Origin of the sequence: Nonomuraea zeae (assembly GCF_005889725.1) — a bacterium.
Lineage (GTDB): Bacteria > Actinomycetota > Actinomycetes > Streptosporangiales > Streptosporangiaceae > Nonomuraea > Nonomuraea zeae.
In genome coordinates this window covers 1-47,866 of sequence record NZ_VCKX01000065.1, presented here as the reverse complement: position 1 = coordinate 47,866, position 47,866 = coordinate 1, and the positions used below count along the sequence as shown (strand labels likewise).

41 protein-coding genes are annotated in these 47,866 nt (G+C 70.7%); 28 read left to right on the top strand and 13 right to left on the bottom strand.

The window, feature by feature from the left end:
* Positions 1-191: 191 nt before the first annotated feature.
* The 5 genes from ETD85_RS21960 to gatB all read left to right on the top strand — a co-directional run bounded on the left by ETD85_RS21960 (position 192) and on the right by gatB (position 7,025).
* Positions 192-2,264, top strand: coding sequence for a putative bifunctional diguanylate cyclase/phosphodiesterase (locus ETD85_RS21960; RefSeq protein WP_138691635.1), 2,073 nt, complete (start codon positions 192-194; stop codon positions 2,262-2,264).
* A 63-nt stretch (positions 2,265-2,327) separates the two neighbouring features.
* On the top strand, positions 2,328-2,918 hold the full coding sequence (locus ETD85_RS67300) for an AAA family ATPase (RefSeq protein ID WP_338087164.1): 591 nt from the start codon (positions 2,328-2,330) through the stop codon (positions 2,916-2,918).
* An 830-nt stretch (positions 2,919-3,748) separates the two neighbouring features.
* Positions 3,749-4,048 (top strand): Asp-tRNA(Asn)/Glu-tRNA(Gln) amidotransferase subunit GatC, encoded by a 300-nt coding sequence (gene gatC, locus ETD85_RS21950; RefSeq protein ID WP_138691634.1) that lies wholly within the window; start codon positions 3,749-3,751, stop codon positions 4,046-4,048.
* Positions 4,045-5,535 (top strand): Asp-tRNA(Asn)/Glu-tRNA(Gln) amidotransferase subunit GatA, encoded by a 1,491-nt coding sequence (gene gatA, locus ETD85_RS21945; protein ID WP_138691633.1) that lies wholly within the window; start codon positions 4,045-4,047, stop codon positions 5,533-5,535. The genes gatC and gatA overlap by 4 nt, the downstream gene beginning before the upstream one ends.
* 2 nt (positions 5,536-5,537) lie before the next feature.
* Positions 5,538-7,025: an Asp-tRNA(Asn)/Glu-tRNA(Gln) amidotransferase subunit GatB gene (gene gatB / locus ETD85_RS21940; RefSeq protein ID WP_138691639.1), complete on the top strand. Its 1,488-nt coding sequence runs from the start codon at positions 5,538-5,540 to the stop codon at positions 7,023-7,025.
* Positions 7,026-7,118: 93 nt separating this feature from the next.
* On the opposite strand, the gene ETD85_RS21935 is transcribed toward gatB, so the two are convergent.
* From ETD85_RS21935 to ETD85_RS21925, 3 genes are read right to left on the bottom strand one after another with little or no spacing between them, the layout of a single operon-like run.
* Positions 7,119-8,642 (bottom strand): tripartite tricarboxylate transporter permease, encoded by a 1,524-nt coding sequence (locus ETD85_RS21935; RefSeq protein WP_138691632.1) that lies wholly within the window; start codon positions 8,640-8,642, stop codon positions 7,119-7,121.
* Positions 8,643-9,128: a tripartite tricarboxylate transporter TctB family protein gene (locus tag ETD85_RS21930; RefSeq protein WP_138691631.1), complete on the bottom strand. Its 486-nt coding sequence runs from the start codon at positions 9,126-9,128 to the stop codon at positions 8,643-8,645.
* Entirely contained in the window at positions 9,128-10,096 is a 969-nt protein-coding gene (locus ETD85_RS21925; RefSeq protein WP_138691630.1) for a tripartite tricarboxylate transporter substrate binding protein, read from the bottom strand. Before ETD85_RS21925 ends, ETD85_RS21930 begins: the two co-directional genes overlap by 1 nt.
* Before the next feature lie 135 nt (positions 10,097-10,231).
* On the opposite strand from ETD85_RS21925, the gene ETD85_RS21920 reads away from it, so the two are divergent.
* The 3 genes from ETD85_RS21920 (at position 10,232) to ETD85_RS21910 (ending at position 14,707) form a co-directional block, all read left to right on the top strand.
* On the top strand, positions 10,232-11,806 hold the full coding sequence (locus ETD85_RS21920; RefSeq protein WP_138691629.1) for an ATP-binding protein: 1,575 nt from the start codon (positions 10,232-10,234) through the stop codon (positions 11,804-11,806).
* A gap of 151 nt (positions 11,807-11,957) precedes the next feature.
* Positions 11,958-12,614 carry a response regulator gene (locus ETD85_RS21915; RefSeq protein ID WP_138691628.1) on the top strand — a complete coding sequence of 219 codons (657 nt, stop codon included), beginning with the start codon at positions 11,958-11,960 and terminating at the stop codon, positions 12,612-12,614.
* 92 nt (positions 12,615-12,706) lie between these two features.
* On the top strand, positions 12,707-14,707 hold the full coding sequence (locus ETD85_RS21910) for a VanW family protein (protein ID WP_138691627.1): 2,001 nt from the start codon (positions 12,707-12,709) through the stop codon (positions 14,705-14,707).
* Between the two features lie 83 nt (positions 14,708-14,790).
* Here ETD85_RS21910 and ETD85_RS21905 read toward each other — a convergent pair whose 3' ends face one another.
* On the bottom strand, positions 14,791-15,852 hold the full coding sequence (locus ETD85_RS21905; protein ID WP_138691626.1) for a PQQ-dependent sugar dehydrogenase: 1,062 nt from the start codon (positions 15,850-15,852) through the stop codon (positions 14,791-14,793).
* Positions 15,853-15,980: 128 nt separating this feature from the next.
* On the opposite strand from ETD85_RS21905, the gene ETD85_RS21900 reads away from it, so the two are divergent.
* From ETD85_RS21900 to map, 9 genes are all read left to right on the top strand, one after another.
* A complete protein-coding gene (locus ETD85_RS21900) occupies positions 15,981-16,799 on the top strand; it encodes a 2-hydroxyacid dehydrogenase (protein ID WP_240779294.1) in 819 nt (272 codons plus the stop codon).
* A 237-nt stretch (positions 16,800-17,036) separates the two neighbouring features.
* A complete protein-coding gene (locus ETD85_RS21895) occupies positions 17,037-19,649 on the top strand; it encodes a putative bifunctional diguanylate cyclase/phosphodiesterase (RefSeq protein WP_240779293.1) in 2,613 nt (870 codons plus the stop codon).
* Positions 19,650-19,853: 204 nt separating this feature from the next.
* On the top strand, positions 19,854-21,593 hold the full coding sequence (locus ETD85_RS21890) for an acetolactate synthase large subunit (protein WP_138691623.1): 1,740 nt from the start codon (positions 19,854-19,856) through the stop codon (positions 21,591-21,593).
* Positions 21,586-22,110, top strand: a complete 525-nt coding sequence (gene ilvN / locus ETD85_RS21885) for an acetolactate synthase small subunit (protein WP_138691622.1) — start codon at positions 21,586-21,588, stop codon at positions 22,108-22,110. The genes ETD85_RS21890 and ilvN overlap by 8 nt, the downstream gene beginning before the upstream one ends.
* A gap of 23 nt (positions 22,111-22,133) precedes the next feature.
* Positions 22,134-23,117, top strand: coding sequence for a ketol-acid reductoisomerase (ilvC, locus tag ETD85_RS21880; RefSeq protein ID WP_138691638.1), 984 nt, complete (start codon positions 22,134-22,136; stop codon positions 23,115-23,117).
* A 195-nt stretch (positions 23,118-23,312) separates the two neighbouring features.
* Positions 23,313-23,537: a hypothetical protein gene (locus ETD85_RS21875; protein WP_138691621.1), complete on the top strand. Its 225-nt coding sequence runs from the start codon at positions 23,313-23,315 to the stop codon at positions 23,535-23,537.
* Positions 23,538-23,603: 66 nt separating this feature from the next.
* Positions 23,604-24,155 carry a PadR family transcriptional regulator gene (locus ETD85_RS21870; RefSeq protein ID WP_138691620.1) on the top strand — a complete coding sequence of 184 codons (552 nt, stop codon included), beginning with the start codon at positions 23,604-23,606 and terminating at the stop codon, positions 24,153-24,155.
* On the top strand, positions 24,152-24,898 hold the full coding sequence (locus ETD85_RS21865; RefSeq protein WP_138691619.1) for a siderophore-interacting protein: 747 nt from the start codon (positions 24,152-24,154) through the stop codon (positions 24,896-24,898). Before ETD85_RS21870 ends, ETD85_RS21865 begins: the two co-directional genes overlap by 4 nt.
* 78 nt (positions 24,899-24,976) lie before the next feature.
* Positions 24,977-25,744: a type I methionyl aminopeptidase gene (gene map, locus ETD85_RS21860; protein ID WP_138691618.1), complete on the top strand. Its 768-nt coding sequence runs from the start codon at positions 24,977-24,979 to the stop codon at positions 25,742-25,744.
* Here the strand turns inward: map and ETD85_RS21855 are convergent.
* Positions 25,731-26,939, bottom strand: a complete 1,209-nt coding sequence (locus ETD85_RS21855; protein WP_138691617.1) for an acyltransferase family protein — start codon at positions 26,937-26,939, stop codon at positions 25,731-25,733. The two genes, map and ETD85_RS21855, sit on opposite strands and share 14 nt — an antisense overlap.
* 264 nt (positions 26,940-27,203) lie before the next feature.
* On the opposite strand from ETD85_RS21855, the gene ETD85_RS21850 reads away from it, so the two are divergent.
* A complete protein-coding gene (locus tag ETD85_RS21850; protein WP_138691616.1) occupies positions 27,204-27,494 on the top strand; it encodes a hypothetical protein in 291 nt (96 codons plus the stop codon).
* An 87-nt stretch (positions 27,495-27,581) separates the two neighbouring features.
* Here the strand turns inward: ETD85_RS21850 and ETD85_RS21845 are convergent, their stop codons facing one another.
* Entirely contained in the window at positions 27,582-28,508 is a 927-nt protein-coding gene (locus ETD85_RS21845; protein ID WP_138691615.1) for an adenosine deaminase, read from the bottom strand.
* An 88-nt stretch (positions 28,509-28,596) separates the two neighbouring features.
* Here ETD85_RS21845 and ETD85_RS21840 point away from each other — a divergent pair, with 88 nt between their 5' ends.
* On the top strand, positions 28,597-29,742 hold the full coding sequence (locus ETD85_RS21840; RefSeq protein ID WP_138691614.1) for a PucR family transcriptional regulator: 1,146 nt from the start codon (positions 28,597-28,599) through the stop codon (positions 29,740-29,742).
* Positions 29,743-29,751: 9 nt separating this feature from the next.
* On the opposite strand, the gene ETD85_RS21835 is transcribed toward ETD85_RS21840, so the two are convergent.
* Positions 29,752-30,933 carry a metal-dependent hydrolase family protein gene (locus ETD85_RS21835; protein ID WP_138691613.1) on the bottom strand — a complete coding sequence of 394 codons (1,182 nt, stop codon included), beginning with the start codon at positions 30,931-30,933 and terminating at the stop codon, positions 29,752-29,754.
* Between the two features lie 217 nt (positions 30,934-31,150).
* Between ETD85_RS21835 and ETD85_RS21830 the strand changes: the two genes are divergently transcribed.
* From ETD85_RS21830 to ETD85_RS21810, 5 genes are read left to right on the top strand one after another with little or no spacing between them, the layout of a single operon-like run.
* Positions 31,151-32,209 carry an ABC transporter substrate-binding protein gene (locus ETD85_RS21830; RefSeq protein WP_138691612.1) on the top strand — a complete coding sequence of 353 codons (1,059 nt, stop codon included), beginning with the start codon at positions 31,151-31,153 and terminating at the stop codon, positions 32,207-32,209.
* Positions 32,206-32,958, top strand: coding sequence for an ABC transporter ATP-binding protein (locus ETD85_RS21825; RefSeq protein ID WP_138691611.1), 753 nt, complete (start codon positions 32,206-32,208; stop codon positions 32,956-32,958). The genes ETD85_RS21830 and ETD85_RS21825 overlap by 4 nt, the downstream gene beginning before the upstream one ends.
* The gene (locus tag ETD85_RS21820) at positions 32,955-33,704 is read left to right on the top strand and encodes an ABC transporter permease (RefSeq protein WP_138691610.1); all 750 of its coding nucleotides are present in this window, start codon (positions 32,955-32,957) and stop codon (positions 33,702-33,704) included. Before ETD85_RS21825 ends, ETD85_RS21820 begins: the two co-directional genes overlap by 4 nt.
* Positions 33,705-33,715: 11 nt before the next feature.
* Positions 33,716-34,477, top strand: a complete 762-nt coding sequence (locus tag ETD85_RS21815; protein ID WP_206058449.1) for an ABC transporter permease — start codon at positions 33,716-33,718, stop codon at positions 34,475-34,477.
* A 48-nt stretch (positions 34,478-34,525) separates the two neighbouring features.
* Positions 34,526-35,422: a cysteine peptidase family C39 domain-containing protein gene (locus tag ETD85_RS21810; RefSeq protein WP_138691609.1), complete on the top strand. Its 897-nt coding sequence runs from the start codon at positions 34,526-34,528 to the stop codon at positions 35,420-35,422.
* A 240-nt stretch (positions 35,423-35,662) separates the two neighbouring features.
* Here the strand turns inward: ETD85_RS21810 and ETD85_RS21805 are convergent, their stop codons facing one another.
* The 3 genes from ETD85_RS21805 to ETD85_RS21795 form a co-directional block, all read right to left on the bottom strand.
* The gene (locus tag ETD85_RS21805) at positions 35,663-36,463 is read right to left on the bottom strand and encodes a CAP domain-containing protein (protein WP_206058448.1); all 801 of its coding nucleotides are present in this window, start codon (positions 36,461-36,463) and stop codon (positions 35,663-35,665) included.
* 188 nt (positions 36,464-36,651) lie between these two features.
* Positions 36,652-38,196, bottom strand: a complete 1,545-nt coding sequence (gene dacB, locus ETD85_RS21800; RefSeq protein WP_138691608.1) for a D-alanyl-D-alanine carboxypeptidase/D-alanyl-D-alanine endopeptidase — start codon at positions 38,194-38,196, stop codon at positions 36,652-36,654.
* Positions 38,197-38,301: 105 nt separating this feature from the next.
* Entirely contained in the window at positions 38,302-38,853 is a 552-nt protein-coding gene (locus tag ETD85_RS21795) for a DUF1707 and FHA domain-containing protein (RefSeq protein ID WP_138691607.1), read from the bottom strand.
* A gap of 88 nt (positions 38,854-38,941) precedes the next feature.
* Between ETD85_RS21795 and ETD85_RS21790 the strand changes: the two genes are divergently transcribed.
* From ETD85_RS21790 to ETD85_RS21780, 3 genes are read left to right on the top strand one after another with little or no spacing between them, the layout of a single operon-like run.
* Positions 38,942-39,466, top strand: coding sequence for a PadR family transcriptional regulator (locus ETD85_RS21790; RefSeq protein WP_138691606.1), 525 nt, complete (start codon positions 38,942-38,944; stop codon positions 39,464-39,466).
* Complete coding sequence (locus tag ETD85_RS21785; RefSeq protein ID WP_138691605.1) at positions 39,463-40,143, top strand: ABC transporter ATP-binding protein; 681 nt, start codon at positions 39,463-39,465, stop codon at positions 40,141-40,143. Before ETD85_RS21790 ends, ETD85_RS21785 begins: the two co-directional genes overlap by 4 nt.
* A complete protein-coding gene (locus ETD85_RS21780; RefSeq protein WP_138691604.1) occupies positions 40,140-42,731 on the top strand; it encodes an FtsX-like permease family protein in 2,592 nt (863 codons plus the stop codon). The genes ETD85_RS21785 and ETD85_RS21780 overlap by 4 nt, the downstream gene beginning before the upstream one ends.
* Here the strand turns inward: ETD85_RS21780 and ETD85_RS21775 are convergent.
* A complete protein-coding gene (locus ETD85_RS21775; protein ID WP_138691603.1) occupies positions 42,691-44,052 on the bottom strand; it encodes an MFS transporter in 1,362 nt (453 codons plus the stop codon). The two genes, ETD85_RS21780 and ETD85_RS21775, sit on opposite strands and share 41 nt — an antisense overlap.
* A gap of 71 nt (positions 44,053-44,123) precedes the next feature.
* Complete coding sequence (locus ETD85_RS21770) at positions 44,124-44,978, bottom strand: hypothetical protein (protein WP_138691602.1); 855 nt, start codon at positions 44,976-44,978, stop codon at positions 44,124-44,126.
* A 241-nt stretch (positions 44,979-45,219) separates the two neighbouring features.
* Here ETD85_RS21770 and serA point away from each other — a divergent pair, with 241 nt between their 5' ends.
* Positions 45,220-46,809, top strand: coding sequence for a phosphoglycerate dehydrogenase (serA, locus tag ETD85_RS21765; protein WP_138691601.1), 1,590 nt, complete (start codon positions 45,220-45,222; stop codon positions 46,807-46,809).
* A 503-nt stretch (positions 46,810-47,312) separates the two neighbouring features.
* Here the strand turns inward: serA and ETD85_RS21760 are convergent.
* Positions 47,313-47,866 (bottom strand): C40 family peptidase (locus tag ETD85_RS21760; RefSeq protein ID WP_138691600.1); only part of this gene is annotated, 554 nt, incomplete at its 5' end.

Sequence of the window (47,866 nt, the reverse complement as noted above, 5' to 3'; positions counted from 1 at the left end):
AGCTGGTATGTGGAAGAGTCAGATGTGAATAAGAGACAGGGGTAAGTGTGTCTGTGTGAACGGTTTGCTACCCAGGGTGGTTTTTGGGTATATGTCGGAAAGGAGAAGTGACGGAACGTACGCGCTTGGTTTCGCGAAGTGGGGTGAAGGTCGTACCCTCCCATAGTGACCTAATGGGGGTTCTGTTACCGATGACTGACCCAACCGACACCCGCGACACTGGACCACGCGTCGGCACGCCGCTGTGGGCGTTCCTCGCGGGCATTACCGTGATCGGCTTCACCGCGCTGGTGGTGGCCATGCTCAGGCTGGACGCGGCCGGGCTGGTGGAGCTGGCCCGCACGCCGCTGTTCTGGGTGCTGGCGGTGCTGGTGATCCTGGGCGAGCTCAGGCCCGTGATGGTGTCCTCCGCGACCGCCGTGGGCGGCACCTATCCGTCCACCATGTTCACCTTCGCCGTCCTGCTGCACTTCGGGCTGCCCGTGGCGGTGCTGATGCAGGCCGTCGCCGTGGCCATGAACGGCGTGGTCACGCGTAAGTCGTGGCATCGGGTCATGTTCAACATCGCCCAGTCGACCCTCGCGCTCACCGCGGCGGCCGTCGTGCTGGGGGTGTTCAAGATCGTGCCGAGCCCCGCCCTGCCGTGGGTGCCGGGCGGAGGCGACCTGCTGGCGATCGCGCTGGCCGGGGTCGCGTACTTCGCCACCAGGGCCACCCTCGTCTGCGGCGCGGTCGCGCTGCACGAGCGGCGCTCCATCACGCGCGTGCTGAAGGCCACGGTGGGCCCCCAGAGCCTCGTGTACGCCGGGCTGCTCGGCCTGGCGCCCCTGGTCGTCGTGGTCATGAACCACTCCCCGGGCCTCGTGCCCCTCTTCGTCGCCCCCCTGGCGGCCGTCTACTTCACCGCCACGCTCTCCATGCGCCGTGACCACCAGGCCATGCACGACGAGCTGACCGGCCTGCCCAACCGCAAGATGCTCATCGTCAGCACCGAGGAGGCGCTGGCCGAGGCCCGCCAGGACGAGCGGGTCGGCCTGTTCCTGCTCGACCTCGACCGGTTCAAGGAAGTCAACGACACGATGGGACACCCGGTGGGCGACCGGCTGCTGCAGATGGTCGGGCACCGCCTCACCCATTCCGTCCGCCCGGGAGACGTCGTGGCGCGGCTGGGCGGCGACGAGTTCGCCGTGCTGCTGCCCTCGATCAGGGACACCCACGCGGCCAGGGAGGTCGCGGCCCGGTTGCGGGCGGCGCTGACGGAACCGGTGCGGCTGGAGGGCATGACCTTCGACGTGGACGGCTCCGTCGGGATCGCGCTCTACCCGGACCACGCCCCCGACTTCGAGCTGCTGCTCCAGCGCGCCGACGTGGCCATGTACCTCGCCAAGGAGGGGCGTACCGGAGTAGAGCTCTACCAGCCCGACAAAGACCGTAACTCGCCTGAACGCCTCAACCTCCTCGGCGACCTGCGCCGCGCCATCGACAACCGCGAGCTGCGGCTGCACTACCAGCCCAAGGTCAGCCTCGGCACCGGCGCCGTCCAGGGGGTCGAGGCCCTGCTGCGCTGGCGGCATCCGGTGCACGGGCCGATCGCGCCCTCGGAGTTCGTGCCGCTGGCCGAGCAGACGTACCTGATGCGGCAGCTCACCGCGTACGTGATCGAATCGGCGCTGGAGCAGGCCGCCCGCTGGTGGCACACGGGGCAGCGGGTGCAGATCTCCGTGAACATCTCCGCCCGCGACCTGCTCGACTCGGCCCTGCCCGAGCAGCTCGAAGTAGGGCTGGCCCAGTACGGCCTGCCGCCGGCGGCCATCCAGCTGGAGGTCACCGAGCGCATCCTGACCGGCGACCAGGCCTACACCCAGGAGACGATCAAGGCGCTGGCCACGCTCGGCGTCCCGCTGGCCCTGGACGACTTCGGCACCGGCTACTCCTCGCTGATCAGGCTCCAGCGGCTGGCGGTGTCCGAGGTGAAGATCGACGCCTCGTTCGTACGCAGGATCGCGGAGTCGGAGGACGACGCCCGGATCGTGCGCTCGATCGTGGACCTGGTGCGCTCGCTCGGCCTGCGTTCGGTCGCGGAGGGCGTGGAGTCGGACGAGGTGGCCATGCGGCTGGCGGAGATGGGCTGCGACGTGGGGCAGGGCTGGCTGTTCGGCGAGCCCATGCCGGCCGCCGACGCCACGATCTGGCTGCAGGACCACTCCGAGGCGTCGCCCGAGGTCGAGTTCGGCTACCGCCCCGAGGTCAGCCGCACCGCCTGATGGCAATGCCAACATCGAAACGTACTTCGTCGAAGTACGTTTCGGTAATCAGGAGGGGCGACCCTGCTTGCGAAGCCCGATCACATCTTCGCCAGGGATCTCGAGTGGCAGGCTCTGGCCAGGTTTGCCGCTCGCATCGGCCGCACTCCGCAGCTGGGCGTCGTCAGAGGGCGACGCCGCCAGGGAAAGACCTTTCTGACCGAGGCGCTCGCCCATGAGACCGGAGGGTTCTACTTCGGAGCGACGGAAGCGACAGCGGCCGAATCTCTGAGCATGTTCTCGGCAGCGCTCGCCGAGCACGTGGGAGAGCCCAATCCCGTCCGGTTCGCCACCTGGGACGAAGCGATCCGGCGCCTGTTCGCGATCAGCGCTGAGCGGCGTGACCTCATAGTGATCGACGAGTTCCCTTACCTGAGCAACGTCGCGCCCGCGTTGCCCTCCATCCTGCAGCGCGAGATCGATCGGGCGGTCTCCAGGGAAGCTCCCGTGTCCCTGCTGCTGTGCGGGTCCGCGAGATCCGTCATGGGGCGGCTGCTCGCGGGAAACGCTCCGCTGCGTGGCCGGGCGTCTATGGAGCTGGTCGCGCGTCCGTTCGACTACCGCGCGGCCGCCGAATACTGGCGCACGGAAGATCGCCGGCTCGCTGTTCAGTGAGGCCCGCTATCTCCTCGAAGAGGAAGCGGATGTGCGCGATTCCGCGCTGTATCACTCGGTCCTCGCGGCGGTGGCGATGGGAAACGGCACGAGGGGCCCGATCGCCGCCTACGTCGGGCGCAAATCGGCCGACATAGGTCACCGCCTCAACGTGCTGGAAGACAGCAGCCTTTTGCGGAGGGAGCCCGACGTCTTCCGGTCTTCGCGTTCGGTCTACCACGTCTGCGAGCCGTTGATCACCTTCTACCACGTGGTCATGCGGCCGCGCTGGGGGCTGCTGGAGGTCGGCAGGGCGGCCAACGTCTGGGAGGACGCCCGCACCAGGTTCCGCGATCAGGTGCTCGGGCCGCACTTCGAGGAGATGTGCCGCCAGTTCGCGCTGATCGAGGATCACTTCTTCGGAGAGCTGCCCGGCGAGATAGGCGCTGGGACCGTGACAGACCCGGTACGGCGGGAGCAGATCCAGATCGATGTCGTGGTCTTCGCGCCCGCCATGCCCGGCGAGCGACAGCGCATTCTGTCGCTGGGCGAGGTGAAGTGGGGCAAGACCATGGGCCCTGGTCACGTGGCCCGGCTCAGAAGGGCCAGAGACCTGCTCGACGCGAAGGGATACGACGTCAGGGACACCCTGCTGGCCTGTTACAGCGGCATGGGGTCGACGCCGCGCTGGCAGGGGAGCGCGACGTACGGACGGTGGGCCTGGGGGAGCTGTACGGATGAGGGATCATGGCTGATCGTTTCGAGCTGGTTAATGGTTCGGGCGTGCTACGTCAAGGCCCCTAGGATGGCAGTGTCCAAAGACTCCATCCACGAAACGGGTTCAACGACTCATGTCCGCCATAACCCGCGACGAGGTCGCACACCTGGCCCGATTGTCCAGGCTGGCGCTCACCGACGACGAGCTCGACCACTACGCCACCCAGCTCGATGCCATCATCGAGGCGGTCGCGAAGGTCTCCGAGGTCGCCGCCGAGGACGTGCCGCCTTCGTCGCACGCGCTTCCGCTGACCAATGTCTTCCGTGCCGACGAGGTGCGACAGTCCCTCACCCCTGAGCAGGCACTCTCCGGCGCTCCCGCCGTCGAGGACGACCGCTTCCGGGTGCCGCGCATCCTCGGGGAGGAGGCATGAGTCTGATCCGCAAGACCGCTGCCGAGCTGGGCTCGATGATCGCCGGTGGCGAGGTGTCGGCCGTCGAGGTGGCCGAGGCGCACCTCGATCGCATGACGGAGGTGGAGCCCAAGGTCAAGGCGTTCCTCCACGTCGATCGCGAGACCACGCTGGAGCAGGCGCGGGCCGTCGACGCCAGGCTCAGGGCGGGCGAGCAGCTCGGCCCGCTGGCCGGGGTGCCGATCGCCCACAAGGACATCTTCGCCACGCGCGACATGCCGACGACCGCCGCCTCCAAGATCCTTGAGGGCTGGCGGCCGCCTTACGACGCGACCGTCACCGCGCGGCTGCGCGCGGCCGGGCTGGTCATCCTGGGCAAGACGAACCTCGACGAGTTCGCCATGGGCTCCTCCACGGAAAACTCCGCCTTCGGCCCGACGCACAACCCGTGGGACCTGACGAAGGTGCCCGGCGGGTCCTCGGGTGGTTCGAGTGCCGCGGTGGCCGCCTACGAGGCGCCGCTGTCCACGGGCACCGACACGGGCGGCTCGATCCGGCAGCCGGCCTCGGTGACCGGCATCGTGGGGATGAAGCCGACCTACGGTGGCTCCTCCCGTTACGGGCTGATCGCGTTCGCGAGCTCGCTCGACACGCCCGGGCCGTTCGCGCGCAACGTGCTCGACGCGGCGCTGCTGCACGAGGTGTTCTCCGGGCACGACCCGATGGACTCCACGTCGATCGACGCGCCCGTGCCCTCCGTGGTCGAGGCCGCGAAGAACGCCGACGTGGCCGGCCTGCGGATCGGCGTCGTCAAGGAGTTCGCCGGCGAGGGCTACCAGCCGGGCGTGCTGGCCCGCTACCACGAGGCCGTCCAGCTCCTGGAGTCGCTCGGGGCCAAGGTCGTCGAGGTGTCCTGCCCGTCGTTCACGACGGCGCTGCCCGCGTATTACCTGATCGCGCCCTCGGAGGCCTCGTCGAACCTGGCCAGGTTCGACGCCATGCGCTACGGCCTGCGCGTCGGCGACGACGGCACCCGCAGCGCCGAGGAGGTCATGGCGCTGACCCGGGCGGCCGGTTTCGGTCCCGAGGTCAAGCGGCGCATCATGCTCGGCACGTACGCGCTGTCGAGCGGCTACTACGACGCCTACTACGGCCAGGCGCAGAAGGTGCGCACGGTCATCTCGCGCGAGTTCGAGGCCGCCTACCAGCAGGTCGACGTGCTGGTGTCGCCGACGACGCCCACGACGGCGTTCGCGATCGGCGAGCGGGCCGACGACCCGATGGCGATGTACCTCGCCGACCTGTGCACCATCCCGTCCAACCTGGCGGGCAACGCGGCCATGTCCGTCCCGGTCGGCCTCGCCGACGAGGACGGCCTCCCGGTCGGTCTGCAGATCATGGCGCCGGTCCTGGCCGACGACCGCTGCTACCGCGTCGGCGCCGCCGTCGAGAAGGCCCTGGAGAGCCGCTGGGGCGGCCCGTTGCTGAAGGAGGCCCCGTCGCTATGACCATGGTCTATGACGAAGCGCTCGACCGGTTCGAGCCGGTGCTCGGGCTCGAGACGCATGTCGAGCTGGGCACCAGGTCGAAGATGTTCTGCGGCTGCAAGACCACGTTCGGCGCGCCGCCCAACACGCAGGTCTGCCCGACCTGCCTGGCCTTCCCCGGCGCCCTGCCGGTGGCCAACGCCGCGGCCATCGAGTCGACCATCCGCATCGGCCTGGCGCTCAACTGCTCGATCGCCGAGTGGTGCCGCATGGCCCGGAAAAACTACTTCTATCCGGACATGCCGAAGAACTACCAGATCTCCCAGTACGACGAGCCGCTCTGCTTCGACGGCTACGTCGACGTCGAGGTCGGCGGCGAGGTCGTGCGGATCGAGATCGAGCGGGTGCACCTGGAGGAGGACACCGGCAAGTCCACCCACGTGGGCGGCGCGACCGGGCGCATCCACGGTGCCGACTACTCCATCGTCGACTACAACCGGGCCGGCATCCCGCTGGTCGAGATCGTCACCAAGCCCATCCCGGGCACCGACCGGCTCGCGCCCGAGGTGGCCAAGGCCTACGTGACCGAGCTGCGCGAGATCATGCGCTCGCTGGGCGTCTCCGACGTGCGCATGGAGGAGGGCTCGCTGCGCTGCGACGTCAACGTCTCGCTCATGCCGCGCGGATCGTCCGAGTGGGGCACCCGTACGGAGACCAAGAACGTCAACTCGCTGCGCAGCGTCGAGCGCTCCGTCCGGAGCGAGATCGAGCGGCAGGCGGCCGTCCTGGCCGAGGGCGGGAAGATCGTTCAGGAGACCCGGCACTTCCACGAGGACACCGGCACCACCACGTCCGGCAGGTCCAAGGAGGAGGCGCAGGACTACCGCTACTTCCCCGAGCCCGACCTGGTGCCGATCGCGCCCGACCCGGCGTGGGTGGCCGAGCTGAAGGCGGCGCTGCCCGAGCTGCCGTCCGTCAAGCGCAAGCGGCTGCAGGCCGAGTGGGCGCTGTCCGACCTCGACATGCAGGCCATGCACAACGCCGACGCGATCGACCTGGTCGAGGCCACGGTCGCGGCGGGCGCCCCGGCGGCCGACGCGCGCAAGTGGTGGATGGGCGAGCTGGCCCGGCGGGCCAACGAGACGGCCACCCCGCTGGCCGACCTGCCCATCACGCCCGCGCAGATCGCCCGGGTGACCGAGCTGGTGGCCTCGGGCGCGCTCAACGACAAGCTGGCGCGCGAGGTGCTCGAAGGCGTGCTGGCCGGTGAGGGCACCCCCGACGAGGTGGTCGAGCGGCGCGGGCTGCAGATCGTCAACGACGAGGGCGAGCTGTCGGCGATCATCGACCAGGTGCTGGCCGACAACGCCGACGCGGTCGAGAAGGTGCGATCCGGCAAGATCGCGGCGGCTGGTGCGCTGGTCGGCGGCGTGATGAGGGCGAGTAAGGGGAAGGCCGACGCGGCCCGCGCCCGTCAGCTCATCCTTGACAAGCTCGGCGTCAGCGAATAGCAGAGGGTCACGGGGTGACCCCGCCGATCCGGACACATCGGCGGGGTCACGCCCCAAGAACCACCCCGTCGGGATTCCCCGCGGGCACCCTCGCTAGTCGGCGCGTGACGAAGGCGTGACCCCATCGACGTCACGCCGTGCCGCGAGCCGCCTGAACACCGGCGTGAGCAGGGCGAGGCCGGCCAGCACGAGGAGCACGGCCGCGATCGGGCTGCGCACCAGCACAGTCACGTCGCCGGCGCCGATGGCCAGCGCCCGGCGGAGCTGGATCTCCGCCATCGGGCCGAGGATCATGCCGATCACCGCCGGGGCGACCGGCAGGCCGAAGCGGCGCATGGCGTAGCCGAGCAGGCCGAGGACGTACAGGACGAAGAGGTCCACGACGGTGCCGTTCAGCGCGTAGACGCCGAGGGCGGCGAACAGCACGATCCCCGCATACAGGTACGGCCGGGGGATGCGCAGCACGCGGGCCCACAGGGGCGCCAGCGGCAGGTTCAGCACCAGCAGCATCGTGTTGCCGATGAACAGCGACGCGATCATGCCCCACACCAGCGCCGGGTTGTGGTCGAAGAGCTGCGGCCCCGGCTGGAGGCCGTACTGCTGGAAGGCGGCCAGCAGGATCGCGGCCGTCGCCGACGTGGGCAGGCCGAGCGTGAGCAGCGGGACCAGGGTGCCCGCCGCCGAGGCGTTGTTGGCCGCCTCAGGGCCCGCCACGCCCTCGATGGCGCCCTTGCCGTACTCCTCGCGGGCCACGCCGCGGGCCAGCCGCTTCTCGGCCGCGTACGACAGGAACGTGGGGATCTCCGCCCCGCCCCCCGGCAGCGCGCCGAACGGGAAGCCCAGCGCGGTGCCGCGCAGCCAGGGCCCCCACGAGCGTCCCCAGTCCGCCCGGCCCATCCACGCCCGGCCGACGGGCACCACTTCGGGCGGCACGTGACGCAGCCGCGAGGCCACGTACAGGGCCTCGCCGAGGGCGAACAGGCCGACCGCGACGATCACCACGTCGATGCCGTCGAGCAGCTGCGGGATGCCCAGCGTGAGCCGCGCCTGCCCGGTCTGCTGGTCGATGCCGACGAGCCCGATCACCAGGCCGAGCCCCAGCGAGGCCAGGCCGCGCACGATCGAGCGGGACAGCACCGACGACACGGCCGTGAACGCCAGGATCGCCAGCGCGAAGTAGTCCTCGGGCCCGAAGGCGATCGCGAAGCTCACCACGGCCGGCGCCGCCACGACCAGCAGCGCGGTCGCCAGCGTGCCCGCCACGAAGGAGCCGATGGCCGCCGTGGCCAGCGCCTGGGCGGCCCGGCCGCGCCTGGCCATCTTGTTGCCCTCCAGCGCCGTGATCATCGAGGAGGACTCGCCGGGCGTGTTGAGCAGGATGGAGGTGGTCGAGCCGCCGTACATGCCGCCGTAGTAGATGCCGGCGAACATGATGAACGCGCTGGCCGGCGGCACCGTGAACGTGATCGGCAGCAGCAGCGCCACGGTCATCGCCGGCCCGATGCCGGGCAGGACGCCGACGAGGGTGCCGAGCGTGACGCCGATGAGCGCGTACAGGAGGTTGACCGGGGTGAGCGCGGAGGCGAACCCGTCGAGCAGGAGCTGGAACGACTCCACCTAGATCACTCCCGCCAGCGGCCCGCCGGGCAGCGCCACGCCGAGCCCCTTGACGAACAGCAGGTACGTGCCCAGCCCGACGGCCACGGAGATCCCGGCCGCGCGCACCTTGTGCTCGGCGCCGAGCGCCACCGACAGGCCGAAGAACAGCAGGCTGGCGCCGATGATCCAGCCCAGCACGTTCAGCAGCACGGCGAAGGCCAGGAAGATCCCGCTGACGAGCCCGACGCTGCGCCAGTCCGCGGGCGCGTCCACGTCCACGTCCTCGCTCTCCTCGGGGTCGCCGCGCCCGCCGCGCAGCACGTCGATCACGTAGCACAGGCCGATGAGCACCATGGCGCCGCCCACCAGCGTGGGGAAGAAGCGCGGCCCGATGCCGAGCTGGGAGCCCGCCGCGGAGACGTCGAGCGTCCCGACCACGACGAACCCGCCCAGCCCCAGCACCACGACCGCCAGCCCGAGCTCGGGCCGCCACCAGCGGGCCATCAGGACACGAGCCCCATCTCGGCGATGATGCCCTTGACCCGGGTCTGCTCGGCGTTCAGGAAGTCGGCGAACTGCTGCCCGGTCTGGAACGAGTCGATCCAGCCGTTCTTGGCCACCGCGTCCTTCCACGGCTGCGCGTCGTGCATCTTGGTGACCAGGTCGGTGAGCGACTTCTTGTCGGCGTCGGAGAGCCCGCCCGGGGCGACGAAGCCGCGCCAGTTGGCCAGCTCCACGTCCAGGCCGCTCTCCTTCAGGGTGGGCGCGTCCAGGCCGCTGATCCGCTGGCCGGACGTGACGCCCAGGGCGCGCAGCTTGCCCGACTTCACGTGCTCGGCGAACTCGGCCACGCCCGAGATGCCCGCGCTGACCTTGTTGCCGAGCAGCTCGTTCAGCGCCTCGCCGCCGCCCGAGTGGGCGATGTAGTTGACCTGCTTGGGGTCCACGCCCGCGGCCTTGGCCATCAGCCCGGCCACGATGTGGTCGGTGCCGCCCGCGGAGCCGCCGGAGATGGAGACCTTCGCCGGGTCGGCCTTCCAGGCCGTCACCATGTCGGCCAGCGTCTTGTACGGGGACTCCGCCGGGACGACGACGATCTCGTACTCCTCGGTCAGCTTGGCGATGGGCGTGGTCTCGGCCAGGGTGACCTTCGACTTGTTCTGCTCGATGGCGCCCACCATGACCAGGCCCATGGTCATCAGCAGGTTGCCGTTGCCCTTCTCGCCCGCGAGCTGCGCCAGCCCGATCGTGCCGCCCGCGCCCGGCACGTTGTACACCTCGACCTTGCGCTTCGGGTCGGCGGTCTTGAACGCCTGCTCCGCCGTACGGGAGGTCTGGTCCCAGCCGCCGCCGGGAGCGGCCGGCGCCATGATCCGCAGCGAGCCGGACGCGGTCGTGCCGCCGGTCTCGCCGCAGCCGGCCAGCGCGCCGAGGGAGAGTGCCGCGAGAGCGGCGAATACGCGCAAGCGCATGATCACTCCAAGGGGGGTTTCACTGTTGTCAAACCGGGATGGTGAAGTGCCGGCCCGCTCGCGTCGAGCCTTTGCGCGGTTGCCGTCATAGTGGTCGTATTGGTCGCGACCGGGATGTGACCTGGTCTTGGTTCCATGTGGACCGTGAGACGGGTACGCGACGCGTCCCTCGGGACGCAGCTCTTCGTGCTCCAGATGGTGATCGTGCTGCTGGCCGTCGGGGGCACGGCCGGTGTGTGGGCCGAGCACACACGTGATCAGCTCGACTCGCTGCACCAGCAGCGGGCGCTGGCGATCGCGCAGTCGGTGGCCGGGCTGCCGCAGGTGCGCGACGCGTTCAAGCTGGCCCAGCCGCAGGCGGTGCTGCAGCCGCTGGCGATGAGCGTCCAGCACGAGACCGGGGCCGACTACGTGGTGATCGCCAACACCGAGCAGGAGCGTTACGCCCACCCCAATACCGCGCTGATCGGCAAGCGGCTCTCCACCGACGGCACCACGGTCCTGCGCACCGGGCGGAGCTGGGTCGGCACGGAGACCGGCACGATCGGCACCACGGTGCGCGGCAAGACGCCCATCCGCGACGAATACGGCAACGTGATCGGCCTGGTCTCGGTCGGCGTGCTGGAGACCACGGTCACGGGCCAGGTCGCCGGCGCGCTGCCGCCGCTGATCTGGACGGCCCTTGCGGTGCTGCTGGCCGGGCTCGCGCTGGCCGCGCTGATCACCGCGCGGGTGCGCAGGCAGACGTTCGGCCTGGAGCCGCGCGAGATCGCCCGGCTGCTGGAGCAGCGCGAGGGCGTGCTGCACGGCGTCAAGGAGGGCGTGCTCGCGCTCGACCTCGCGGGGCGGGTCACCCTGGTCAACGACGCCGCCCGCGAGCTGCTCGGCGACGTCGGCGAGGACCTCGGCAGCATGCCGGTCTCCGGGCGCATGCGCGATGTGCTCGGCGGCGCCGACCCGGGCGTGGACCGCGTCGTGCTGCACGGCGAGCGGGTGCTGGTGCTCAACCGCACCCCCGTCTGGGTACGCGGCCGGCACCGCGGCTGGGTGGTCACCCTGCGCGACCGCACCGAGCTGATCCGCCTGGCCCGCGAGCTGGACGACACCAGCAGCGCGACCGAGGCGCTGCGGGCGCAGGCGCACGAGTTCGCCAACCGCATGCACACCGTCGTCGGGCTGCTGGAGCTCGGCGAGCACGAGGCGGCGGTCGGCTACATCACCCGGACCACCCGCGCCGCCCACGCCACCGGGCTGCGCGAACGCGTCCAGGACCCCACACTCGCCGCCCTGCTGCTCGCCAAGTCCGCCGAGGCCGCGGAGCGCGGCGCGAAGCTGGTGCTGTCGGAGGACTCCGCCGTGCCAGAGGGCCTGCTCGGCGATCCTCAGGACGCGGTCCTGGTGGTGGGGAACCTGGTCGCGAACGCCATCGACGCCCTCGACGGAGCCGAGGGCACGATCGAGGTGTCGGTCCAGGCCGACGCGGGCGGGCTGCGGGTGCGGGTCGGCGACTCGGGGCCCGGCATCGCGCCCGACCTGGTGGAGGAGGTCTTCAGGGAGGGCTTCACCACCAAGGCCGCCCATTCGGGGCCCCGCGGCCTCGGCCTCGCCCTGACCCGGCAGGCATGCCTGCGCCGGGGCGGCTGGGTCCGCGCCGGCAACGCGGGCGGCGCCGTCTTCACCGCCCTCCTCCCGGCGAAGGCACGACCATGACCCCGCGAGGGAGTGCCGCCGCCCGGGGGAGCGGCGGGAGCGGAGCGACCAGAGCGGAGGAGGGCGGCGTGCGGCGACCGAGCCCGCCTTCACGGAGTGGAGGCCATGAGCGCTGCGTGAGGCGAGCGAGCCCTTCCGATGGAGTCCGGCCGTGATCCGCGTCCTGGTCGTCGACGACGACTTCATGGTCGCGCGGATCCACAGCGGTTACGTGGCGCGCGTGCCGGGCTTCCTGGTCGTCTCCGTCGCGCACAGCGGGGCCGACGCGCTGGCCGCCGTGGCCGAGCTCAGGCCCGATCTCGTGCTGCTCGACATCTACCTGCCCGACATGTCGGGGCTTGAGGTGCTCAAGGCGCTCACCGACGTGGACGTCCTCATGATCAGCGCCGCCCGCGACGTGCCCACCGTCAGGGAGGCCATGCGCGGCGGCGCGGTCAACTACCTGATCAAGCCGTTCACCGCCGCCGCACTCACGGAACGGCTCAGGCAGTACGCCGACACCCGCCGGCGGCTCACCGCGATCGGCCCCGAGGCCCGCCAGGACGACGTGGACCGGCTCTTCGGCACCTCCAAGAGCGCCGCCCCCATGCCGAAAGGGCTGTCGGCGGCCACGTGCGCGCTGGTGGCGGATGCCCTCCGGGAGGCGGGCCGCGACCTGTCGGCGGCCGAGTCGGCCGAGCTCACGGGCCTGTCGAGGGTCAGCGCCCGCCGCTATCTCGAACATCTGTGCGCGGCAGGGCAGGCCGAATTGCGGCCACGTTACGGCACTGCCGGCCGACCAGAACATCGCTACCGGTGGCTAGGTTGACACACTTCCGTAGCCATTTCCCGTGACATATGCGGATGCGCGTGCCTTACTGTTGCCTGAGACTTGGCTGCGGACCGGGAGGAGATTGAGGCGTGCGAAACGCCGGACCGATCGAATCACCGACCGACCCGTTCGCCTCGGTGCCACTGCCCACGTCGGGAGTCTCCAGGAAGCCGCGGATCGAAGGTCTGCCCCCGGGGGTCTCCCGGGACATCTTCGGCCCGCCGGACAGGCAGGACTCCCGGCAGGCCCAAGGCCCGAGCGCCACGGGCGGTCCCCAGGGCGGTGGGCTGCCCCCGGCGGCCGCGCCGGCACAGCCGTGGCCGATGACGGACAAGGAGCCTCCCACTCCGCCCGCGCCGGTGTTCGGCGTCCAGGGCGGCTCGGAGCGCCCGTCCGTCTTCGAGCCCGACCCGCCGAGGCGCCGCCGCCTCCTGCCCGGACTGCTCACCCTCGTCGTCGTGCTGGCCGCCCTGGCCTACGTCGTCCCCGCCGTGCTCATGTCGGGCTCGGTGTTACGCGGCACCCACGTCGCCGGCGTCGACATCGGCGGCCTGACGGTGACGCAGGCGGCCGACAAGCTCCGCAACGACCTCGGCGCCAGGCTCAGCAAGCCGGTCGTGGTCGACATCGGCGGCAAGAAGGACACGATCCAGCCCGACGAGGCCGGGCTGGAGCTCGACGTGGTCGGCACGATCGGCCAGGCCCCGAGCGGGTTCCCCAGCCCGCAGGAGGTGTGGCGGGGACTGACCGGCACTACCGAGCTGGAGCCGAAGGTCAGCATCGACTCCTCCCAGCTCACCAGGACCGTCGAGGGGCTGGCCGAGGCCGCGGACAAGCGGGGGCACGAAGGCCGGGTGACCTTCACCGGACTGGTGCCGAAGCCGCGCGAGCCCGAGGACGGCGTGCTGCTCGACCGGGACGACGCGGTGCGCCGGATCAGCGACGCATTCCTCCAGGGCGGCGGCAACGTGGCGCTCACGCTCCGTCCGTCCAAGCCGATCACCTCCAGCGAGTCCGTGCAGACGGCTCTGGCCAAGGCCAGGCAGGCCGTCTCCGCGCCCATCACGCTGACCATCGGCGACAAGCAGGCAGTCGTCTCGCCGGCTCTCATCGCCGCGAACCTGACCTACAACTCCGACGGCGACGGCAGCCTGGCTCCCGAGTTCGACGCCAAGGCCGTGCTGGCCGTCGTGGAGAGCAGCCTGGTCGACGCCGCGCAGCAGCCGCTCGACGCCACGTACGAGATCGTGGACGGCAAGCCGGTCCTGGTGCCCGCCCGCACGGGCCGGGGTGTGAACGACAAGCTGCTGGCCAGGGACGCGGAGAAGGTGTTCGCCGAGGGCGGCCCCCGCACGATCCCGGTACGGCTCGGCGCGGTCGCCCCCGCCGTCACCACGGCGGAGGTGCAGGGGCTCGGCATCAAGGAGACCGTGGCCTCGTTCACCACCTCCTACGACTGCTGCCAGGCGCGGGTGAAGAACATCCAGCGGATGGCCCAGGAGCTCGACGGCCACCTGGTCAAGCCGGGGGAGACGTTCTCGCTCAACGAGGTCGTGGGCGAGCGCACCATCGAGGACGGCTACGTCGAGGCCGGGCAGATCGTCGGCGGCCGGATGGTGAACATCATCGGCGGCGGCACCTCCCAGTTCGCCACCACCATGTACAACGCGGTGTTCTTCGGCGGGTTCGACGACGTGGCGCACCAGCCGATGGACTACTACGCCCCCCGCTACCCGGCCGGGCGCGACGTCGCGCTGCTCTACCCGGACCTGGACCTGAAGTGGCGTAACGACTCCGAGTACGGCGTGCTGATCAAGACCGCCTTCACCGACACCTCGGTCTCGGTGACCCTGTGGAGCACCAAGCGCTACGACAAGATCGAGGCCGTCGAGTCGGAGCGGCGCAACTTCACCGCCTTCCGCCGCGAGACCAGCTCCGCGCCCGGCTGCCTGCCGACGACCGGCGAGCAGGGCTTCACCATCGACGTCACCCGGGTGTTCCACCTGGACGGCAAGGTGGCCAAGAAGGACAAGAAGCTGACCACCAAGTACCGGCCGCAGACCCAGACGACCTGCACGGCCACGCGCTGAGCGGGGCCGTCCGGGCTGCGGCGGCCCGGACGGCGGGCCGGACGCGAGCCTGTACGGCGGGCTGGACGAGGCCCCGGACGGTGCTAGCCGGCGGCGGCGGTCACCGACATGATGCGGTCGTCGCCCTCGCGCGGTGAGCCCCTGCCGTCCTTGTTGCTGGTGCCCACCCACAGCGCGCCGCCGGGGGTCGCGGTGACCGCCCTGAGGCGGCCGTAGCGGTCGGCGAAATGCGCCACCGGCTTGCCCGCCGAGCCGTCCGCGGCGAGCGGGATCTGCCACAGCCGGGCCCCGCGCAGCGCGCCCATCCACAGCGAGCCGTTCGCGAACGCCAGGCCGGACGGCGAGGCCTCGTCGGTGGACCACGTCGCGATCGGGTTCACGAACCGCGAGTCGTCGCCGCGGCCCTCGACCTCGGGCCAGCCGTAGTTGCCGCCCGCCTTGACGAGGTTGAGCTCGTCGTAGGTGCTGGCGCCGAACTCGGAGGCGTACAGGCGGCCGGAGCCGTCCCAGGCCAGGCCCTGGACGTTGCGGTGGCCGTAGCTGTAGACGAGCGTGCCGAAGGGGTTGCCGGGGGCCGGCGCGCCGTCCGCGGTCATGCGCAGGATCTTGCCGCCGAGCGAGTCGCGCTGCTGGGCGAGCGCGCGGTCGCCGGTCTCGCCGGTCGAGGCGTACAGGTAGCCGTCGGGGCCGAACGCGAGCCGGCCGCCGTTGTGGATGCCGCCCTTGGGGATGCCCTGGACCAGCAGCCGTTCGTCGGACAGGGTGTCGCCGGAGAGCCGGTAGCGGACGATCCGGTTGTCCTGTTCGGCGGTGTAGTAAAGGAAGATTTGATCGCCCTTGACCGCGACGCCCATCAAGCCGCCCTCACCGTCGGGGCGCACCCCGTTGACGGTGCCGAGCTCCGTCACCTTGCCCGCCTGGCTCACCCGCAGCAGCCTGGCCGAGTCCCGCTCGGTGACCAGGGCGTCGGAGTCCGCGCCGTCGCTCAGGAAGGCGATCGCCCAGGGCACGGCCAGCCCGGTCACCACGTCCTTCGGATCGCCGGGCGCGGCCCCGGCCGTCACGGCGGCCGACGGGAGCACCTGCCCCGCACCCGAACAGGCGGTGACCGCGGTCAGCAGCATGATCGTGCAAAGCTTCCTCATGTGTTCCATACTTCCCCCGCAGTCGTATGGTTCTCGGCATGAAGACTTGGGTTCCGTCCGATTCGGTGGCTGATGCTCTGTCCGACCTGCCTGGGGTTGAATGCGCTGTCTATAACAGCACGTCCCCGATGCCCGATGGGGTGGGCGAGGTGGAGGTGTGGATGCCGCCGCTGGTCACCGTGCCCGACGTGCCGGGGACGCTGGCCAGGATGAGCTCGTTGCGGCTGGTGCAGACCGTCACCGCCGGCGTGGAGCCGTACCGGCCGCACATGCCCGCGGGCGCGACGCTGTGCAACGCCCGTGGCGTGCACGACGCGGGCACCGCCGAATGGGCGGTCGGGGCGATGGTGGCGGTGCTGAGGGAGTTCCCCGGGTTCGTGGACGCGCAGCGCAGGGGCGAGTGGACCTACCACCACACCGGCGTGCTGGCCGACTCGACCGTGCTCATCGTCGGCTACGGCTCCATCGGCGCCGCGCTCGAAAGGCGGCTGGCCGGGTTCGAGGTGGAGGTCGTACGCGTGGCCAGGAGCGCCCGTGACGGCGTGCACGGCATGGACGAGCTGCCCGTGCTGCTGGCCGAGGCCGACGTCGTCGTGCTGCTGGTGCCCGCCACGCCCGCCACCGCCGAGATGGTCGACGCGGCGTTCCTGGCGCGGATGAAGGACGGCGCCGTGCTCGTCAACGCCGCCAGGGGCGGGGTCGTCGACACCGACGCACTGATCGCGGAGCTCAAAACCGGTAGGCTACGCGCCGCGCTGGACGTGACCGCGCCCGAGCCGCTGCCCGAGGGCCACCCCCTCTGGAGCGCGCCGGGCGTACTGATCACCCCGCACATCGCGGGCAGCACCCCCGCGTCGGAGCGGCGCACGCTGCGTCTGCTGCGCGCCCAGCTGGAGCGTTACCTCGCCGGCGAGCCCCTGATCAACGTCATAACCGACTCGTATTGAGAGGATCCCGGAACGTGGCTGGTCCGTGACCTTCGGTGCGTACGGTTACGTTTGCAGGGAGTTCCTGACTCACTGTCAAGGAACTCTTGGCGGCAATCGGTCTGTGTGGTTATCAGATCGGTGACGACATCGGCGTTGTCACCACCCGCGCACCCACGACCGCACACACTGGCGAAGTGATCCGCCGGGCTTCGGCGGCTCATGGGAGCAGAGTTCGAGACGGGATGGGCAACGACTGTGATCCGCTGGCGTGATCCACGGGTGCCGCTGACCGCCGCCGCGGCGGCAGGCGTGGTGGCGGTCGCCGCCGCGCTCCTGGTGGGCGGCGACGCCCTGCTCACCGGTGCGGTCGCGGGCGGGCTCGCGGCGCTGACCGCCGCCGCTTCCCTGCTGCTCGCCTCCGTGCGGTCGGCCGCGCACCGCCCGACCGCGCTCGGCGCGCGCTGGATGGCCGGTGGGGCCGTCATCTGGGCCGCGGGCGTGGCCCTGCACCCGTTCGCAGAAAGCTTCGTGGTCAGCTTCGCCGACCTGTTCGTGCTGCTCGGCACCGTGGTCACGGCAGGCGGCGCGCTGATCGCCGCCGACCGCAAGTTCCCGGCCAGAGTCGCATTACGGCACATCACCGACGCCTACCTGTGCGCCGCCTCGGTCTTCCTGATCGGCTGGGTCGTCGCGCTGCGCGACGTCTACGCCGACACCGACCCCGCGGCGTTCTCGCTCGTCATGCTGCCGCCGATGATCGGGCTGCTGGTGGCGTGCACCGTGGTCCCGTCGGTGCTGGCCAGCCGGTCGTCCGCGCGGCTGCTGGCGCTGGCCGGCCTCGGCGTGCTCGTCACCATGACCGCGGCGGGCCTGGCGGCCGGGGTGGCGCGGCTCGGCGGCGACGCCCCGCACCTCTGGAGCGTCCTGCTCGCGCCCGTGGCGTTCCTGGCGCTCGCCGCCATCCCGTGGGGCCCGCGCGTCGAGGAGGCGGGCAGGAGCGCCATCGGCAACGTGATCGCCCTGGCGCCGCTGGCACTGGTCGCCGTGGCGGCCTGCACGCTGCTCGCCCACCTGGCCGGCGGCGGCCCCGAGCAGCCCGTCACCGGCGTCGTCGTGGTCGCGGTCTCCGTGGTGCTGCTCCTGCTGGTGCGCCTGTTCGTGCTGTCGGCGGCCAACATGCGCCTGCGCGGCCTGGTCAAGTCGGGCGAGCGCCAGGTCAGGGAGCTGGCCGAGAGCACGGGAGACGTGGTGTTCCTGTGCGACTACGACGGCCTCGTACGCGAGATCGGCGCCGGTGTCGAGGTCACCTACGGCTACCGCCCCGAGGAGCTGGTCGGCGGGTCGATCTTCGACTACATCCACCCGGAGGACGTGCCCGGCATCCAGGCCGCGCTGCGCGCCATGGGCCTGGACGAGGAGAACGTCGCGCCCGGCGCCTGCCTGATCGCCTGCCGCGTGCGCGCGGCCGACGGCACCTGGCGCCCCACCGAGTCCGTCGCCACCCGCCACGTCGGCGGCGACGAGCTGATGCTGGTGACGACCAGGGACATCAGCGACGAGGAGGCGTTGCGCAACCAGGTGGCCCACCTGACCTTCCACGACGGCGTGACCGGGCTGCCCAACCGGGCCTACTTCGAGGAGCGCACCCGCGAGGTGCTGTCCGGCCGCACGCTGGGCAACGTCGCGGTCATCTTCCTCGACCTCGACGGGTTCACCTCGGTCAACGACTCGGTCGGGCACGCCAGCGGCGACTACCTGCTCGGCCAGGCGGCCAGGCGGCTGCGCGGCGCCGTGCGCGCCGATGACACGCTGGCCCGGTGGGGCGGCGACGAGTTCGCGGTGCTGGTCGAGACGGGCGGGGACGCGCAGGTCGCGGTGGATCTGGCCGAGCGGCTCGTCCGGGCGGTCTCGCAGGAGCCGTTCCGCGTCGCCGACCGCGACGTGGCGCTGACCGCCAGCGTGGGCGTCGCCTTCACCGAGGACGACCTGCCGGCGGGCGACCTCATGCGCAACGCGGACGTCGCCATGGCGCGCTCCAAGGAGCTCGGCGGGCGGCGGGTCGAGGTGTTCGCCGCGCAGATGCACGCCGACGTCGTACGACGGCTGGAGCTGGCCGCCGACCTGCAGCGGGCGCTGATCGAGCAGCAGTTCGCGATCGAGTACCAGCCGGTCGTCGACCTGGCCACGTCCCGCGTGACGGCCGTGGAGGCGCTGGTGCGGTGGTGGCGCGGGTCGGTGTTCGTGCCGCCCGAGCAGTTCCTCGGCCCGGCCGAGGACACCGGGCTGATCGTGCCGCTGAGCGAGTGGATCCTGCGCGAGTCGTGCCGCGAGGTGGCGGCCTGGCGGGCCTCGTCCTGGGACATCGGCCTGTCGCTGAACCTGTCGGCGCGCCAGATCACCGCGCCCAGGTTCGTCGAGACCGTGGAGGAGGCGCTGGCCGAGAGCGGGCTGCCCGCCTCCGCGCTCACCCTCGAAGTGATCGAGGAGATGCTGGTCGAGGACGCGGAGGAGACGATCAAGCGGCTGTCCGAGCTGCGGGCGCTCGGCGTACGGCTGGCGATCGACGACTTCGGCACCGGCTACGCGTCGCTGGCCTTCCTGCGCCAGCTCCCGGTCGACATGATCAAGATCGACCCGTCCTTCGTGTCCGGGCTCGGCCGGGACGACACGCTGACGCTGCTCACCCGCACGATCGTGCGGCTCGGCCACGACCTCGGGCTCATCGTGGTGGCCGAGGGAATCGAGCGGCCGGAGCAACTGGAGCTGCTGAAGCAAATGGGGTGCACCAGGGGGCAGGGCTTCCTGGTGGCACGCCCGATGGCAGCGCGCGGCGTGGACTCCCTGATGCGGACGAGTCTCACTGTTTGAGACTTGTGTCCACCAAGTTGACACTAGGGCGTTCGGAGCGGCTATGGTGTAAGCCATGCTTCGCAGTGAGATTCTCGTAGTACTTCGCCGGCGCGCAGGCCGATAGCGAAGCACGACGACCTGCGCGCCGCCCCAGCCCCGCCGCTTGGTGGGACGGGGCATTTTTTATGTCCTTAAGCGAGTAGTCACGCAAGGAACGAGCCGATGACCGAACGGATGACAGGTGCACAGGCCCTGGTGAGGGCGCTGGAGTACGTGGGAGTCGACACCGTGTTCGGGATCCCGGGCGGCGCGATTCTGCCGGCCTATGATCCTCTCTACGACTCGACCAAGGTCCGGCACGTGCTCGTACGCCACGAGCAGGGTGCGGGGCACGCGGCCGAGGGCTATGCACAGGCGACCGGCCGGGTCGGGGTGTGCATGGCGACCAGCGGCCCCGGCGCCACGAACCTGGTGACGCCGATTGCGGACGCCTACATGGACTCGGTGCCCATCGTGGCCATCACCGGCCAGGTGGCCAGCGGCGCCATCGGCACCGACGCTTTCCAGGAAGCCGACATCTCCGGCATCACCATGCCGATCACGAAGCACAACTTCCTGGTCACCGACCCGCTGGACATCCCCCGCACGATCATGGAGGCGTTCCACATCGCCTCCACGGGCCGTCCAGGCCCGGTGCTCGTGGACATCTCCAAGGACGCGCTGCAGGCCGACACCGTCTTCACCTGGCCTCCGACCATGCAGCTCCCGGGCTACCGCCCGGTCACCAGGCCGCACTCCAAGCAGATCCGTGAGGCCGCCAAGCTGATCGCCGAGGCCCGGCGCCCGATCCTGTACGTCGGCGGCGGCGTCCACAAGGCGGGCGCGTCGGCCGAGCTGCTGCAGCTCGCCGAGCTGACCAACATCCCGGTCATCACCACCCTGATGGCCAGGGGCACCTTCCCCGACAGTCACCCGCAGCACATGGGCATGCCGGGGATGCACGGCAGCGTGTCGGCCGTGGGCGCGCTGCAGAAGTCCGATCTGATCATCGGCCTCGGCGTCCGTTTCGACGACCGCGTCACCGGCCAGCTGTCGTCGTTCGCCCCCTACGCGAAGGTCGTGCACGCCGACATCGACCCGGCGGAGATCTCCAAGAACCGGCACGCCGACGTTCCGATCGTCGGCGACTGCAAGGAGGTCATCAGCGACCTCGTCAACGTCATCCAGTCCTCCGGGCAGCACGGCGACTACGCCGACTGGTGGACCATACTCAACGGCTACAAGGAGATCTACCCGCTCGGCTACGAGACGTTCGAGGACGGCCAGCTGGCCCCCCAGTACGTCATGGAGCGGCTGAGCGCGATCGCCGGGCCCGACACGTACTACGTGGCCGGGGTCGGGCAGCACCAGATGTGGGCCGCGCAGTTCATCGACTACGAGAACCCGGGGACGTTCATCAACTCCGGCGGCCTCGGCACGATGGGCTTCGCCGTCCCGGCCGCGATGGGCGCCAAGATGGGCCGCCCCGACGCCACCGTGTGGGCCATCGACGGCGACGGCTGCTTCCAGATGACAAACCAGGAGCTCGCCACCTGCGCGCTGGAAGGCGTGCCGGTCAAGATCGCGATTATCAACAACGGTAATCTCGGCATGGTCCGCCAGTGGCAGACGCTCTTCTACGACCAGCGTTACTCCAACACCGACCTGCAGACGACGCGCCGGATCCCGGACTTCGTCAAGCTGGCCGAGGCCTATGGTTGTGTGGGCCTGCGGTGCGAGCGTCCCGAGGACGTGGACGCCGTGATCAAGAAGGCCATGGAGATCAACGACGTGCCTGTCGTGGTCGACTTCGTCGTCCACCAGGACGCCATGGTCTGGCCCATGGTCGCAGCCGGCACGAGCAACGACGACATCAAGATCGCCCGAGACATGGCGCCGAAGTGGGAGGGCGAAGATGAGTAGGCACACGCTGTCCGTGCTTGTCGAGAACAAGCCGGGTGTCCTGGCGCGCGTGTCCGCCCTGTTCAGCCGGCGGGGCTTCAACATCGACTCGCTGGCCGTCGGGCCCACCGAGCACGACGACATCTCCCGCATGACCATCGTGGTCAGCGTCGAGGAGCTGCCGCTTGAGCAGGTCACGAAGCAGCTCAACAAGCTGGTGAACGTGCTCAAGATCGTCGAGCTCGACCCGGGGCAGTCCGTCCAGCGCGAGCTGATGCTGATCAAGGTCAAGGCCGACTCCGACAGCCGCTCCCACGTGCTGGAGCTGGTCAGCCTCTTCCGCGCCCGCTGCGTCGACGTGGCATCCGACGCCGTGACCATCGAGGTCACCGGCACTCCCGACAAGCTTGAGGCGTTCGTCAAGGTCCTCGAGCCGTTCGGGATCAAAGAACTCGTCCAATCGGGCATGGTGGCCATCGGCCGCGGTGCCCGCTCCATCACCGACCGGTCCCTCAGGGCACTGGACCGTACCGCCTGAAAGGTTTTGAGCAAGTGACCGAGATTTACTACGACGACCAGGCCGACCTGTCGATCATCCAGGGACGCCACGTGGCCGTGCTGGGGTACGGCAGCCAGGGCCACGCCCACGCGCTCTCCCTGCGCGACTCCGGCGTGGACGTGCGCGTCGGCCTGCCTGAGGGCTCCAAGAGCCGCGAGAAGGCCGAGAACGACGGCCTGCGGGTCCTCACCCCGTCGGAGGCGGTCGAGGAGGCCAACCTCACGATGATCCTGGCGCCGGACCACATCCAGCGCCACCTCTACGCCGACCACGTCGCCCCCAACCTGGTCGAGGGCGACGCGCTGTTCTTCGGTCACGGCCTGAACATCCGCTACGGCCTCATCGAGGCGCCCGAGGGCGTCGACGTGTGCATGGTCGCCCCGAAGGGTCCCGGCCACCTCGTGCGCCGGCAGTTCGAGGCAGGGCGCGGCGTTCCGGTCCTGGTGGCGGTGGAGAAGGACGCCTCGGGCAAGGCGCTGGACCTGGCGCTGTCGTACGCGAAGGGCATCGGCGGCACCCGCGCCGGCGCGCTGCGCACGACGTTCAAGGAGGAGACGGAGACCGACCTGTTCGGCGAGCAGGCCGTGCTGTGCGGCGGCGTCTCCGAGCTCATCAAGGCGGGCTTCGACACGCTCATCGAGGCCGGCTACCAGCCCGAGGTCGCCTACTTCGAGTGCCTGCACGAGATGAAGCTGATCGTCGACCTCATGTACGAGGGCGGCATCTCGAAGATGTACTGGTCGGTCTCCGACACGGCCGAGTACGGCGGCTACACCCGCGGCCCGCGCGTCGTCGGCGACGAGGCGCGCGCCGAGATGCGCCGCATCCTCGGTGAGATCCAGGACGGCACCTTCGCCCGCCAGCTCGTCGACGAGTTCGACGGCGGCCAGAAGGAGTTCACGCGCTACCGCGAGGAGCTGGCCGAGGACCCGATCGAGAAGACCGGCGCCAAGCTCCGCCCGATGATGAGCTGGCTCAAGGCGTAACACGAGGAGGGGGTGGCGGACAGGCGGGCGGCGCCTGCCCGCCGCCCTTTTTCGCGTAGCGGCGCCTGCCCGCCGCCCCTTTTCGCGTAGCAGTGGCTGCCCACCGCCCTTGTTCGCGAGAAGCGGCGACCCGCACGCCTCGCTATAAGCAACCTTGGTTGACTAATTGCCGTCGAGTCGGCTAGGTTTGCGCGCATGGCCGCTGAAGACATCCCCGACTCCGCAGACCGGCTGGCGGCCGTGGTGGCGCTGCGGCGCCTGGCCGACCAGCTGGAGGACGCCGCCGTCGAGCAGGCGATGCGCGAGGGCTGGACCTGGCCCCAGGTCGCCGAGGCGCTCGGGATCACCCGCCAGGCGGTGCACAAGAAGCATGCCAAGCGGCTCATCGAAGCAGGGGTCACGCTGCGGCGCCGGCAATGAGCCCGTCATGACCCAAGCCGGGGCTTTTATTTACTTCGTTATATCGTTCGATATAGCATCCGACACATGATGAACGCGCGTCGCTCTTCAGGCGCGGGCGGGATGGGCCCCACGGGCCGCTTCTTCGGGCCGGGCGAGCTCCGCCTGGCCATCCTCGCCCTGATCGCCGAGCAGCCCGGCCATGGCTACCAGGTCATGAGCCGCCTCGCCGACCGTTTCAACGGCACCTACGAGCCGAGCGCCGGCTCCGTCTACCCGACCCTGCAACTCCTGGAGGACGAAGGTCTCGTCCGCGTCGAGCCCGAGGACGGCCGCAAGGTCTACCACGCCACGGACGAGGGCCGGCGGGCCGCCGGGGAGCAGGCCGACGACATCGAGCGCCTGTGGGGCCGGGCGGCCAGCAGGGGCGAGTGGGGCATGTTCCGCGAGCCCGAGGCGGCGGAGATCGTCGGCCCGGCGCTGCGCCTGGTCAAGGCCGCCGTGAAGACGCTCGCGCACGCGCACGGCGATCCCCGGGTGGTCGAACGGATTCTGGAGATCTTCGTTGACGCCCGCCGCCGCATCGAGGAGCTCGATCCGCGGAGGCAAAGGATGAGCCCGCAGGGAGGCGAAGGATGAGCCCGCAGGGAGGCGACGTGCGAAAGGGCCTGGCCCGCAGGCTGCTCGACCGGATGCTCGTCGGCGGCGAGGTGCTGGAGGTCGAGCAGGTGGCCGCCCGCATGCGCCGGATCAGGATCGGCGGCGCGGCGCTCGCGGGGCTGACCTGGACGCCGGGCCAGCACGTGCGCGTGCTGATCGGCGACGGCGGTGGCCTGCTGGGCGGGGTTCTGCGCACCTACTCGATCTGGGCGTTCGACCCGTCATGGGAGGCCATGGACCTGATCGGCTACGACCACGGCGGCGACTCTCCCGGTGCGTCCTGGGTCAGGAACGCCGAGCCCGGCCAGGAGGTCGCCTTCACCCGGCCGGACGGCGGGTTCGTGCTGCGGGAGCAGGCGCCGTACCACCTGTTCGCGGGGGAGGAGACGGCCTCGGTGGCCTTCGGGGCGATGCTGCGCGCGCTCCCGCCGGACCGGCCCGCGTTCGGCGTGGTGGAGGCCGAGGAGCCCGGCGGGCATCTGGAGCTGCCCAGGGAGCTGGTCGGGGTGTGCCGGGACGGCGCGCCGGCGGCCAGGTCCGAGGTCCTGGTGAACACGGTCAGGGAGCTGGACCTGCCGGACGGGCCCGGTGTGGCCTACCTCGCGGGGGAGGCGCGCACGATCCAGGCGGTCCGCGCCCACCTGGTCGGCGAGCGCGGCTGGCCGCGCAAGGACGTGCGGACGAAGCCGTTCTGGACGCCGGGACGGAAGGGGATGGACTGATCCGCACGCTCCTCCTCCGGTCGACACGGTCAGGATCCGTGATAATAATACCGGTATAGTTATCGACCAGGAGGAGCTATGATCGAACTCAAGTCGGCCGGCGAGATCGACGCGATGCGGGCGGCGGGCCGGGTCGTGGCCGGCGTGCACGCCGCGGTGCGGGAGCGGGCCGCGGTCGGAGTGACGCTGAAACAACTCGACGAGGTGGCCAGGACGGTCATCGAGGAGGCCGGCGCGGGGGCGTCGTTCCTCGGCTACCACCCGTCGTTCGGCGCGATGCCGTACCCGGGGGTGATCTGCACGAGCGTGAACGGCGTCATGCTGCACGGCCTGCCGAGCCCGTACCGGCTGCGGGACGGCGACCTGATCAGCGTGGACTGCGGCGCGATCATCGACGGTTGGCACGCCGACGGCACGGTCAGCTTCGCCGTCGGGCAGCCCCGCGAGGAGGACCTCAAGCTGATCCAGGTCGCGGAGGAGACACTCGCGGCGGGCATCGAGGCGGCCCAGCCCGGCGGCAGGATGGGCGACATCGGGCACGCCATGTCCACGGTCGGCCGCGGCGCGGGTTACGGCATGCAGAACGACTTCGGCGGCCACGGCATCGGGCGGGCGATGCACGAGTCGCCGTTCGTCCCGAACGAAGCTACCAGGGGGCGTGGGCTGCGCCTGCGGCCGGGGCTGGTGATCGCGATCGAGCCGAGCCTGATGGCCGGCGGGGGCGACGACTACTACATGGCGGACGACGGCTGGTCGGTGTGCTCGGGCGACGACAGCCGGAGCGTGCACGTCGAGCACACCGTCGCCATCACCGCGGACGGCCCGGTCATCCTCACCCTGCCGTAGGCGGGCGCATCCCGAACAGGAACCTGGTGACCCGGGTCCGCCGCACCAGCACGTCGTAGACGGCCACGGTCAGCACGAGCGAGAGCGCCACGATGACCAGGTACTCGACCAGGATCGGCGCCTGCAGGCCGACCACGAAGTAGGCCACGGCCACGACGATCGGCTGGTGCAGGATGTACAGCGGCAGGACGGCGGGGGCCAGGTAGGCGTACACCCGCCGGGGCGGCCTGTCCTGGGAGGCGGTCGAGGGCTCGCGCGGGCGGTCGAGGGCGCCGAGGATCGCGACCACCCAGCACCATCCGGCCAGGCCGTACAGGGCCCGTACCCCGACCGCGAGCGGGGTCAGGTCCGTGAACGCGTCGGCGCCCGGCGCGTCACCCGCGATCATGAACCCGGGCACCCCCACCGCCAGCAGCGCGCCGCCGGCGACGGCGGCGATCACCCAGTCGCGCCGCATCGCCGCGCGGAAGGCCGGGCCGGTGACGAACAGGAACCCGTACAGGAAGAACACCAGGTACGCCCAGCGGCTCCAGCCGCCGAACGCCTCCTCCAGCCCCACCAGCGCGCAGATCACCGCGATCGGCAGGCCGAGCAGCAGCAGCCCGCCGCGCGGCCGCGAGATCCCCGACAGCCGGTCGCGGACCCGGTCGAGCGGGACCCAGCGCACCAGCGCCGCGAGCATGAGCGAGAAGGTCAGCAGCAGCACGACGAACCACAGGTGGCCGGTCTCGAAGTACTTCCCCTCCAGGATGAACGGGAAATCGCCCGGCTCCAACTGCACGGAGTAGAACTTCGGCAGGAACGCCAGGTAGGACTCGTCGTACGCCGGATCGGCCCGGAGCCGCAGCCACTGCGGCACCGGAATGATCGTCGCGGTGGCGAACACCAGTGGCACGCCCAGGCGTAGTAATCGCTCCACCGCGAAGCCGCCCGGCCCCCGGCGGCGCATCGAGTGCCACGTCCCCAGCCCCGAGATCAGGAACAGCAGCGGCATCGCCCAGATCACGCAGAGTGCCGCGATGATGAATGTGATCTCCGTGGTCTCGGCGTTCTTGACGTAGTAGTCGTCGCGCGAGTCGAACACCATCGACGAATGGAAGAAAACCAGCCCGACCACCACGAGAGCCCGCATCGCATCGAGTTCCGGGCGTCGCTCCGGGGCTATCCGGTGATCCGTTCCGGTGTGCGTGGTCATGATCCGCCTCCTGGGGACACGCACCAGTTTGAGGCTCGGAAAGCGCTTACGCCATGGTTGTGCGGAGGCAATGCGTGGCAAGAGCGTCCCCCATGCGCGCACACCTACTCGTCAAGCCGGGCGATCTTCGGCACTGCTTCCCCCATGCGACGCATTTTCGCAGGTCAAGTGTGAAAATGCGGGAGTTTGTTGCGAGAAAGCGTAGGGCAGATCTTCTCCCGATAGCTACGGAGAGTAGTCGATCGGTATCAAGGAGATTCGGTTATGTACAGACAAGGGCTCATCCTGGCCGGGCTCGTCGGCGGGATGGTCATGTTCGGCGGCTCCGCGGTAGCTGCGACGCCCAGCGGCACCACCTTCCAGGCGAACGTCGCCGAATGGCCTCGGAACAACGAGGACCCGAGGAGGACCTTCTTCTTCTGCGGCGACGAGAACATCTTCGCTCAGGGCGAGGTCGACAACAGCACCAGCGGCGTGCTCGTCCTCCAGACCGGTGACATCCTGAGCCAGATCCTCGGCATCAAGAGCGAAGACACCAAGTGCGCGATCAGCTAACGCCTTTCCTCAGTAGCTGAGAAGCGTTACCCAGGGGCCCGCCCGCAAGGTGGGCCCCTTCGCGTTGCCCGGGCCTATGAAGGCCGCTCAGCCCTCGTAGGCGAAGGCCGCCTCGAAGGAGTTGCGGGCGATCCGGTCGAGCTGCTCGTCGGTCATCCCCAGCTCCCGCCGCAGCGCCTGGTAGTTGTCCTCCACGTAGCCGCCGAAGTACGCCGGATCGTCGGAGTTGACGGTCACGACCAGCCCCTCGTCCAGCATCGCGGGCAGGATGTGGTCCCGCAGGGACGGCACCGCGCGCAGCCGCACGTTCGACAGCGGGCACACGGTCAGCGGGATCCGCTCCTCCCGCAGCCGGGCCACGAGCTGGGGATCCTCCATCGCCCTGATGCCGTGGTCCACCCGCTCCACCCGCAGGATGTCCAGCGCCTCCCACACGTAGTCGGGGCCGCCCTCCTCGCCCGCGTGCGCCACCCTGCGCAGCCCCTCCGCGGCGGCGATGTCGAAGACCCGCCTGAACAGCGACGGAGGGTAGCCGACCTCCGCCGAGTCGAGCCCCACCCCGATGAACCGGTCGCGGAAGGGCAGCGCCGCCCGCAGCACCTGCTCGGCCTCCTCCGGGCCCCGGTCGCGGAGGAAGCACAGGATGAGCGCGGCCGGCACGTCGCCGTCCTTCAACGCCGCCGACAGCCCGCCGACCACCGCGTCCAGCGGCACGCCCCTGCTCTGGTGGGCCTGCGGGTCGAAGAAGATCTCCGCGTGCCGCACCCCCTGCGCGGCGGCCCGCCGCAGGTAGGCGGTGGCGAGGTCGTAGAAGTCCTCCTCGGTGCGCAGCACCGCCATGTTCTCGTAGTAGACGTCGAGGAAGGACTGGAGGTTGGTGAACGAGTAGCGGGCGCGGATGGCCTCCACGTCGTACGTCGGCAGATCGATCCGGTTACGCCTGGCCAGCTCGACGACGAGCTCCGGCTCAAGAGTGCCTTCGATGTGCAGGTGGAGTTCCGCTTTGGGGCGCATGGCAATGAGTAAACCCGACCAAGGGTGATGGAGGTATCGTGCGAACCTCTGAACTCTCACCCCTTGACCTGGCATAACATCAGATTTCATGAGGCTGGCGGAGCTGCTCGCGCGCGACGACCTGCGGCTGACGCTTGTGACCGGCCGCGAGACGCTCGATCGCGAGATCCGGCGCGCGTACCCGACGGACCTGCCCGACCCCAAGCGCTACCTGCTGCCGGGCGACCTCGTGCTCACCAGCGGCGTCTGGTACTCCGAGCCGTCCGACTGCGAGCGCTTCGCCGACGCCCTGTGGGCCAGCGACGTGGCCGGCCTGGTGGTGGGGCTGATCGTGCTCGGAGAGCTGCCGGGCGAGCTGGTCAAGGCGTGCGAGCGCCGGCGGCTGCCGCTCATCCTGGCCGCTCCCGACCAGTCGTTCGGCGCGATCACCGAGGTGGTGACCGTCGAGGGGTTCGCCGCCGAGCAGCGCAGGGCCGAGCGGGTCAGGGCGCAGACGCTGCTCGACGTGCTGGGCCAGATCCCGCCCGGCGAGGTGTCGGCGCACCTGCGGCTGCTCGGGGCCGACCCGGGGCTGCCGACCGCCGCCATGGCGGTCACCCTGACCGGCGGGCAGGCGGCGTACGATCTGCCGGAGGTGCTGCACGAGGGCCTGGCCAGGAAGGGCCGGCACCTCATCGTCGGCGGCACGCCCCGCGAGGCGATCGCCCTGGTCAACGGCAGGGCGTCGCGCAAGAGCCTGGCGGACGAGCTGCGCGGCCTGGTCGCCGGGCGGCCGGGGCTCAGCATCGCGGCCGGGATCAGCGAGATGGCGGCCAGCGTGTCACAGCTCGGCGAGGCCCTGGAGACGGCCAGGCGTGGCATGGAGTCGGCTAGGAACGGGCAGGGGCCGGTCTCGATCATGTCGGTGGCCGACATCGACAGCTTCGACCTGCTGCTGGCCGCGCTGCCGTCGAGCGTGCGCAGGTCGTTCCGCGACCACCTGCTCGGGCCGGTGGCCGACTACGACGCGCGGCACGGCTCGGAGCTGCTGCGCACGCTCGACGTCTTCCTGGAGACGTGCGGCTCCTGGCAGCGCACGGCCGACGAGCTGTACGTGCACGTCAACACGCTGCGCTACCGGATGCAGCGGATCGAGGAGCTGACCGGGCGGCGGATGTCGTCGATGCGCGACCGTACGGACCTGTACCTGGCGCTACGGTCAGGGCAGGTCGCCCGGGACGACCCGGCCCCCTGAGAACCCCGGTCAGGGCAGGTTGCCCGCGACGACCCGGCCCCGTGAGACCACGGCCACGATGTTCTCCGTGGCCAGGTCCTCGATGCGCTCCCACGGCCGCCCGCGCAGCACGATCAGGTCGGCGCCCAGCCCGGGGGCGATCCGGCCCACCGGCACACCGATCGAGTCGGCCGCGTCGGAGGTGGCCGCGCGCAGCGCCGGCTCCGCTCCCATGCCGAGGATCCTGGTCATGTGCACGACCTCGGCGAGCTGGTCGCCGAACTGGACGTGGTGGCCGTTGGCGTCGGTGCCGAGCACGAACCGCACGCCCAGCGCGGCCGCCTGGGCCAGCAGCACGTTGCGGGTGGCGACGAGCTCGGCGGCCTTGGCCATGGCCTCGGGCGTGACGGGGACGCGGCCCTCGGCGATGGCCTCGTTGATCAGCAGCGTCGGGGCGACCGGCGTCCGGCGGGCGGCCAGGGTCTCGGCCAGGTCGGTGCTCATGAGCGTGCCGTGCTCGATCGAGTCGACGCCCTCTTCGACGGCGACGCGGATGCCCTCTTCCGAGTGGGCGTGCGAGGCCACCAGCATGCCGAGCGCGTGCGCCTCGTCCACGACGGCCCTGATCTCGTCGCGGGTGTAGTTGCGCCAGCCGTTCTTGTCGCCGATCGACAGGACGCCGCCGCTGGTGGTGAGCTTGATGCCGTCCATGCCGGCGCGGGCCCAGGTGCGTACGAGCTTGCGGCACTCGTCGGGACCGTCGGCGACCGGCTTCCTGAGCGGGGAGGCGGACGGCACGAACAGGTCGTTGTGCCCGGCCGTCATGCCCACCACGCCGTGCACCTGGATGCGCGGCCCCGGCAGCACGCCGGCGTCGAAGGCCCGGCGGAGCGCGATCTGGGCCTCGTCGCCCGCCAGGTCGCGCAGCGTCGTCACGCCGTGGCGCATGGCCCGCTGGGCGTGGGCGACGCCGTGCAGCACCTGCTCGTCCCGCGTGGTGGTCAGCGGCCAGGTCGCGAAGTCGGGCGGCGTGCCGTGCCCGGCGTAGCCGATCAGGTGGACGTGCGTGTCCACCAGGCCGGGGATGACGCACAGGCCGCCGTGGCGCGGCGCGGCCGGGCGCACGTCGCCGATCCGATCGGGCTCCCAGCTCAGATCGACCGGGCCGCGGAATTCGGTACCGTCCCAAAGCGGGATTCCGTCGAGTCTCATTTCACGGACGACGCTACCCGAGCCCCAGCGCGGCTGGAGGGATCTACGGTCCTCGCCCGGCGCTCTCGTAGGGACCTACAGGCGCGGCCAGGGGTTTTCCGGGCTTGCCGGTGAGAGACCGCGTGCGCGGCTCAGTGTCCGAAACCACCGTCACACGATGGTAATAATCGATAGATACCTTCCTGACCTGCATGTTCATCGCCGCTCAAGGAGAATTATGGCTACCCTCGACCGCCGCGCGTTCCTGCGGACAACAGGTCTGGCCGGACTGGCGTTCGGTCTGGCCGCCTGCGGTGACAGCGGCACGGCCGGCACATCATCGAGCGGGTCGTCGGGCAGCGGGTTCGGGTCGGTCAAGCTGCAGCTCTCCTGGAAGAAGAACGTCGAGTTCGCCGGCGAGTACTTCGCCGACAGCAAGGGCTACTTCAAGGCCGCCGGGTTCTCGCAGGTCGAGCTGCTGTCGGGCGGCGGCTCCGGCACCTCGGTCGAGTCCGGCCTGGCCACCGGCCGCTGCTGGGCCGGCCTGTCCGCGCCCACCATCACCGCCCCCGCCATCCTCCAGGGCGCCCCGCTGAAGATCGTCGGCGCGACCTTCCAGAAGAACCCGTTCGCCATCATCTCCCTGAGCAAGAACCCGATCGAGGACGCCAAGGACCTGGTCGGCAAGAAGATCGGCGTCCAGGACTCCAACGAGCTGGTCTGGAACGCGCTGCTCAAGGCCAACGGCCTCGACGCCGCCCAGGTGACCCGGGTGCCGTTCCAGTCCGACCCGTCGATGCTCACCTCCGGGCAGCTCGACGGCTACGTCGGCTTCGTCACCAGCGGCCCCGTGCGCCTGAAGATGCAGGGCCACGACGCCACCTACCTGCTGCTCGCCGACGCCGGGCTGCCGCTGGTCGCCGAGACGTTCACGGTGGCGCAGGAGACCATCGACAACGAGCGCGACAAGCTCAAGGCGTTCCTGACCGCCGAGATCAAGGGTTGGAAGGACGCCGTCGCCGACCCGGCCAAGGCCGCCGAGCTGGCCGCCACCGTCTACGGCAAGGACCAGAACCTCGACGTCAAGGAGCAGACGGAAGAGGCCAAGATGCAGAACGAGCTCGTCGTCACTCCCGACGCCAAGGCCAACGGCCTGTTCACGATGACGCCCGAGCTGATCGAGCAGAACATCGCCTCGCTGGCCAAGGCCGGCCTGAACATCAAGGCCGAGCAGCTCTTCGACCTGACGATCCTGGACGAGGTCTACAAGGCGGACCCGAGCCTGAAGCTCTCATGACCGGCATCAGCATCACGGGGCTGAGCAAGACGTTCGGCAAGGGCCTGACCGCCGTCGAGGGCGTGGACCTGCGGACGCCCAAGGGCTCCTTCCTGTCCCTGCTCGGCCCTTCGGGCTGCGGCAAGTCCACGGTGCTGCGCATACTCGCCGGTCTTGAGTCGCCGACCAGCGGCGAGATCCGGGTGAACGGTGAGACCCCTGAGGAGCTGCGCAGGAGCCACCACCTCGGGATCGCCTTCCAGGACTCGGCGCTGCTGGCCTGGCGCAGCGTGGCGGCCAACATCCGGCTGCCGCTGGAGGTCGCGGGGATCAAGCCGGACCCGAAGGTGATCGACGACCTGATCAAGCTGGTCGGTCTCGACGGCTTCGAGAAGGCCAGGCCGTCCGAGCTGTCCGGCGGCATGCGCCAGCGCGTGTCCATCGCCCGCGCGCTGGTGGTCAAGCCCAGCGTGCTGCTGCTCGACGAGCCGTTCGGCGCCTTGGACGACATGACCCGCCAGCGGCTCAACCTGGAGCTGCTGCGCATCTGGACGGAGAAGCCCGCCACGACGCTGATGGTCACCCACGGCATCGGGGAGGCGATCTTCCTGTCCGACGTGGTCGCCGTCATGAGCCCGCGCCCCGGGCGGGTGGTCGAGATGGTGGAGATCGGCCTGCCGCGACCGCGCACGCCGGACATGATGCGCACCCCCGAGTTCCACGCGATCCACGACCACCTCAGCGACCTGCTGTTCGGGCACGGAGCATGAGACGCGTCCAGGGGCTGATCGGCGTCGTCGCCCTCATCGGGCTCTGGTGGCTGCTCGCCGTCACCGTGTTCGCCGGCGGCGGCGCGGTGCCCACCCCGTGGACGGTGCTGGAGTCCATGGGCCACGACGGCTGGGCCTTCTACGGCCCGAACGCCGCCGTCACCCTGTCCGCCGCGGTCCAGGGCTTCCTGTGGGGCAACGGGCTGGCGATCGGCGTGGCCCTGCTGGTGCTGCTCGTGCCCCGGCTGGAAGCCGTGGCCACGCAGCTCGCCGTGATCAGCTACTGCGTCCCGCTGCTCGCCATCGGCCCCATCGTGCTGGTCGTCCTCGGCGGCGACGCCACCGTGGTGTTCCTCGCCGCCATCTCGGTCTTCTTCACCACGCTCATCGGCGCGCTCCTCGGCCTGCGCTCGGCCGACCGGGCCAGCCTCGACCTCATCACCGTGTACGGCGGCGGCCGCCTGGCCAGGCTCAGGTACGTGCAGATCATCTCGGCCCTGCCCAGCACCTTCGCCGGGCTGAAGATCTCCGCGCCGTCCGCGCTGCTCGGCGCGATCATCGGCGAGTACCTGGGCAGCAACGACCAGGGCCTCGGCGTCTCGCTGATGATCTCCCAGCAGCAGTTCCAGGTGCCGCGCACCTGGGGGCTCGCGCTCGTGGCCGGTCTGATCGCCGGTCTCGGGTACGCGGTCGTGGCGCTCGTCGCCCGTGTGATCACCCCCTGGTCGAAAGGCGAATCACAGTGATCGGCCGCACCGTGCTGAGAATCGTGGGGCCGCTGGCGCCCTCGATCGTCATCGTCGTGGCGGCGTGGTGGCTGCTGCTGGAGGCGTTCGGGATCAGCCCGCTCGTGGGCAAGCGCCCGCCGCAGGTCTGGGACTACCTGACCTCCTCCGCGGCGCACCGCGAGGCCGTGTTCGGCGCGCTGGGCATCACGATCAGGGACGCGGCCATCGGCTTCACCACCGGGATGATCGCCGCGATGGCGGTGGCCGTCACGTTCGTGCTGTTCAGGACGATCGAGCAGACGTTCATGCCGGTCGCGATGCTGCTGCGGTCGGTGCCGCTCGTGGTGATGACGCCGCTGATCACGCTGATCTTCGGCAGGGACCTGGCGGGCGTGGCCGTCATCGGCGGCATCGTGGTGTTCTTCCCCGCGCTGGTGAACATCGCCTTCGGGCTGAGATCGGCCTCGCCGCAGGCGACGGACCTGATCAGGGCGTACGGCGGCACCCGCATGACCGTCCTGCGCAAGGTCGCGGTGCCGACGGCGATGCCCTCGGTCTTCGCCTCGGCCCGGATCTCCGTGCCCGCCTCGATCATCGGCGCGCTCATCGCCGAGTGGCTGGCCACCGGGCAGGGGATCGGCGCCGAGATCCTGCGCGCGATCGGCGGCTTCCGCTACGACGAGGTCTGGGCGGACATCGTGGTGGTCACGGCCGTGTCCATCCTGGCGTACGCGGTCGTCGGCGTGGTCGAGTCGCTCGTGCTGGCGCGCTTCTCCGACCAGCCCCGATAGAGCGGCCGGGTTGCGCCTGACATCGTGTCAGGGCCTTGAATGGCCGGCATGCACACCTATCTGGGCTCCGGGCCCTACTGTTACGCCAACTCCCTGGCCATGATGCTCGGCCGGGCCGCGCCGCCGGTCGGGGTGATCGAGACGCTGACCGGGTCGCCGTTCGGGATGCAGCTCCTGGGCGGCCGCACCCCCTTCTTCGATCCGTACGGCTGGGATCCCGAGCTGGGCGTCGACACGGCGCTCGAACTGCTCGGCTGGACCTGCGAGCGCAGCCACGGCGGCACCGAGGCCGAGGCGCTGGCCCGGCTGCGGGCCGCCGGTCCCGCGATGGCCGGGCCGCTGGACATGGCGCTGCTGCCGTACGCGCCGGGTGGCGGGGGAGACCACTACGTCGTGGTGCTGGCGGTGGAGGGCGACACCGTGGTCCTGCACGATCCGCACGGCCATCCCTACGCCACGCTGTCCACCGGGGAGTTCCTGGCCGCCTGGCGGGGCGAGGCGGTGGCGTACCTGACGACGCCGTACGCGCTGCGCGGCGGGTTCGCGCGGGTGCGGGAGACGTCCGTGCCGGAGGCGCTGCGTGCCGCGCTGCCCGCGGCCGCGCGCTGGCTGGAGGGGCGGGACGACCTGCCGGTGCCGCCGGGGACGCTGGGCGGCGCGGACGCGGCGCTGCGGCTGGCCGAGCTGGTGGAGCAGGGGCTCGACGAGGGCGTCAGGGGCCTGCTCACGCACTTCGGGGTGCGCGTGGGCGCCCGGCGGCTGGCCGACGCGGCCGGGTGCCTGGATTCGCTCGGCCTGGCGGAGGCGGCGGCCGTTCTCGCGGGGCAGGCCCGCGAGCTCGGCGGGCTGCAGCACCCGCTCGTGACGGGCGACGACCGGGCCGTGGCGGCGGGGCTGCGCCGGCTGGCTCCGGCCTACCGGCGGCTGCCCGCGCTGCTGCGGTGAGCGCCGTTCAGCCGGGCCGTTCAGCCGGGGGATGAGCGCCGTTCAGCTAGGCCGTTCAGCCGGGGGATGAGCGCCGTCGAACGGGTGGGAAGTGCGGGCCCGGCCGCGGTCCTGTGTGCGGGGGGAGGCGCGGCCGGGCCCGCCCGGAGGGGAGCGCGTGGGCGTGCGGTGGGAAACCGGCTCGGGGTGTGGCCGGTGAAAGCCCGACGCTCCCTGGCTCTGATGGGCGGCGAAGGATCTCTAATGGGTGGCGAAGTCCTGGGTCCAGGTGGGTCCCTTGGCGGCATGTCCGACGCCGATGTGGGTGAACGAGCAGTTCATGATGTTCGCGCGGTGGCCGGGGCTGTCCAGCCAGTCCCTGACCACGGCGGCGGCGGTGGGCTGGCCCTTGGCGATGTTCTCGCCGGCCAGGCGGAAGGCGAACCCCGCCGCCTTGATGCGCTGGTCGAACGAGCGGCCGTCGCGCGAGTCGTGGTCGAAGTAGTTGTTGGCCGCCATGTCCGCCGAGTGGCGCTCGGCGGCCAGGTGCAGCTTGGCGTCGTGGACGAGGGGGCGGCAGCCGTTCCCGGCCCTGGCCTCGTTGGTCAGCTTGACGACGGCCGTCTCGGCGGCCGAGGCGAAGCCCCCGTTCGAGGCGGGCCGGCCGCACGACAGCCTGACCGACCTGGACTGGTCGGTCCTGCCCTGGGAGTCGAGCGCGACCACGTAGTAGCGGCGGGGGGTGGCGGTGCAGCGTACGTTCGCGGTTATCCGGCCGTTGCCGATGACCTTCGAGCCGCTCTTGACGACGCGGTCGGGCCCGGAGACGGCGACCTTGATGCGCACCCGGAGCCGGGCCTGGTCCGCGCAGCCGGTCCTGGCGGCCGTGCCTCGCACCGTGCCCTTGGAGACGAACGGCTTGACCGCGACCACGCGGCACGCCTGCTTCGCGGCTGTCGAAGTGGAGGCGGCCTGCTGCCCGGCCGCCTGCGCGGCGGGCGCGGGGAAGCTCAATGCCGCCAGGCTTCCTAGGCAGATCAATGCCTGGAGCTGTCCGCGCATCTCGTCCTCCGGTGAAGCTCGACAGTGCGTCGAACCCGCATTCTGGCCCCCTTGGATGGGCTATGTACGGAAATTGCACCCGTAACCTGGAGCTCCAAGTGGCCTAATCGTGATGAGGCTCGTCGCGATCGCCGTAAACCACAACGGCCCCCTGGGCGTCAGGGGGCCGCTGAGGTCTCAGCGAGCCGCTAGCACTGAACGGGCTTGAGCCACGAGCACTCGAGGTCGCCCGACGCGCTCTCGTCCGTGGCGCGCAGCTGGGCGGACCCGGCGGTCGCCGTCGTACGGGAGAACTGCGCGAGGCGGACGGCGATCTTGTCTTCGATGTCCTTCGGCGAGCCCGACAGGTACTGGTTCAGCATGATCGAGAAGATCAGCGGCTCGCCCTCGGCGCTCGTGACGTAGCCGGACAGCGCGGTGACGCCGGTCAGGGAGCCCGTCTTGGCGTGCACGTTGTTCGCGGCGGGGGTGTTGCGCATCCGGCTGCGCAGGGTGCCGCCCACGAACCGCTCGGCGTTGCCGGCGATGGGCAGGGACTCGTACCAGGTGGTGAACCACGGCTTGCCGCGCACGGCCGTCAGGAGCTGCACGATCGAGCTGGGCGAGAAGCCGTCGCGGCGCGAGAGCCCGGAGCCGTCGCGCATGTTGATCAGCTGCACCCCGTTGGCCTTGGCGAAGTCGGTGCTGACCTTGAGCCCGGCCGACCAGGTGCCCTGGTTCGCGGCCTTGCGGCCCATGGCCTTGGTGAGGATCTCGGCGTGGATGTTGTTGCTCAGCTTCATGAACGGCACCAGCAGCTCGCCCAGCGTCATCGACTGGTGCTCGGCCAGCGTCTTCGCGCCGGACGGCGCCGTCCCCGCCGTGGTCGGGCCGAGCACCTTGACGCCGTGCTTGGCCAGCGACTTGCGGAACAGCGCCGACACGTACGCCGTGGGGTCGTCCACGGCCACCCACTCCTGGTACGGGTCCGCCACCGTGCCGGTGATCACGACCGTACGCGTGCCGTGCTGCCGCTCGATGAGCACGTCGGTCTCGGCGCCCACGGTGGCCTTGTTGACGATCTTCAGGTAGTCGGTCTCCGGCGTGGTGGACACCTTGACCGCGTCCCCGTCGGCCGCCACCTCGACGATCACCGAGCCGGCGTCGTAGTCCCGGTCGGGCGAGGCGGTCAGCGCGGAGATCGGCGCGGCGTAGTAGGCGGTCTCGTCGTCCCACGACCAGTCGTTGCCGAGCCGCTGCGCGTCGAACCAGGTGTCGTCGGCCACCAGCTTGCCCGTGACGACCTTGATGCCCGCCTTGGCGACCTCGGCGGCCAGCGTGTCGTAGTCCTCGGCCAGCATGGTCGGGTCACCGGTGCCGCGCAGCACCAGGTCGCCGGTCAGCACGGAGCCGACCTTGCGGCCGCCGCTCAGCACGGTGGTGGGGAAGCGGTAGTCGAGGCCGAGGGTCTCCACGGCCGCGGCGGAGGTGAACAGCTTGGTGTTGGACGCCGGGGTCAGGAGCTTGCCGGCGTCGGTGGCGTACAGCTCCTCGCCGGTCGTGGCGCTCTTGACCACGACGCCCGCCCTGGCGATCGTGAGCCGGGAGTCGCTGAGGATCTGGTTGATGTCCTGGGTCAGGTCGGCCACGCCCGCGGAGGGATCGAGCGCGACGGCCGGTGAGGAAGGGCTGGACGCCCACGCGAGGGCCGCGACGAGCGCGCCCGCGACGAGGGAGGCTGAGGTGCGCCGCATGGGGTCTCCAAAGACTGGGGGATCGCATGTGAGCATGAATCAGCGCAGTCAGCCTGTAATCCGCAAATATCCGTATTTATGGGCGACTGAGGGGCGATGCGGTCCTCAGAGGGACGGCTGGCCCGAGCTCAGCAGGAAGCCGCAGTCGCCGAACGAGATCTCGTCACCGGAGCGGACCTTGGCCGGGCCCACCAGCCGCCAGCCGTTGAGCCTGGTGCCGTTGAGCGAGCCCAGATCGACCAGCAGCCAGTCGCCGTCGCCCTCGCGGCGCAGCTCGGCGTGCACCCGGGAGACCGTCAGGTCGGACAGCACGAGGTCGCACGCCGACCCTCTGCCCACCACGTAACGCAACCGGTCGTCGTCCGGCAGCGCGAGCCGGGGCAGCCGGGGCCGCCGCCACGCCGAGCGCAGCCTGATGGTGAACTCCGACGCCGACGACACCGCGTCGGTCAGCCGCTGCCGGAACGTCGGCCGTCGCGGCAGGTCGGCGACCAGCTCGTCGAGCTCGTAGCGGTTGCGGGCCCGCAGCGCCTGGTCCACCCGGCCGACGAACGTGTCGTGGGAGATCCGGCCCTCCACGGCGCGATCTCTGAGCTCGTCGATCGCACGGTCGCGTTCCCCATCCGAGGCGCGAGAGGGCGGATGTGTGGAGCTCATGTAGCGAGTATCGGCCTGAACCTCGGTCCGTGTCCAGAATACGCGGATCAGTTGCGATAAGCATACTCAGTATGCATACTCAGTATCCATGTCGATCAGACACGGACTGCTCGCCCTCCTGAACGGCGGGCCGCGGTACGGCTACCACTTGCGGGTGGAATTCGAGGCGTCGACGGGGGCGACCTGGCCGCTCAACATCGGCCAGGTCTACACGACGCTCTCCCGGCTCGAACGCGACGGCCTGGTTGCCCCCGGCGGCGCCGACGAGCAGGGCAGGGCGGTCTACACGATCACCGAGGCCGGTCGCGAGGAGCTGGAGCGATGGTTCAGCACCCCCGTCGCCCAGAACGACCGGCCTCGGGACGAGCTGGCCATCAAGATCGCGATGGCCGTGGCCGGCGCGGACGTCGACGTGGCCGCGGTCATCCAGACCCAGCGCGAGGCCACCATGCGCGCCCTGCAGGAGCTCACCAGGGCCAAGCGGGCCGCGGCCGACGGGCTCGCGCAGCGGCTCGTCATCGACTCGTCCATCTTCAAGGCCGAGGCCGAGCAGCGCTGGCTCGATCATTGCGAGGCCGTGTCCAAGGACGCTTCCAAGGAGAAGAAGGCATGACTGTGGTGAGTTTGCAAGAGGTCACCCGCGAGCACGGCCAGGTGCACGCGCTGAGGGGCGTCAGCCTGGAGGTCTCGGCGGGGGAGCTGGTCGCGGTCATGGGCCCGTCGGGGTCGGGCAAGTCCACCCTGCTCAACCTGGCCGGCGGCCTCGACAGGCCCACGTCGGGCAGCGTGACGATCGAGGGTGAGGACCTCGCGCGCGTGAAGGACCTGGCCGGCCTCAGACGCGGCAGCGTCGGATACGTCTTCCAGGACCTCAACCTGATCCCGTCGCTGACGGCGGCCGAGAACGTGATGCTGCCCAGGGAGCTGGACGGCGTCAGGACCGGTCAGGCCAGGCGGGAGGCGCTGGCCGTGCTCGCCGAGGTGGGGGCGGAGGACGTCGCGGACCGCTACCCCGAGGAGCTGTCGGGCGGGCAGCGCCAGCGGGTGGCCATCGCCAGGGCGCTGGTCGGGGAGCGCCGGCTCGTGCTGGCCGACGAGCCGACCGGCGCGCTCGACACCGCCACCGGCGACGAGATCCTGCAGTTACTGCGCGCCCGCTGCGACGAGGGCGCGGCGGTGCTGCTCGTCACCCACGAGCCCCGGTACGCGGCCTGGGCCGACCGGGTGGTCTACCTGCGTGACGGCCTGATCGTGGAGTCGAACGCGGTGCGGCTGGAGAGCTCCCGATGAGCGCGTTCCGCGCCGCGCTGCGGATCTCCCGCAGGGACGCCTGGCGCTCGAAGGGGCGCAGCGCGCTGGTCATGGTGCTGATCGGCCTGCCCGTCCTGGCCATCACGGCGCTGCTCACCGGCGCCGCCACCACGAGCGTCAACCCGCAGGAGAAGCTGCCCTCGCTGCTGGGCTCGGCGGACGCGCGCCTGATCACGGCTCCGTCCCGGGCCCCGGTCGAGCAGGACTACAGCGGCCAGTCGTTCGGGCCGTCCCCCGGCGACGGCACGGGCCGGCAGTGGACGGTCGCCGAGCTCGGCACCCTGATCAAGGGCCGCTTCCTGCGCTGGCAGAACAACGCCGTGGAGGTCCGCGTCACCGACGTCTACGACCGGACGGAGGTGCTCGAAGTGGACCTGCGCGACCCGATGACCAGAGGGATGCGCCCGCTGGTGGCCGGCCGGTACGCCGCCGCCCCCGGGGAGGCCGCGGTGTCCCGGGCGATGCTCGACCGCGGCGCGCGGATAGGCGGCACGATCAAGGTGACGCGCAGGGACCGCCCGGTCCTGGTGGTCGGCGTCATCGAGAACCCGAACCGGCCGGGGCTCCCGGAGCTGGCCGGCCTGCCGGAGGGCGTGCTGTCGCACCAGAACGACGGCGACAGCAGCGGCTGGCTGGTCCAGACCCCGGATCCGGTCGACCGGGCGGAGATCCGGCGGCTGAACCGGGTGGGCCTGGCCGTCAGCTCCCGCCACGTGACGGAGAACGCGACGCGGTCCGAGCTCGCCCGGGCGGACACGCCGTCGAACCTGCGCGAACTGACCTCGCTCGGCATCATGGTCGTCCTCGCCGTCATGGAGACCGTCCTGCTGGCGGGCCCCGCCTTCGCCGTCGGGCTGCGGCGCAGGCGCAGGGAGCTCGCCGTGCTCGCCGCCCAGGGTGCTTCCGGCCGGCAGCTCGGGACGATCGTGCTGGCGGACGGGCTCGTGCTCGGCGGCGCGGCGGCCCTGCTCGGCGCCGCGCTGGGGATCGGCGCGGGCGCGCTGGGCGAAGCTCTCCTGGCCCGCTCGCTGGACTGGACGCACGGTCCCGTGGAGGTGCCGTGGCCGCCGGTGCTCGGCGTGGCCGCGCTGGGCGTGGTCAGCGGCCTGACGGCGGCGATCGTGCCCGCGATCCAGGCCGCCCGGCAGCGCCCCGCCCAGGTGCTGGCCGGTCGGGCGAGCACGGACGCGCACAAGCGCGCCGGCCGCCCGGTGCTGGGGTTCGCGCTGGTGCTGCTCGGGCTCGGCGCGACCTATGTCGCGCTGCGGCGCGGCCAGGTGTCCGTCGCATCCTCCGCCCTGCTGCTCGTGCTGGGGCTGGTCGCACTGATGCCGTGGCTGGTCCAGGCCTCGGAGCGGCTGGCCGGGCGGCTGCCGCTCCCGGTGCGCCTGTCCGTCCGCGACGCCTCCCGCCACCGCGTCCGTACGGCCTCGGCCGCCGCGGCCGTCATGGCGGCCACCATGGTGGCGGTCACCGTCGGCATCGGCGTCAGCAGCTCGTACGCGAAGCGAGAGGCGAAGCGCGACGCCGTTGCGCCCACGGGGACCCTGGCGATCAGCGGCCGCGGCCTCGACGACCAGGGCTGGGCCAGGTTGCGCGCGGAGGTCGGACGGAGACTTCCAGCGGCCGCCCTGACCCCGGGACAGGAGGCGATGGACGCACGGGGCAGGGGCCTGGCGCTGAGACCGGCCTGGGATCACAGAAGCTGCCGCGAGCGCTGCGTGCCGCCCGGCTACCTGTTCATGTCGCTGCCGATCGGTGACGAGCGGCTGCTCACCTTCCTCCAGAGACGGCACGATCCGCAGGCCGCCGCGGCGCTGGCCGCGGGCAAGGCCGTGGCCTTCAACCCCGAGGTCGTGCGGGACGGCATGATCGAGCTGGACGCCAGGGACCAGGACGCCGGGGCGACCAAACCGGCCAAGGTGTTCAAGGTGCCGGCCGTGGTGTCGAGCGGCGCCGAGCCCACGCAGACCGGCGCGCTGATCCCGGCCTCGGCCGTGCGGGCGGCCGGGCTCGACGTGGCCGAGCGCGCCGTCTACACCACGGGGATCCCCGCCGACCTGGACAGCCTGGACCGCCTGGGCCGCGACCTCAGGGCGGTGAGCGGCATCGCCTTCCTCGACACGGTGGAGGGCCCCGACGACGGCCTGCTCAACACGCTCCTGGTGTTGCTCGGGGCCGCGCTCGTCGTGGTGCTCGGCGGCACGTTCGCGGCCACCGGGCTGGCCGCGGCCGACATGCGCCAGGACCTCGACACCCTCTCGGCCGTCGGGGGGCCGTCACGGACCCGCAGGCTCGTGGTGGCCGCCCAGGCCGGCTACATCGCGCTCCTGGGCGCGCTCGTGGGGCTGGCCGGCGGCGCGGTCAGCGGCCTCGCGCTGAGCTATCCGCTGACGCGGGAGTTCTACGGGACCCTGGAGGGGATCGTCGGGGCTCCCGGGCCCGTCACGATCTCCATCCCGTGGCTGTTCCTGGCCGGGGTGGTGCTCGGCCTGCCGCTGCTGGCCGCCCTGCTGGCCGGGCTGGTCACGAGGACGCGTCCGGTGCTGGCCCGTCGGGTGGCGTGAGGCGGTACTTCAGCGTCATCAGCACCGACACGAAGATGATCACTGCGGGGACCGCGGTCTGTCCGATGAGGACCGCGGTCACCGCGCTGTCCGGCTGCTGGACCGGGGTGCTCGGCTCCGACTCGATGAAGCCGCCCAGCGACAGGATCACCCCGAAGATCAGCGCGCCGAACGAGCTGACCCCGCTCTCGATCGCCGTCCACAGCCCGGTCAGCACGCCCGCCCGCCGCTTGCCCGTCCGCGCCGCGTCCGCGGCGATCACGTCCGCGAGCATCGAGAACAGCAGCAGCTGCACCCCCGCGATGCCGACGCCGACCACCAGGATCGTCAGGTGGGCGTAGACGGCCCCGAACAGCGGGGTGGCCACGGCCGCCGCCGTGCCGCCGCCGAACAGCAGCGCGGCCAGGATCATCGCCCCGCGCTTGTCGAAGCGCCTGGACAGCCGCACCCACAGCGGCATCGTCAGCAGCATCGGGCCCACCAGCGCCGCGAACAGCGTCTGCGTGGCCGCGGGCGTGCCGATGGTGTAGGCGGCGAAATAGGGCGCCGCGGCCAGCATCATGCTCACGGCGAGCATCTGCGTGCAGGCCAGCGCCGTGATCCAGATGAACGGCGAGTTCCCCTTGATCGCGGCGAACTGCTCGCGCCACCCGCCGCGGTCGGGCTCGGGCGCGCCGGTCATGGGGGCGCGGGCGGTGCCGAAGAACGAGCCGAGCATCGAGGCCAGCAGGATGACCGCGATCGTGACCGCCATCAGCCGGTAGCTGCCCAGCGTGCCGTCCTCGCCCTGGCTGGTGACGATGGCGGGGGCGAGCACGCCGCTGATCGCGGTGGCCGCGCCGATGAAGATCATCCGCCACTGCAGCAGCGAGGTGCGCTCGTGGTAGTCGTGCGTCATCTCGCCGGGCATCGCCTTGTACGGCACCTCGAACAGCGCGTACGCCGTCGCGGTCGCCATGAAGCAGGCCCCCACGTACAGCGCGGCCGGGACGCCCGTCAGCGGCGGCCCCGCGAACACCAGGAAGAACGCGATCGGCAGCGTGCAGGCGCCGGCCAGCAGCCAGGGCCGCCGCGGGCCCATGCGCGACCTGGTCCGGTCCGACCAGCGGCCGACCAGCGGGTTGATGATCAGGTCCCACGCCTTGGGCGCGGTCACCACCACCCCGGCCAGCCACGCGGGCACCGCCAGGAAGTTGGTCATGTAGTACAGCAGGAGCAGGCCGGGCACGGCGTTGACCGTGGCCGTGCAGAAGGAGCCGACGCCATAGCCGAGGCGCACACCCCGGGGGACCGTGGGCGTGCTCAGCGCCGGTGCGATCATGCCCTCATTGAAGCCGAGCGAGAGCTTGTTCGGTAGGGCCCAGTTTCCCGGGCCCCGCCGCTGCCGCTACCTCACTCGGAGACGTCGGCGCACACGACGTGCGCGCCGATCTCGATCATCCGGCGCTCGCTGCGCGCGTCCGCCACCCTGGCCATGAGGATCGGCGCCCCGGAGGCCGCGAACTGCGGCAGGCGGGCGCGTACCAGGCGGTGCAGGTCGCGTACGACGTCTTCGGCCGCGGACATGTGCACCTTCACGTGCAGCATGATCCCCGGAGCCCCCGACGCCGTGCGGGCCTCGGAGATCCAGACGTGGTGCACGAGCGGGAAGTCCATCAGCAGGTACGAGATGGCCTGCCGCAGCGCGGGCAGGATCGGGTGCGCGCACCGCCGGTAGCCCGGGTCCACCTGCTGCATCGGACCCGACAGATGCGGCCTGGGCGCGGGCACCCACGGCAGCGTCGGGGCCTGCGGGCTGGGTGGCGCCACCTGGGCCAGCGCGGCACCGCGTGACACGGTGGCCATCGCGCCCGTCGCGTAAGCGGCCGGCACCGCCCCGGAGAGGACGGGATGCGGCCCCGTGCGCGTCGACGTGAGGAAGCGCTGAAGATCGTCGATCGGCACGGCCGCAGCGGCTGGTCCGGCCGCGTCGATCACGATCTCCCGCACGCCGGTGACGCGCTGGATGTCCAGGATGGTGTCGGCGTCGCACGCCGATAGGGAATGACTGCCGCGGTGCCTGGCATAGGTAGCAGGACCGGTGTAACCGAGCAGGACTCGGTCCCCGGCTTGGGTCGTCCCTAGGACGACCGAACGATCTGGTCGCACTGCCACCAGGATTCCACCGTCGGCGAGAGCGCTCAGCAGGCGATGGGGGGTGCCATGCTGGGCGAGCACGTCGGCAAGCGCAGGATTCCCGATGCTCATATAGCGAACCATAGGTAGTCGGCCACGGCTTATCAGGCTAATGGCGAATAAATCTCCCGATCAAGACAAAGATGTGCGCAGTGTGGATGAGTTTTTGCTCCGCTGGGTACAGCCGACCCGTCTCACATCGTGGGTCTCTCGTGAACGCGTTCACAAGCGCCGGATACACTCTGTGGGACCGTCGGGGGATCCGTGGACGTGTCCCCCGAAGCCCGCCGCATGTCGCGAAGGATCCACACCAGTGAACAAGCCCGTCGTTCTGGTCGCAGAGGAGCTGTCCGAGGCCGGCCTCGCCGTGCTCGGAGCCGATTTCGAGGTCCGCCACACCGACGGCGCCGACCGTTCCCAGCTGCTGCCGGCCCTCGCCGACGTGGACGCGCTGATCGTCCGCTCCGCCACGCAGGTCGACGCCGAGGCCATCGCCGCCGCGCCCAAGCTGCGCGTGGTCGCCCGCGCCGGCGTCGGTCTCGACAACGTCGACGTCGAGGCCGCCACCAAGGCCGGTGTCATGGTGGTCAACGCCCCGACCTCCAACATCACCAGCGCCGCCGAGCAGACCATCGCCCTCATCCTGGCCAGCGCGCGCAACACGGCCCAGGCCCACACCGCGCTGAAGAACGGCGAGTGGAAGCGCTCGAAGTACACCGGTGTCGAGCTGGACGAGAAGGTCGTCGGCATCCTCGGTCTCGGCAAGATCGGCCAGCTCGTGGCCCAGCGGCTCCAGCCGTTCGGCGTCGAGCTGATCGCCTACGACCCCTACCTGCCGCCGGCCCGCGCCGCGCAGATGGGCGTCAAGCTGCTCAGCCTCGAAGAGGTGCTCAAGCAGGCCGACTTCATCACCGTCCACCTGCCCAAGTCCAAGGAGACGCTCGGGCTCATCGGTGACAAGGAGCTGCACGAGGTCAAGCCGTCGGTGCGGATCATCAACGTGGCCCGCGGCGGCATCGTCGACGAGGGCGCCCTCTACTCGGCGATCAAGGAGGGCCGGGTCGCCGGAGCGGGCCTCGACGTGTTCGCCAAGGAGCCCTGCACCGACAGCCCGCTGTTCGAGCTCGACCAGGTCGTCGCCACGCCGCACCTGGGCGCCTCCACGCACGAGGCCCAGGAGAAGGCCGGCACCCAGGTCGCGCGCAGCGTGAAGCTGGCGCTCGCGGGCGAGTTCGTGCCGGACGCCGTCAACGTCCAGGGCGGCGCGGTGGCCGAGGACGTCAAGCCGGGCCTGCCGCTGGCCGAGAAGCTGGGCCGGGTGTTCACGGCGCTGGCCGGCGAGGTCGCCACCAAGCTCGACGTCGAGGTCCGCGGCGAGATCGCCTCCCAGGACGTGCGGGTGATCGAGCTGGCCGCGCTCAAGGGCGTGTTCGCCGACGTGATCGAGGAGCAGGTCACCTACGTCAACGCCCCGCTGCTGGCCAAGGACCGCGGCATCACCGTCGAGCTGGTCACCAGCGCCGACAGCCCCGACTGGCGCAATGTGGTGACCGTGCGCGGCGTGCTCGCCGACGGCCGCCAGGTCTCGGTCTCCGGCACGCTCTCCGGGCCGCGCCAGATCACGAAGATCGTCGAGGTCAACGGCTACGAGATGGAGATCGAGCCGACGGCCCACCTGTGCTTCTTCACCTACACCGACCGCCCCGGCATCGTCGGCGTCGTCGGCCGCCTGCTCGGCGAGCACGGCATCAACATCGCCTCGATGCAGGTCGCCCGGGACGTCAAGGGTGGCAAGGCGCTCATCGCGCTGACCGTCGACTCCGCGATCCCGGCCGACGTGGTCGACCAGATCGTGGCCGAGATCGGCGGCGAGAGCGGCCGCACGGTGGACCTGGAGGTCTGACCCAGCCCGGCTCCGCACAAAGGGCCGCCACCCGGATCGTCCCGGGTGGCGGCCCTTTGTGTTGTCTCAGCATGCGAGATACTAGGACATCCAACGAGATTGCTGAGGTAACGTTGCTGAGGATGCGCCAGGTTCTCGTACTTATTACCTGCCGCGGCGGGGCCTGTTAGGGCAGGTCGACGACTCGCCGCGGTGAGCGGCGTTGCGTCGGCCTGTAAGTCCCTTTCGTCCGGTCCGTGACCCGGACCACGAGATCAGGCCCGGTTCGGATTCGCGACCGGGGTCCGACTTCTTCCGTTGGAACGCGCCCGCGAAATGAGATGAGATCACATGTACGAGATGTATGCCTGGAACCGTGCGGAAGAGCACGAGGACGAGGCCGCGGAGGCCCTCCAGACCGCACTCGACCGCAGGGACAACGGCGGCGCACCGCAGAGCTCGGGTCGTTAGCGCCTACCTGACGTGGGCGGCCCCGCGCCGGGCCGCCCACGCCAGGTAGTTTTTTACAGAGTGGCGGCCAGCGTGGCCGGCGCCGGAGTGTCGCGCTGCTCCTTGAGCTTCGTCCACTGCCGGACGCCCTTGCGATCCGGTCGGACGGCGCCCACGAAGGCGGTTCTGCGCCAGTCGGAGAGCTGCTCTTCCTTGACCACGTCGCCGGTGTGCGGCGCGTGCACCATGTAACCGGGGCGGGAGATCATCCCGACATGTCCCAGGTTGCTGAAGAAAACGAGATCGCCGGGCTTGAGGTTGTCCCAGGTGATCTTCTTGGAGAACGCGCCGTACTGCTCTCTGGCCGTACGCGGGAGTTCGATGCCCGCCTTCTCGTAGGCCCTGAGCATGAGTCCGGAGCAGTCATATCCTCGATCGCTCGTGCCGCCCCAGACGTACGGGATCCCGCGCTTGGTCATGGCGAATGAGAGAGCGATCTTCCAGGCGGGCTTGGGGGTGTTCTGCGCCTGGATGCGTTTGATGTCGGCGCCGGTCAGGGTGATGTCCGACGACTCGTTCTGCTGGGGGGCCGGACTGTTCTTCTGGGGGGCCTGCTGGGGGGCGGGAC

Excerpts from the sequence above, each read along its gene's own strand:
- ETD85_RS21960 (WP_138691635.1), top strand. The coding sequence starts at position 192 with ATGACTGACCCAACCGACACCCGCGACACTGGACCACGCGTCGGCACG.
- gatC (WP_138691634.1), top strand. The coding sequence starts at position 3,749 with ATGTCCGCCATAACCCGCGACGAGGTCGCACACCTGGCCCGATTGTCC.
- gatA (WP_138691633.1), top strand. The coding sequence starts at position 4,045 with ATGAGTCTGATCCGCAAGACCGCTGCCGAGCTGGGCTCGATGATCGCC.
- gatB (WP_138691639.1), top strand. The coding sequence starts at position 5,538 with ATGGTCTATGACGAAGCGCTCGACCGGTTCGAGCCGGTGCTCGGGCTC.
- ETD85_RS21930 (WP_138691631.1), bottom strand. The coding sequence starts at position 9,128 with ATGGCCCGCTGGTGGCGGCCCGAGCTCGGGCTGGCGGTCGTGGTGCTG.
- ETD85_RS21925 (WP_138691630.1), bottom strand. The coding sequence starts at position 10,096 with ATGCGCTTGCGCGTATTCGCCGCTCTCGCGGCACTCTCCCTCGGCGCG.
- ETD85_RS21920 (WP_138691629.1), top strand. The coding sequence starts at position 10,232 with ATGTGGACCGTGAGACGGGTACGCGACGCGTCCCTCGGGACGCAGCTC.
- ETD85_RS21905 (WP_138691626.1), bottom strand. The coding sequence starts at position 15,852 with ATGAGGAAGCTTTGCACGATCATGCTGCTGACCGCGGTCACCGCCTGT.
- ETD85_RS21900 (WP_240779294.1), top strand. The coding sequence starts at position 15,981 with ATGCCCGATGGGGTGGGCGAGGTGGAGGTGTGGATGCCGCCGCTGGTC.
- ETD85_RS21890 (WP_138691623.1), top strand. The coding sequence starts at position 19,854 with ATGACCGAACGGATGACAGGTGCACAGGCCCTGGTGAGGGCGCTGGAG.
- ilvN (WP_138691622.1), top strand. The coding sequence starts at position 21,586 with ATGAGTAGGCACACGCTGTCCGTGCTTGTCGAGAACAAGCCGGGTGTC.
- ETD85_RS21875 (WP_138691621.1), top strand. The coding sequence starts at position 23,313 with ATGGCCGCTGAAGACATCCCCGACTCCGCAGACCGGCTGGCGGCCGTG.
- ETD85_RS21870 (WP_138691620.1), top strand. The coding sequence starts at position 23,604 with ATGATGAACGCGCGTCGCTCTTCAGGCGCGGGCGGGATGGGCCCCACG.
- ETD85_RS21865 (WP_138691619.1), top strand. The coding sequence starts at position 24,152 with ATGAGCCCGCAGGGAGGCGACGTGCGAAAGGGCCTGGCCCGCAGGCTG.
- map (WP_138691618.1), top strand. The coding sequence starts at position 24,977 with ATGATCGAACTCAAGTCGGCCGGCGAGATCGACGCGATGCGGGCGGCG.
- ETD85_RS21855 (WP_138691617.1), bottom strand. The coding sequence starts at position 26,939 with ATGACCACGCACACCGGAACGGATCACCGGATAGCCCCGGAGCGACGC.
- ETD85_RS21850 (WP_138691616.1), top strand. The coding sequence starts at position 27,204 with ATGTACAGACAAGGGCTCATCCTGGCCGGGCTCGTCGGCGGGATGGTC.
- ETD85_RS21845 (WP_138691615.1), bottom strand. The coding sequence starts at position 28,508 with ATGCGCCCCAAAGCGGAACTCCACCTGCACATCGAAGGCACTCTTGAG.
- ETD85_RS21840 (WP_138691614.1), top strand. The coding sequence starts at position 28,597 with ATGAGGCTGGCGGAGCTGCTCGCGCGCGACGACCTGCGGCTGACGCTT.
- ETD85_RS21835 (WP_138691613.1), bottom strand. The coding sequence starts at position 30,933 with ATGAGACTCGACGGAATCCCGCTTTGGGACGGTACCGAATTCCGCGGC.
- ETD85_RS21830 (WP_138691612.1), top strand. The coding sequence starts at position 31,151 with ATGGCTACCCTCGACCGCCGCGCGTTCCTGCGGACAACAGGTCTGGCC.
- ETD85_RS21825 (WP_138691611.1), top strand. The coding sequence starts at position 32,206 with ATGACCGGCATCAGCATCACGGGGCTGAGCAAGACGTTCGGCAAGGGC.
- ETD85_RS21820 (WP_138691610.1), top strand. The coding sequence starts at position 32,955 with ATGAGACGCGTCCAGGGGCTGATCGGCGTCGTCGCCCTCATCGGGCTC.
- ETD85_RS21810 (WP_138691609.1), top strand. The coding sequence starts at position 34,526 with ATGCACACCTATCTGGGCTCCGGGCCCTACTGTTACGCCAACTCCCTG.
- ETD85_RS21805 (WP_206058448.1), bottom strand. The coding sequence starts at position 36,463 with ATGCGCGGACAGCTCCAGGCATTGATCTGCCTAGGAAGCCTGGCGGCA.
- dacB (WP_138691608.1), bottom strand. The coding sequence starts at position 38,196 with ATGCGGCGCACCTCAGCCTCCCTCGTCGCGGGCGCGCTCGTCGCGGCC.
- ETD85_RS21795 (WP_138691607.1), bottom strand. The coding sequence starts at position 38,853 with ATGAGCTCCACACATCCGCCCTCTCGCGCCTCGGATGGGGAACGCGAC.
- ETD85_RS21790 (WP_138691606.1), top strand. The coding sequence starts at position 38,942 with ATGTCGATCAGACACGGACTGCTCGCCCTCCTGAACGGCGGGCCGCGG.
- ETD85_RS21785 (WP_138691605.1), top strand. The coding sequence starts at position 39,463 with ATGACTGTGGTGAGTTTGCAAGAGGTCACCCGCGAGCACGGCCAGGTG.
- ETD85_RS21780 (WP_138691604.1), top strand. The coding sequence starts at position 40,140 with ATGAGCGCGTTCCGCGCCGCGCTGCGGATCTCCCGCAGGGACGCCTGG.
- ETD85_RS21775 (WP_138691603.1), bottom strand. The coding sequence starts at position 44,052 with ATGATCGCACCGGCGCTGAGCACGCCCACGGTCCCCCGGGGTGTGCGC.
- ETD85_RS21770 (WP_138691602.1), bottom strand. The coding sequence starts at position 44,978 with ATGAGCATCGGGAATCCTGCGCTTGCCGACGTGCTCGCCCAGCATGGC.